Below are 47153 nucleotides of genomic sequence, written 5' to 3'. Positions count from 1 at the left end.
GCGACGGATTGGGGGAACCACGTCGCAATCAAGCCTCGGCCTGATCAGTCGCGCCAGTCACAGAAGATCTGTGCATAGCGTAGCCCACTACGTGGGGCGAGGAAGGGCGGCGGCCTACTCCGCCGCCACCAGTCCCGCCATCTCGCGGTTCTTCATCAGCTTGTAGATGATCGAATCCATCAGCGCCTGGAAGGAGGCGTCGATGATGTTTTCCGACACGCCGACCGTCCACCAGCGGGCGCCGGTGGAATCGTGCGATTCGACGAGGACGCGGGTGATGGCCTCGGTGCCACCATTGAGGATACGCACCTTGAAGTCCGCGAGCTCCAGGTCGACGATCTCGCTCTGGTACTTTCCCAAGTCCTTGCGCAGCGCGATGTCGAGCGCGTTGACCGGGCCGTGGCCTTCCGCCACCGACATCTTCTCCTCGCCGTCGACCTCGACCTTCACGATCGCCTCGGAGACGGTCTTGAGATTGCCGTTGGCATCGAAGCGGCGCTCGACCATGCAGCGGAAGGAGGTGACGTTGAAGAACTCCGGCAGGCCGTGCAGCATTTTTCGCGCGAGCAGCTCGAAAGAGGCGTCGGCGCCCTCATAGGCATAGCCTTCCGCCTCGCGCTCCTTGACGACGGCGATCAGCGCATCGAGCCGATGATCGTCCTTCGGCACATCGATGCCGCGCCGCTTCAGCTCGGCGAGGAAATTGGCCTTGCCGCCCTGGTCGGAGACCATGACGCGGCGGCGGTTGCCGACGGCTTCCGGCGGCACATGTTCATAGGTCGCCGGCTCCTTGGCAAGCGCGGAGGCATGGATGCCGGCCTTGGTGGCGAAAGCCGAGGAGCCGACATAGGGGGCCTGCGCCTCGGGCGCGCGGTTGAGCAGTTCGTCGAAGGCACGGGAGAGCCTGGAGATTCCGGTCAGGTCTTCCGCCGAAATGCCGGTTTCGAAGCGATCGGCGAAGGCGGGCTTCAGCGAAAGCGTCGGGATGATGGAGATGAGATTGGCGTTGCCGCAGCGCTCGCCGATGCCGTTCAGCGTGCCCTGGATCTGGCGCACGCCGGCCTCGACGGCGGCGAGCGAATTGGCGACCGCCTGGCCGGTGTCGTCATGGGCGTGGATGCCGAGATGATCGCCTGGAATGCCGCCGGCGATGACCTTCCCGACGATTTCGCGCACTTCCGAAGGCTGGGTGCCGCCATTGGTGTCGCACAGCACCACCCAGCGCGCGCCGGCATCATAAGCGGTTTTGGCGCAGGCCAGCGCGTAGCCCGGATTGGCTTTGAATCCGTCGAAGAAATGCTCGCAATCGACCATCGCTTCCTTGCCGGCCGCGACCGCCGTCTCGACCGAAGTCTTGATCGAGTCCAGATTCTCCTCATTGGTGCAGCCGAGCGCGACGCGCACATGATAGTCCCAGCTCTTGGCAACGAAGCAGATGGCATCCGACTTCGACTGCACCAGCGCCGCCAGCCCCGGGTCGTTGGAGGCCGAGACCCCTGCCCGTTTGGTCATGCCGAAGGCGACGAATTTCGCGCTCTCAGTCCGCTTCTTCTGGAAGAAGGTCGTGTCGGTCGGGTTGGCGCCCGGATAGCCGCCCTCGACATAGTCGATGCCGAAGTCGTCGAGCAGCTTGGCGATCGCGATCTTGTCCTCGACGGAAAAGTCGATGCCTGGCGTCTGCTGGCCGTCGCGAAGAGTCGTGTCGAAGAGAAACAATCTTTGCTTTTTCATCGCGGCAAGGCGCTTGAGCACCCCCCTCTGGCCTGCCGGCGATCTCCCCCGCAAGGGGGGAGATCGGCAGCTTTGCCGACGGCACTGCAACGTCGGCGATTGGCGAAAGCGAAGGCGACATCCAATCTCCCCCCTTGCGGGGGAGATGTCCGGCAGGACAGAGGGGGGTGTGACGGAACGCCGTACATCGGTTAATTTTTCCCCGCGAACTTGTCCGTCGCCCGGATCAGCCGGTCCAGAATCCCGGGCTCCGAATAGGCGTGGCCGGCGCCCTCGATGAGGTGGAAATCGGCCTTCGGCCAGGCCTTGTGCAGCGCCCAGGCGTATTTCGCCGGGCACGGCATGTCATAGCGGCCGTGGACGATGGTGCCGGGGATGTCCTTCAGCTTCCAGGCGTCGCGCAAAAGCTGCCCTTCGTCCAGCCAGCCGGCATGGACGAAATAGTGGTTCTCGATGCGGGCGAAGGCGATCGCATAGTCGTCTTGGGCGAACGGGTCGCTGGTCTCGGGCTCGGGAAGCAGCGTGATCGTCTCGCCTTCCCAGATGCTCCAGGCACGGGCGGCCTCAACTTGAGCCTTGCGGTCGGAGCCGACCAGCCGCTTGCGATAGGCGGCCATCATGTCGCCGCGCTCGGCCTCGGGGATAGGCGCCAGGAACCGCTCCCATTTGTCTGGAAACATCTCCGAGACGCCGAACTGGTAATACCATTCGAGCTCGGCGCGGGTCAGCGTGTAGATGCCGCGCACGACAAGCTCGCTGACGCGCTCGGGATGCGTCTCGGCATACGCGAGCGCCAGCGTCGAGCCCCAGGAGCCGCCGAACACCAGCCATTTGTCGAAGCCCGCCATCTCGCGCAGGCGCTCGATATCGGCGACGAGATGCCAGGTGGTGTTGGCCTCGAGCGAGGCGTTGGGCGTCGACTTGCCGCAGCCGCGCTGGTCGAACAGGATGACGTCGTAGAGTTTCGGGTCGAACAGGCGCCGGTGTTTCGGCGAAATCGTGCCGCCCGGACCGCCATGCAGGAACACGGCTGGCTTGCCGCCCTTGGTGCCACAGCGCTCCCAGTATACGGTGTGGCCGTCGCCGACGTCGAGCATGCCCGAATCGAACGGCTCGACCTCGGGATAGAGCGTGCGCAAGGAACTGCCGTGGATCGTCATAGTTTCAAACCGTGCTGCGGCCAATTGGCCGTCTCGTGATCGGGATGCTGGAAGGAGATGATCTGCTCCTGCCGCCGATAGAAATCGGGATCGTCAAGGATCGGCGCCTCGAAGATCTTTTCCACCCAGGGCAGGCGAACCGCATAATTCACCTGGATCTGCGGCGCGAGATCGGAGCGGTCGTCGAAGGCGCCGATGGCGATCTCCAGCGCGCCGGGCTGGCGGTAGGTCAGCGGCGTGCCGCAGCGGGCGCAGAAGCCGCGGTCGATGTTGACCGAGGACTGGAAATAGCTCGGCTCCTCATGGGTCCACTCGACGCCGTCCTTCGGCACCGTCACCAGCGCGCCGAAGAAATTGCCGAACTGTTTTTGGCACATGCGGCAATGGCAGATGGACGGGCGCCCAAGCTTGCCGTGCACGCGGAAGCGCACGGCGCCGCACTGGCATCCGCCGGTTCGAACTTGATCGGTCATGGGTTTTCCTCCGGCGGCCATTGCTCGGTGTCGTGATCGGGATGCTGGTAGGAGACGAGCTCGGCGAGGTAAGGCGCGGACGAGACATCGCCCATCGTCTCCTCGGACGGCAGTTTTGGGATGCCGTCGACATAGGGAAGTTTTGCTTCGACGCCCCACTGGATGGTGGGCGCGATGCCGGTCGGATCGTCGAAGGCGGCGATCGCGAGCGCGATGCCATCCGGCGCCTCGAAGGTCAGCGGCGTGCCGCATTCGGCGCAAAAGCCGCGCCGGGCAGCATTGGACGAGCGGAAGCGTTTCGGCTCGCCGCGCGTCCAGTCGAGCGTGGCGCCGCGCACCGATACCAGCGGCAGATAGAAATTGCCGCTCGCTTTCTGGCACATGCGGCAATGGCAGACCGAGGCGTCGCCCAGCGCGCCTTCGACGCGGAAGCGCACGGCGCCGCACTGGCAGCCGCCTGTATAGACCGGCCGGTTGTCGAGACTCATCGCTCACTCCTGGTCGTGGGCTTATTCCGGGTCATGGCATACCGCCTCGACATTATTGCCGTCGGGATCCAAGACGAAGGCGCCGTAATAGTTGGGGTGATAGTGCGGACGCAGGCCCGGTCCGCCATTGTCCCTGCCGCCGGCGGCAAGCGCCGCCGCATGGAAGGCGTCAACCTCGGCGCGGCTGCGCGCGGTAAGGGCGACATGCTGGGTGGATCGCGGCTTATCCGTGCTGTCGCTCAACCAGAACACCGGCCGGTCGCGACCATAACCGCCGACCCTGGCGCCGCTGGTATATTGCTCAGGCACCATGTAGAGCAGCGAAGCCCCCAACGGCGCCATCGCCTTGTCATAGAAGGTTTTGGATTTCTCGAAGTCGGAAACGTTGATGCCGAGATGATCGATCACTGGACGAGCTCCTCCCTTTGTGACGCGTGCGCATCGGCAAGGCCGGCCACGATGACGATGTGCTGGCAGACATTGTCGATATCGCGGATCACGTCGTCGTTCCAGAAGCGCAGGATGGTCCAGCCTAAAGCTTCGAGCTTCGCGGTTCGTGCAGTATCGGACGCCGACACTTCTGCACGCGCGTGCTGAGAGCCATCGATCTCGACGATCAGCTTTTTATCAGGACAAGCAAAGTCGACGATGTAGCCTGCAATAGGCATTTGCCGCCGAAAGGAAAGGCCCATCAGCCTATGTGCCCGGACTTCGTTCCAGAGTTTCAATTCGGCATCTGTCATTTGCTTGCGCATCTTGCGCGCATTGCCGCGATTGACGGGAAACACCCGATGATGAGTCATCGCGAGGCCCCCCTCTCTGCCCCTGCCGGGCATCTCCCCCTCAAGGGGGGAGATCAGCAGCTTCGCCGACGGCATCTCATCTGCCACGTCGGCGATTGGCGAAAGCCAAGGCGACGTCCAATCTCCCCCCTTGAGGGGGAGATGTCCGGCAGGACAGAGGGGGGCGCCTCGCGCCATTCTCCCCAATTTCAGGTCCCGAGGATCCAGCCTCACCGCTTGATCTCCCACGTCGTCACGCGCTCGCCGGTGGCGGGGTCCTTGCCGTCCTTCAGCTGCACGCCCTGCGCCAGGAGCTCGTTGCGGATGCGATCACCCTCGGCCCAGTTCTTGTCGGCAATGAACTCCAGACGATCCGCGATCGCTTTTGCCACCGCCGCCTCGTCCACCTTGGCCGCCCCGGTATCGAAGCCGAGGAAGGCCAGCGCTGCCTTTAGCGAGGCGGCTGCGCCATTCCCGGCTTCGCCGCCGCCATCGACCGCCTCGCCGGCGAGCTGCGTCAGCCGCTGGAAGGCGGCGTAGGTGGCGAGATCGTCGGAGAGTTCTTCCACCACCTCGGCCGGCAGTTCTTGTGCCGCCACAGGCGCGAGGTCGGCGGCGCGCTTCCATTTGCGCAGCGTGTTTTCGGCTTCTTCCAGCTTGCGCACCGAGAAGTCGATCGGCTCGCGGTAATGCGTCATCAGCATCGCCAGCCTGAGCACCTCGCCCGGCCAGGCGCGGCCGCCGAAAGTGTCGGTCTCCAGCAGCTCATGGATCGAGAAGAAGTTGCCGAGGCTCTTCGACATCTTCTGGCCCTCGACCTGCAGGAAGCCGTTATGCATCCACACATTGGCCATGACCTTGGTGCCGTGGGCGCAGCGCGACTGGGCGATCTCGTTCTCGTGGTGCGGAAAGATCAGATCCAGCCCGCCGCCATGGATGTCGAAAACCTCGCCGAGATAGGCGGCCGACATGGCCGAGCATTCGATGTGCCAGCCGGGCCGGCCCCTGCCCCACGGGCTCTCCCAGCCGGGCTCTTCGGGCGAAGACAATTTCCATAGCACGAAATCGCCGGGGTTCTTCTTATGCGCGTCGACGGCGATGCGCGCGCCCGCCTGCTGCTCGTCGAGATTGCGCTTCGAGAGCTCGCCATAGTCCGGCATCGAGGCCGTGTCGAACAGCACCTCGCCGCCGGCGACATAGGCGTGGCCGCGCTCGATTAGCTGCGAAATCAGCGACAGCATGTCGGCCTTGCCGTCGGCCCGCGGCGCGACGAACTCGGTGGCGCGCGGCTCGTAGGTCGGCTCAAGGCAGCCAAGGGCCGCGACATCCTTGTGGTATTGGTCGGCGGTCTTCTCGGTGACCTTGCGGATCGCGTCGTTGAGCGAGAGCTTTCCGGCCGCGATGTCGTCGCCGAAGTCGCGCAGCGCCCTGGCATTTATCTTGTCGTCGACATCCGTGATGTTGCGCACATACGTGACATGGCTTTCGCCGTAGAGATGGCGCAACAGACGGAAGAGCACGTCGAAGACGATCGCCGGGCGCGCATTGCCGATATGGGCAAAGTCGTAGACGGTCGGGCCGCAGACATACATGCGCACATTTCGCGGATCGATCGGGACGAAAGGTCCCTTGGTCCGCGTCAGCGTGTTGTAGAGGCTGAGGCCCTTCGATGCGTCCGACATGCGGTCCCGGTCCTTAATTTGGGTTCACTGGAACCAGCTCTGCACCGAAGGCGCAAATCAGGCTCCAGCCTGCTGGCCGGGGCGTTTTTTCCGATCTGGGGAAAGATGAGGCGAAAACGTCCGGACCAGCGCGAGGCTAGCCAATAATGCAAATGCCACAAATGGCGAAAGACGTTTTCATGCGCGGCTTTATCGCGCCGGCAGGTGTTGCCGTCAAGTCGCCCTGCCAAGGAAAGATGTCGTTGGATCACAGGTAAAGACCGGACGAAACATTTTATTAAACATGTCGGCACAGTGATGAAACATTCGCCGGCTAGACCCGCCAAGTGTCACGATTTGGTCCGAATCAGCCGCCAAACGCTGAACACGAAGCCGTTACCAGGGAAGAGAACGATGCCTCGCAACAAGCAGGAACAGAACCGACAAGCGCAGCCGGCTCTCGCCAGCCACTACCGCGCGATCGGCCCGGCGGCAATCGTCGCGGCCCTTCTCCACACCGCGAAGAAGAAGAAGCCCGCGCAGAAGATCGTTTCGCCGCGCGCTGCTTGAAAGGAACGACCGGCACGGTGCCCAACGAGGAGACACCGGCGACGAGGGCGCCAAAGAGCGCCCTGGAGATGAAGGCCCCAGAGCAGCCTTTCGAGGCAAGAGCCTTCGCTAAAATCAAGCAGCCTTCGCTAAAATAAGGTCATCTGGTTTTCGTCCGCGCCAGGTTTCTGGCGCCTGGGCTTTTCGGCCTGTGGCGAAACCACGCCGCGCTCCTGGATCTCCGGCCCGGTGTTGGCGACCTTGTTGACCAGATCGGAAACCGGTATCGCCTCGAAGAAATCGGGCTCGACGGGCTTCAGCAGGTCGAGCACGTCGCGCGGCTCCTGCGTGCGGCAATCGAGCCAGCGGGCGAAGTCATGTTCCTTGATGACCACCGGCATGCGGTCATGGATATGGGCGATGCCGGCATTGGCCTCGGTCGTGATGATCGCGCCGGTATCCATCTCGGAACCGCCAGGTTCGGAGTAAGTCTCGATCAAGCCGGCGAAGGCAATCACCCCACCTCGCTTCGGCCGGATCCAGTAGGGCTGGCCCTTCTTGCCGCCCGACTGCTGCCATTCGTAAAAACCGGACGTCGGCACAAGAGCGCGGCGATGGCGCATGGCAGTTTTGAACGAGGCTTTTTGCAGCACACCTTCGGAGCGGGCGTTGATGAGCAGCGGAAACGCCTTGGTGTCCTCGACCCAGGCCGGAATCAGGCCCCAGCGCACCAGCATCGCCTGGCGGTCCGGCAGGTTCGAACCAGGTTCCCGCTGCGGACCGGCAAGCGCCATCAGCACCGGCTGTGTCGGCGCGATGTTGTAGCGAGCCGGAAATTCCTCCAGCTCGGCCAGGCCAAGGAAGGCGGCGGTCTGGTCCGGCGTAGCGGTCAGGGCAAAGCGTCCGCACATGGATCTGGCTCGTCAGTTGATGCGCCATGAAAGTGGCGATGGAACCGCCACGCCGCAACGGCTAAAGCTGGATTCGCCCAATCGGTCCACAAAAGGCTGCAGAAAGATCGGCACGCATGGAACAGCGCAAGATCATCCCGGCCGTTTCCGTCGCGGTCGTGCGGGACGGTACCGTGCTTCTGGTCAAGCGCGGGCGGGCGCCGTCGCAAGGGCTCTACGCCTACCCTGGCGGCAAGGTCGAGCCGGGCGAGACACTGGCGGAGGCCGCGGCGCGCGAATTGCTGGAAGAAACCGGGCTCGAGGCGACAGGCTATTGCCCGCTCCGCGACATCCATATCGACGGCCATGCCGAAAACCACGCGGTCGACTACCTGCTGACGGTGTTCGGCGCCGCCTATGCCGGCGGCGAGCCCGTTGCCAGCGACGATGCCGAGACCGCTGCTTTCTACACGCTGGCGGAAATGGCAGGGATGCCGCTTGCCGGCGATGTGTACTCGGTCGCCGAGGAGTTGCTCGGTCCCGCGCAAGACGCCCGGCGGTGAGCATCCAGAATGGCCTTGCAGGCGACAAAATGTTTCGCCACAAAGCCCTGCCCTTTTATCGCAAGGCTTTGATGACCCGCGCTTCCGCTTTTTTCGCCGCGTGCCTCGCCGTCAGCATCGCTGCAGCGGCACCCCCGGCGTTCGCCGCCGAGGCGCCTTTCGAGCCAGGGCTGATGCGCTTGGCCGAAGTGCTCGGATCGCTGCATTTCTTGCGCAATCTCTGTGGCGAAAAAGGCGACCAGTGGCGGGTCGAGATGGAAAAGCTGCTCGAGTCGGAAAATCCCGATCCCGACCGGCGCGCCCGCTTCATCGCCTCGTTCAATCGGGGCTACCGTTCCTTCAGTGGCACCTACACGCGATGCACGCCTTCGGCGACCGAGGCCATCGCGCGCTACATGAAGGAAGGCGAGACGCTGTCGCGCGACATCGCCTCCCGCTACGGGAATTGAGCCCGGCTCGTCCGGCGGCAACGTTTTTGGCGGCAACGGCGCCAGTATGGCGTGTGTTATTGTGTCCTGTCCCGCTCTGGTGCAATCTGTGTTGCACTTTCGCAACAGCGTTAATGAAACGTTAGTGGACAAATCCGGAATTAACTCAAACTGAAGGTTTTGATGCCGCAAGCTGGGCTAATCGGCTAAGCTCAATACCAATCGAGCGCAGCCTTGTTCGAGACGTAGAACTGCGACCGTAAAAATGTCGTATTTACAGATACTTATTCTAGGCTGCCGATAAAGGTCGAGCCCGATCCCTCCTCGGATCGCCGCTTGCGAAGGGTGGACATCGCAATGGAACATGGTGTCAGCGACATCGACGCGTTGGTCAGGGAAGAAAAGCGCCTGACCGCCGTGGAGAGCCACAGCGAAGCCTGGGCCGAGGGCCTGTCGGCTGGCATCGAACCGGAAATCATCGCCGAAGCGGCACTGGAGACGGCTTTCGGCGAGATGCTGCGCGCCAATGGCGAGACCTCGGCCCTGGCGCTGCTCGACCGCATGCGCGAGAAGGTGATCGCCGGCGCGTTCGAGCCGGAACGGCTTAAGCATTAGTCCCCTTTTTCGATAGCGACTTTTTGAGCGTGACTTTTGACGGGGGCGCGCCGTTTGGACATCATGCCCGTGCGCTGGACATTCAGAGCGCCGACCGGGACGGAACCCGGAAACCATGGAGAGGCAAGCGGTGAGATTTTCGATGTCAGGCCGGCCGCACGAGCCGGCCCTCAGCATCCTGATCGCCGCTTCCTGCCTGGCGCTGTCCCTGTGCCTCGGCAGCACCCCTTCCTACGCGCTGAGTGAGATCCAGCGCGAGGACCTGCCTTCGCCGGTGACCCCGCCCGCCAATGGTGACAGCGCCGCGCCCGGCACCACTGTGCCGATGCCGGAGGCGCCCGGCACCAAACCCGCGGACGGCCAGCCGGTCGACGACACCGACAAGTCAGAGCCGGAAACGCCGCCCGCCAATGGCGGCATCACCAGTCCGCGCGCCGAACCGGACGCGCCGCCGCCCGCCGTCGTCTACGATCTCAATACGCTGCCCGAGCCGGTCAAGCGCATGCATGGGCTGATCATCGAGGCCTGCAAAAGCGGCGACATCGAGAAGCTGAGGCCGCTGATCGGCAAAGGCGATTCCATGACGCAACTGTCGCTCGGCGACATTGACGGCGACCCAGTCACCTTCCTCAAGGGCCTCTCGGGCGACGGCGACGGCCAGGAGATCCTCGCCATCCTGGAAGAGGTGCTTTCGGCCGGCTATGTGCATGTCGACACCGGCACGCCGCAGGAGCTCTATGTTTGGCCGTATTTCTTCGCGCTGCCGCTAGACAAGCTCGATCCCAGGCAGCGTGTCGAATTGTTCAAGCTGGTCACGGCCAGCGACTATGACGACATGAAGCAGTTCGGCGCCTACATCTTCTACCGCGTCGGCATCACGCCGGCGGGTCAGTGGCTGTTCTTCGTCGCAGGGGATTGAGGCGGGAAACTTATCTCTTCCCTGCCTCCGGCCAGATGCGAGCCGCTTCCTCTCGCAAGGCTGAAATGGCGTCGGCACCCACCGCAGGGTCCATTTGCAAGACCTGGGCTGCGTCGCGCAGTTCACCTTTGTCCCGGAGCTTACCCACCACCCAGGCAACTTTGCGTTCGACGTCGGGTCCATAAGCAGTTTGCGCCTTGTCGAGGGCTTCGGTTGGGATTTGCCCATACGCTTTAACCAGCATCCCGAGATCGAAGGCATCTCGATATGCGACGGCACGATCCTGGCATCGATCGGCGTTCGCCAGCAGCTTCTCGGCAAACATGTCTGCAGGAACAAGGGCCGGTATCCCCAGATCGTCGTCAAAATGACCACGCAAATCGATGCGGCCCTCCCGGACGACTTCGAACCGGATCGGTTGATCCGTCAGGCGCACCACCGTCCTCAGGCCATATTGGTCGATCTGAAAGTCCCGAACAGCTTCAACGGGCTCAGGAAAAAAGGCTCGGACGCCGAATTCCGATGCCCGTGTCCGCAACTCGCGGTAGCCGCCGGCGTCGGCGCAAAGAAAATCCAGATCCAGTGACCGGCGATACTCGCCCAGCTTCATAACAATGGCTGTGCCGCCGCCAAACCAGCATTGGTTCGCGGTCAGAAAGTCTCGATCCATCAACCCGATGGCTTTGGCAATGACCCTATGTTCCGGTTTTTCGAACGCCTTCATGATTTCTACCCGCAATATTCCTGTCGGGCGCGGTGATCGCGCGCATCGAGGACAACAAGATGGGTCATCACGATGTGGTCAGAAGGGTGCCGTGGCCGAATTCGTCGGCCAATTTCATGATAAGCAGCTTCTCACGCGCCGTAAGGCGCTTTTGGTCGACAAAGCGCCAGTTGCGTTCGTAAAGCGCAAAGGCCTCTTCAGCGGGGATAGGACGCGCGACATCGCGGTTCCAGACGAGCGCCTGGAGCTCAGGAAACTCCGCAGGAATGATCGGCGCAATATTCGCGGTCATAGTGCATTCAAGATAATGCAGAGCGCTTAACAAATCCAATTCTTGACAGGGCTAGGCCGGCAGCGCCTCGGAAAACTCCACCGCCCTGCCCTGGCCGGGCGTCACAATCTCGCCTTCCCACATGACACGCGTGCCGCGCACGATGGTACCGATCGGCCAGCCGGTGACCTCTTTGCCGTCATAGGGCGTCCAGCCGGCCTTGGAACCTGCCTGTGCGTTGGTGATGGTCTCGCGCCGCTTCAGGTCGACGACCGTGAAATCGGCATCGTAGCCGGCGGCGATGCGGCCTTTCCTGGCCATGCCGAAAATGCGCTGCGGACCATGACTGGAAAGGTCGACGAAGCGCTGCAAAGTGAGCCGGCCCGCATTGACGTGGTCCAGCATGATCGGCACCAGGGTCTGCACCCCTGTCATGCCCGACGGCGACGCCGGATAGGTCTTTGCCTTCTCAACCAGCGTGTGCGGCGCGTGGTCGGAGCCAAGAACATCGACGATGCCCTGGGAAATGCCGTGCCAGACGCCGTCGCGGTGGCGGGCGGCGCGCACCGGCGGATTCATCTGGATCAGCGTGCCCAGTCTGGCGTAGTCGTCAGCCGTCAGCGTCAGGTGATGCGGCGTCGCCTCGCAGGTCGCGACATCCTTGTGCTGTTCGAGGAAGACGATCTCCTCGGCCGTCGAGATGTGCAGCACATGGATGCGCGCGCGTATCTGCCTGGCGATGCGCACCAGCCGCTCCGTGCAGCGCAGCGCGGCGATTTCGTCGCGCCAGACGGGATGCGACGACGGATCTCCCTCGACGCGCTCGCCGAGCCGTTCGCGCAGGCGGAACTCGTCCTCGGAATGAAAGGCGGAGCGGCGGCGGGTGTTGCGCAGGATCGAAGCGACGCCTTCGTCGTCCTCGACCAGAAGATCACCGGTGGACGAGCCCATGAACACTTTTATGCCGGCCGCTCCCGGCAGCCGTTCCAGTTCGCCGACATCACGAGCATTGTCGCGCGTGCCGCCGACCCAGAAGGCGAAGTCGCAATGCATGCGGTTCGTGGCGCGCCGCACCTTGTCGGCCAGCGCGGCCTCGCTGGTGGTGAGCGGATTGGTGTTGGGCATTTCGAAGACGGCGGTGACGCCGCCCAGCACCGCGGCGCGGGAGCCGGTCTCCAGGTCCTCCTTGTGCTCCAGTCCCGGCTCGCGGAAATGCACCTGGCTGTCGACGACGCCCGGCAGGATGTGCAGGCCCGCGCAGTCGATGGTTTCGCCGGCCGAAGCCTGGCCGAGATCGCCGATCCGCGCGATGCGGCCGGCCCTCACGCCGATATCGCGCCGGCCCTCGCCGTCATGGTTGACCACCGTGCCGCCTGTCAGGATGAGGTCGAAGGTGGTCGCCATGGACAGGTCCAGTCTCTTGCGGGGGGAGTGTGGCCGGCTTACGTAATGGCCGACCATTTTGCAAGATCAGGCCGATTTTACGCCCATGCCCTTTGCCCGTCTCAAAGACCGCGCGCTCGTTTCCGTGTCAGGCCCCGATGCCGAGCATTTCCTGCAGAACATTCTCACCACCGATCTCGATACGCTGAAGCCCGGCGAGGCAAAGCCCGGCGCGCTGCTTTCGCCGCAGGGCAAGATCCTGTTCGATTTCCTGATCTCGCGCGCCGGCGACAACGGCTTCCAACTGGAAAGCCAGGCCGACATCGCCGACGATTTCGTGCGCCGGCTGATGCTTTACCGGCTACGGGCGAAGGCCGATATTGCCAAGCAGGATCAGGTGCTTGTCACGGTCGCATGGGGTGATGATTCAACCGCCTCAGTTTCTGATTCAACGGCGCTCGCCGATGCGCGCTTCCGCAATATCACTGTCAGGCGCACCTATGGAGGCGAGGCAAGGGACAGCGGCGATCCTGGCGCCTGGCTGGCGCTGCGCGTCGGCCACGGCATTGCGGAGAGCGGTTCCGACTACCAGCTCGGCGACGCCTTCCCGCATGACGTTCTGCTCGACGAAACCGGCGGCGTCGGTTTCAAGAAGGGCTGCTATATCGGTCAGGAAGTGGTTTCGCGCATGCAGCATCGCGGCACCGCGCGACGTCGCGTGCTGATCGCGTCGGCCGATCGCCCCCTCCCCGCTGCCGGTACCGAGCTCACCGTCGCCGGCCGGCCGGTGGGCGCGCTCGGGTCTGTCGGCGGCCAAACCGGTCTTGCGATTGCCCGCATCGATCGCGTCAAGGTGGCGGTAGATGCCGGTGAGGCGATCATCGCGGGCGACGTCCCTGTGACACTTGCCATCCCCGCCTGGGCGAAATTCACCTTCCCTGAAGGTGCGGTCAGCGCGGAGGAGGCCTGATGGCGGCCGACCGGGCCGGAGCGCCGCCGCGCGCCTGGCAACGCATGCTGTCCGGCCGGCGGCTCGACCTGCTCGATCCCTCGCCGCTCGATATCGAGATCGCCGACATCGCGCACGGCCTTGCCCGCGTCGCCCGCTGGAACGGCCAGACCAGCGGCGACCATGCCTTTTCCGTCGCGCAGCATTCGCTGCTGGTCGAAGCGCTTTATGGCGAACTGGCGCCTGAGGCCACTGCCGAGGCGCGGCTCGCCGCGCTGCTGCACGATGCGCCGGAATATGTCATCGGCGACATGATCTCGCCGTTCAAATCGGTGATGGGCGGCTCCTATAAGGACTGCGAGTTGCGCTTGCAGCGCGCCATCCATCTGCGTTTCTCGCTGCCGGCGGAGCTTAACGCGGCTTTGCGCAAGGACATCAAGCGCGCCGACCAGATCGCCGCCTATTACGAGGCCACGCTGCTGGCCGGCTTCTCGACGGCGGAGGCGACCGAGTATTTCGGCCGGCCGCGCGGCTTTTCCGCCGACCGCTTCGACTTCACGCCAAAATCCGTGACCTGGGCGCAAACAGCTTTTCTCAGGCGTTTCGAGACGCTGGAAACCAGGCGCCAGTCTTCGCTCGCGGTGAATTCCACCCCTTAAAGAACGCTAAATTAACCGGCGAGCAGGACAGTATTGCGTTCGGTCACGGTCCGAAGGCGTGCTCATGCCTGGCGCTCATGTCAAGACTGGTTCTGTCGCCGGCAAGCGAAGAGCGGCCAGTACTGGCCCGGTCCGACGAATAGCCGAAGAACTTCGCGCCCAGAACGAGCGCTTCGCGGCGGCCGTCGAGAACATGTCACATGGTCTGTGCATGTTCGACGCCGATGAGCGGATGATCATCTGCAACCACAACTACATCGACATCTTCCGCCTGGACGCCAAAGTGGTGAAGCCCGGCATACGCTTCTTCGACATCCTGCAGCACAGCGTCGATATCGGTATCGCCGCGCAGAGCGCCGGCGAGCTTTATGCCATCCGCAAGCCTTACATCGACGGCGCCAAGTCTTCGACCTACGAGGAAATTCTGTCGGACGGACGCATCATCGTCATTTCGCACCGGCCGATCGCCGTTGGCGGCTGGGTGTCAATCTACGAGGATGTGACGGAGCAGCGGCGGGCCGAAGCCGAGTTGAAAGAGCAATACCGCCGCTTCGACGCTGCTTTGGCCAACATGTCGCAAGGCCTGCTGATGTACAACGCCAACGGCAGGATGATCGTGCGCAACAAGCGTTTTCTGGAGCTCTTTAACATCACCGCAGCGGATTTCCCGCTCGGGACCACCCATCGCGATGCGCTCGAGCGACTGCTGGAACTTGACATCTACACCGAGCTTGACGTCGACAGCGAGGTCGCCAAGGCGGAGGCCAGCCTGAAGGCGACAAAAATGCATTCGACGTATCGCCAGCTTACCGACGGCAGGACGGTCCTGGTCGTGCGCCAGACGATGCGGGGCGGCGGCTGGGTGGCGACGTTCGAGGATGTTACAGAGCGCCGGCGCGCCGAAGAGCGCATGATGCATCTTGCGCATCACGACACGTTGACGAACCTGCCCAACCGCTCAATGTTTCGCGAAAAGCTGGATCAGGCGCTCGGCGAGGCCAAGGCCAAGGCCAAGCCGCTGGCGATCCTCTCGCTCGACCTCGACCGCTTCAAGGCCGTCAACGACACATTCGGCCACCCGGCCGGAGACTGGCTGCTGAAATGCGTCGCCAAGCGGCTGCAGCACGCCGTGCGCAGCAGCAAGGATGTGGTGGCGCGCTTCGGCGGCGACGAGTTCGCCATCATCCAGTCGGGCATCAAGAACGCTGCCGACGCCGAAAAGCTCGCCAAGCGCATCGTCGAGATCGTCGGCAAGCCCTATCGCGACAAGGGGCGCGAAATGCATGTGGGCGTGAGCCTCGGCATCGCGCTCTATCCCGGCGACGGACACGACGCCGACACGCTGCTCACCAACGCCGACATGGCGCTCTACCGGGGCAAGAGCGAAGGGCGCAACGTTTATCGCTTCTTCGAGCCGGGCATGGATGCGCTGATGCGGGAGCGCCGGGCGCTCGAGGCCGATCTCGAAGCAGCACTCTCCAAGCGGGAATTCGAGCTGGATTTCCAGCCCATCCTCGATATCGGCTCCGGCAGAATCGTCGGCGCGGAAGCCCTGATGCGCTGGCGCTCGCCGTCGCGCGGCCTGGTATCGCCGGAAAACTTCATCGCCGCCGCCGAGGAGACCGGATTGATCGTGCAGCTCGGCGACTGGGCGCTGCGCAAAGCGTGCAACGTTGCCGCCAATTGGCCGCGGGACATGCGCATGGCCGTCAATGTCTCGGCGGCGCAGATCAAGAGCGGCGGCTTCGCCCGCAGCGTGATCTCGGCGCTTGCCTTTTCCGGCCTGCCGGCCCACCGCCTGGAGCTCGAAATCACTGAAACGGTGATGATGGACGAAAGCGACGCGGTGCTGAAGACGCTGAGCCAGTTGCGCGGCCTCGGCGTGCGCATCGCGCTCGATGATTTCGGCACCGGCTATTCCTCGCTCGGCTATCTCCGGCGCTTCCCCGTCGACAAGATCAAGATCGACCGCTCCTTCATCCGCGACCTCGACAAGCGCGACACGGCGGCGATTGTACGCACGGTGATCGGGCTCGGCGCGGAGCTCGGCATCATCGTTACCGCCGAGGGCGTGGAGACCGAAGCGCAACTCGACATGCTTCGCAAAGCCGGTTGCGGCGAAGCGCAAGGTTTTCTGATCGGCGTGCCGACCAAGGCGGCCGACATCAGCCGGCTGCTGCGCTCGCAGGCGCTGCTGCGCCAATCAGGCTGATATCCGCTGACTCTCTCCCGCGTCGGTCGCCTTAGCGCAGCGTCCCGACATATTTCGCGTGGAAGCTGACATAGCCGGGTTCGACCACTTTGAGGTGCGGCTCGATCAGCCGATGAAATTCAGGCAGTTGGTGGAACGGCACGCCGGGATAGGCGTGGTGCTCGGCATGGTAGGGCATGTTCCAGGCGAGCTTGCGCACGAACCAGTTTGTCAGAGTGGTCCTGGTGTTTTCCAACATGTTGGCGACGAAGGGACAGCGGCCGTGCTCGGCCAGCAGATAAAGCCTCAGGAACGGCTGGCCGAGCAGCGCCGGCACGATCCAGACATAGAGCAGCACCGACGCCTTGAACCAGACCGCCAGCGCCAGCAGGACGACATAGAAGGCGATCATCGCCCGCGCCTCGGCTTTCACTTTCGGCAGCCCTTTGGGCGGCACATAGCTGTCGCGGCAGCGCCCCATCGCATTGGTGTAGAGCGTCTTGAAATGCCCCCACCACACCGGCAGGCCGGAGACGTGGACGATGTATTGCCGCACCGTCTCGGGCTTCGGGAAAGCCAGCTCCGGATCGTTTTCGGGATCCTGGGTGAAGCGGTGATGGGCGAAATGGAAATAGCGGAACCAGTCGGCCGGCAGCGCGATCGCCAGGCTGCAGAAGCGCGCGACGGTATCGTTCAACCACTGCGTTTCGAACGCCGTCCTGTGCACCGTTTCATGCAGCAGCGTGAACAGGAAGACGATCAGAATGCCGTGCGGCAGCATGAGGACCGGCCAGAACGGTACCTTGGCCGCGATCAGCGCGCCAAGGACGACGATCGCGCCGAGATGGAGCGCGAACTGGACAAGGCCCGGCCCATCCGATTTGCCGGTCAGCCGGCTGCGCTCCTCATTCGTTAGCGAGGCTATCACGGAGCGATGGTCGACGGCTGCGTCGTGGTCGATTGCGTTCATGAGGCTACGATACCCAAAAAGAAACCTTTCGAAAAACGAGGATTTCTGCGAAATAGATAAGCTCACCTTATCTTTTTTGGATTGCCATGGTCGCCCTTCCCTCCTTGCGCGGACTTCAGGCCTTCGAAGCGGCGGCGCGGACGGGCAGCTTTGCGGCCGCGGCGGAGGAGTTGTCGATTTCGGCCGCGGCCGTCAGCCAGCTTATCCGCACCGTCGAGGAGCAGATGGGACGCAAGCTGTTCCACCGGGTCAACCGGCGGGCCGTGCTGACCGAGGCCGGGGTGGAGATGCTGCCGAGGCTCAGCATGGCCTTCCGGGAAATCGGCAGTGTCGCGCGCGATGTCGGCGGCGATGCGTTTCGGCCGAAGCTCGTCGTTTCGGTGCCGCCTTCTATGGCGATGGGCTGGCTTTCGGAGCGGCTCGCCGGCTTTGTCGCCGGGCATGGCGCCGCCGACATATCGCTCAGAGGCGATGACGATCCGGTGCCGTTCGATCATGAATTGATCGACATCCGCCTCACCTACGGTCCGCACTACCGCGAGCATCCGACGGAGGAGATCGTCAAGGACGCCGTCTATCCCGTCTGCGCGCCGACGCTGGGCGGGGCGACCGGATCCGAACGCCTTGCCGGCCTGCCGCTGATCCATACCGACTGGGGACCGACCGGCGCGTCCTTTCCGTCCTGGCGCAACTGGTTCGAAGCGGCGGGAAGCGAGCCGGGCCGTGCGGCACAACGCGGTCTCTCCGCGAACTCGTCGCGAGCAGCACTCGACCTTGCCATTTCAGGGCTAGGCGTGGCCCTGGCGCAGGGCATCTATTGCGCCCAGGCGCTGGAGGATGGCAAGCTGGTGCGGGTCGCCGCGCAACCCTTGGAACTGCGCCAGCCCTACTGCCTGACGATCCCCGAACGCAGCGCAAGGCGCGACGTCGTGGCCGCGTTCCGGAAATGGCTGATCGGGGAATGTATGCGCGCGGTCAAATCACCAGCGCTCGGTACCCAATCATCCGAGAACTCGTTTAGGGAATTACGGTGACGGAGCACCCATTTCCGTCGTCGCCCGCCTCGCTTTTCAGCCGAACGAAGTAGGAGATTTTTCAATGTCGCTCGAACTCATCAATCCAGCTGATCTGCCGGTTCCGGAGATGTACACGCAGGTTGTCGTCGCAACGGGATCCAAGCTGGTGTTCATCTCGGGTCAGCAGCCCGAGGACATACACGGCAAGCTCGTCGGGCATGGCGATTTTGCGGCGCAAGCGCGCCTGGCGTTCGGCAATCTCGGCCGAGCGCTCGGCGCGGCGGGTGCACGACCCGACCAAGTCTGCAAGATCACGGTCTACGTTGTCGACTACAACCGCGATGAGCACGTTCCGATCATCGAAGACGCGCAGATTTCGCTTTTTGGAGATCACAAGCCAGCGAATGTGATTGTTGGCGTAGCGATGATGTCCCCAGGCTACCTGATCGAGGTCGACGCGATAGCGGTCGTTTGACGGGGAGACCGAAATCCACTTTCAAAGGTGCCCGGCCAGAGCCGCGACCATGTCCTTGCTCGTCGCCACTGGAATGATCTCGAACTCGACGAGGTCGTTCCACTCGATGGCCCAGCGTTGCAGGATCGTGACGTCATCGGCCTCCACCAACAGGAAGCAGCGGCTCATATCGGCCGCGATCCAGGAGTGGTGGACAACGAGCTCATCCGGCTTCAGCCGGCCCTTATCGCGAAAGCGGCGATAGATTTCCTTGCGGTCCGCGCCATGGAAGTCCTCGATCACGAAAAACAGCATTCTTGTTCCCTCGGTTCGAATGATGGTTCCGCCAGACACTCCATTTTTCAATTCTTCAATTCTTCTTTTTTCGATTCTTCAATTGCTCACTTCCTCAGTTCCCCAGTTCCTCTTTCTCCCGCCGCTACTTCTCCGGTCTCTCCAGGCGCTCCAGGAACCACTGCGTCAGCCGCACCCAGAGCTCGTCCTTCTCGCCCGAATCCTCCCAGCCATGGTCGAGATTGGGATTGTCGTTGACCTCGATGACGAAAACCCCGTCCTTGGTCTCCTTGAGGTCGACGCCATAGAGCCCGTCGCCGATGCATTTTGCCGCCCGCACCGCCGTCTCGACGACGTGCGGCGGCGTCTGCTTCAGCGTGAACGTCTTGATGCCGCCCTGGTCGGGCTTGCCGCTGGCCTTGTGATTGACGATCTGCCAGTGCTTCTTCGCCATCAGATAGTGCACGGCAAACAGCGGTTGGCCGCCGAGCACGCCGACGCGCCAGTCATATTCGGTGGGGATGAACTTCTGCGCGATCAGCAGGTCGGAATCTTCCAGCCACTCGGTCGCGAGCTTGGTCAGCTCCGTCATGTTCTCGCATTTCTTGACGCCGCGCGAGAAGGACGAATCCGGGATCTTCAGCACCAGCGGAAAGCCCAGTGTCTGCGCCGCCACTTCGAAGTCGGAGGTGCCGGCGATCATCACCGTCGGCGGCACCGGCACTTTGTTGTAGGTCATCAGCTCGTTGAGATAGACCTTGTTGGTGCAGCGGATCATCGACAGCGGATCGTCGATCACCGGCATGCCTTCCTGCTGGGCGCGGCGCGCGAAGCGGTAGGTGTGGTTGGAGATCGACGTGGTCTCGCGGATGAACAGCGCGTCGTAATTGGCGAGTTTGGCGAGGTCCTTCCTGGTGATCGGCTCGACCTCGACGCCCATCTTCTCGGCAATCCGCGCCCAGTAGCGCAGCGAGGAGATTTCCGACGGCGGCAGTTCCTCATGCGGATCGACCAGCGTCGCGAACGTATAGCGCGCCGGCGTGCGACCCTTGGTGTCGCGCCATTCGCGGTTTGTGTAGGTGTCCAGGCACTGCAGGAAGAACTCTTCCTCGTCCTCCATCATGCGGGCAAGCGGCAGGAAGCCGATCTTGCGGATCGAGGCCCATTCGGCGCTGTCCCTGATGTGGACCTCGAGCGCCGGCGCGCGGAACCAGTCGAACAACAGCTTGGCGAAACGGTCCCATATCTTCGACGGACCGATGCCGAAGAAGATCGCCACCTTGGCCGGAAACGCCCCGCCGAGATCCTTGCGGCATTTGTTCAGGGCAAGCTCGAGCTCCGGCAGCGCGTGCTCGTAGAGCTTGCGCTCCGAAAGGTCGATCATGGTCTCGACGGTCGGTATCACCCTGTGGCCGCGCGAGCCGGCCAGCAGCGAGGCATAGTAGCCGCGGCTCTGATAGCCGTAATTGTTCGACAGGTTGATCACCTTCGGCCGCTGGCCGCGGAACAGCGCCGGATGCGCGAGATAGTCGCGGTTGGTGATGATCTTGTGGGGTGTGGCCACCTGATCGATGTCGTTCTGCCTGCCTGTGAGGATAACCCAGGTCATTGTCTCAGCGTTTTCCCAAAGTGATGGCGGCGCGCAGGCCGTCGCGACCGAACTGCGCCATGTTCATGAAGATGTCGTAAGGCACCGGAATGTTCGCGGCGTCGAGGATCGTTTCCTGCCTCTCATCCTCGACCCACGGGTCATGGATCAGGATATGGTCGCCATCGTCGCCGATGGCCAGCACCCAATGCGGCACCTTCTTGCCGAACATCAGGAAGCCGCTGACCAGCACCACCACCAGCTTGCCCCCGGCCAGGGCGTCACGGATGTCGCCGATGCCGAACGGGCGGTAATTGACCGGGATACCGTAAAGCTCGGCACGGCGGCGGAAATCGACCTGGGCGAGCTCCATCACCCGGCGCTTTTCCTCACTCCTCACCGACTGCAGGAACAGGGCACCGTAGAAGGATACGAATATCTCGGCGCCGAGCCCGCTCTCGTAGCCGGCGACCGCCAGACCGAAGGGCTCGCAGCCGCCAGGGCCGGACATCATGAAGACCGTGGTCGCCTCGCGCCACAGGCGAATCTCCATGACCGGGTCTGGCACGAAGCCACTGTCGAAATTGGCCATCGCCATCATCAGGCAGCAAGGGCCGCAGGTGAACTCGCAGGTCTGCTGGTAGAACGGCACCCTGGTCGCGGTCGGCGTGTCGCCGCGCAGCGTCTTTTCATAGCGCAGCGCGGTCGCGCCATCCTCGTAATAGTCGGGCTCGCGGCCCAATTTCCGATAGCCGGCCTCTTCGTAGATACGGATGGCGCGCTGATTGTCCTCGCGCACTTCGAGGCGCAGCAACAGCCGGTCATGCTCGAAGGCCGCTTCCTCGGCGGCCGCCAGCAGAAGCCGGCCGATGCCGAGGCGGCCGAAGAAGGGTCCGACGGCGATGGAATAAAGCCGCGCGACGCCGCTGCCTTTGCGAAACAGCACCACCGCATAGCCGGCGACGCGGCCCTCGTTTTCGGCCACCAGCATCTCGGCGGTGTCGCGTTCGATGAACTGGCGGAAGGAACGGCGCGAGAGCCTGTCGCCCGGAAAAACAGCCTTCTCGATGGCGGCGAGGTCATCGACGTCTGACGCGCGGGCCTTGCGGATCTCGGCAGGCATGCGGGCTAAGGAGAACCTCGATTGTTTAAGAAACGGCCCCGGTGGATGCGTCGCGAATACTGGCCGAAGCGCCAGTATTCATCAAGCGCTATCGCTCCTTGATTAGGGCTGAATTGTGACAGTTTCCGCGGCCGCGGCAAAGGGCTAAGCGTTTGAACAGAATTGCCGTTCAAAGGAACTGCCGGCCGACGAAAAACGCAGCCGATTCAGCTCGATATGCCGGCCAGCAGCTGGCCGTAAGCGCTTTTTGCGACGTCCGACAGGCGTTCCGGCGGCAACGAGCCGACGACAGCGCAGGCATAGCCCTTGTCCAGCCAGTAGACAGCCTCCGGCCCGCCGGTCTCAGCCGTGTAGGTGCCCTTGGATGTCTCCGACGATTCGGCGGTGACGTAGAGCGAGATGCGCTCGCCCTTGGCGTCCTCATAAAGCAGCATCGCCGCCTTGCCCTGGCCGCCGGCAGGCAGCAGCCGGCCGCCGACGAGATCGAAGCCTTCCGCCGCAAGATCGGGCGCGACCAGCTTCAGCCCGACACGGTTGGACAGCCAGGTCTGGAGATGATCCTTGTCGCTCGCCGGGACTTCGACCGCATGGCGCTTCTCGGCGGCGTAGATGACATGGGCGGCGATCGCCTGCTCGGCGAGCTGGTCGTCGCCACCACCACGGGCGATGCTGTCGATGCCGGCGACATAGCCGCCGAGCCCACCGACAGCGAGCATCGCGGCAGCGGCAGCCGACAGCCACCAGCGCGAGCGCCAGGCCGGCGCCTTCACCGGCGCGTCGCCGAGCACGACCTGCCGCAGCCTCGCCGGCACCGGCTCGTCCATCACGCCCGCGAAAGCGGCGCGCATGGCGGCGCGGTCGGCGATATAGCGCGCGGACTTCGCCTTCATCTCGGGATTGGCCTCGAGCCAGGCATCATAAGCCATGCGCTCCTCGCCGGGCAGTTCGCCGTCGAGAGCCATATGGATATCGCGTTCGGAAAAATCGCGGCGGGTCATTTCTCGACGATCCTAATCGAGCGGCGGCGCGACGTGTCGTCGAGCAATCCTCGCAATTCCTCGCGGCCACGCGCGATGCGCGACATCAGCGTGCCGGCAGGCACGCCAAGGATGTTGGCGGCCTCAGCATAGGAAAAGCCCTCGATGGCAACCATCACCAATGCCGCGCGACGATCGGGGCTGATCGCCTGCAAGGCATCGATGATCTCGCGCGAGGCGATGGTCTCGACCTGATCGGCGGGCGCGGCTTGGGCTTCACCGGCTTCGAGAGGCAGCATCGCCGCCTCGCCGCGCCGGTTAACCTTGCGCATCTGGTCGATGAACAAGTGATGCATGATCGTAAACAGCCACCTCCGGGGGCTCTCTCCAGTCTGCCAGTTGTCGAGCCGCACAAGCGCCCGCTCCAGGCAATCCTGGACCAGGTCGTCGGCGGAATCGCGCTCGCGCAGCAGCGAGCGCGCATAGCGCCGCAACCGCGGTATTTCGCTCAGGATCGCTGCCTTCTTGTCGTCCATGACCGCTTGTTTCGAGGTCGCTTTCCATCCGGATAGAACGCGCCTTTGCGGCGCGGTGCAAGCAGTCAGCGCGAAGCGGCCCAACCGCTGCGGTTACCCAAGCGCATGAATAACGCCGGCGGAGGGCGGTTTATTCCCGCCAATTGGAGAGAAAGCCGATTATTTCAAATCCGTCAGCAGGAAATCATTGCCTTTGTAGAGCAGCGGAATATCGAGCACCTTGGCGCAGGCATAGGCAAAGCAGTCGCCGAAATTCAGATCGGCTTGATGACCGACGGCCTTGCCATAGCGAGCGCTGGCGTCGATGGCGCGCGAACCGATCTCCTCGCCGATCGGCACATTTTCTCCACCAATTTCCAAAATCAGCTGATCCACCAGATCGCGAGCCTTCAGGAGGGCTTCGGCAGTGGGCTTGCGAGAGCCCGCGCCGGCCCGCGCCAGTGCCTGCGTCGCTTCAAAACGGACCATCGCGGAGACATGGAAGTCGACGGCTCCTGAGAGTTGTTTGGACAATTCTTCCCAGTCCGGTTCCTGGTTGAGAATGGCGACGAGCACCGAAGCGTCGACAAACATCAATCTTCCCACATCTCATCGGTGAATTTCTTCATGTCGAAATCGGGATTGGGCAGACCGATCTTCTTCGCCTCCGCCTGAAGCCTGACGATTCGATCGCGCAGCGGCACCTTGGCGCGATGGCGTTCCAGTTCGTGCAAAAGCGCGGTCCGCACAGCCTCGGTCTTGCTGGACGCATTGGTCTCGCGCTGCAATTTTGCGGCCAGTGCGTCGACCTCGTCATCGCGAATGTAGAGCGGCATGAATATCTCCTATTGGATATTCATATATTCCATTTTGAATATCCAAACAAGTCAAAGCACTACGCTTGCCTCGCCGCCCTGGTCAGCAGCCGCTGGTAGAACAGGCCGATGCCGATCAGCACGGCACCCAGACCGATGAAGGACAGCGCGCGCAGCACGCCTTCCAGCTCCGACATGTCGAACAGGAAGACCTTCACCACCGCGACCGCGATCAGCGCCGCCGACGCGATGCGCAGGACCTGCGATTTCAGCCGGACGCCGGCGGCGAGCAGCGCCACGCCGATGGCCAGCCAGAGCGCGGAGTAGGTATAGGTCTCGAGCTGGCCGAGCCCGCTCCACAAGGCGATGAACTCGCCCTTGAACAGCCGACGCACCGAAAGCGTGGCATAGGCGAAGGCAAGCAGCGCGGCGATCAGCGCCAGCATCGCCGCATACCACCGCGGACGCTTGTCGCGGACATACAGCGCCAGCGCCCCGGCGGCGACCCCCGGCAGCAGGTAGGCGAGGAACAACAGGTTGAAGACCGGGATCGTACCGGTCGACTCATCCGTCAGCAGGGGGTTCAGCACGACGAAATGCTGGACCACGATCAAACCGGCCGAGACCACGCCGGCAACCATCGAGCCATAGCGCAGAACCGAGCTCGGCGAGCGCATGTCGATGGCGACCAACATGGCGCCGGCGCCGAGCGCGATCAGCGTGTAGATCGCCTGTTCAGCGAGCGTCACGGTGCCGGTGTCGATGACGCCACCATGCATGGCGTGGCGCACCAGCATGGCAATGGCGAGCAGCGCGAACAGCGCCGACGCCGCCTCCATCGCAAGGCGTGGCCGGCCGTTGGTGGTGCGTGCGAGCTGCCAGGCGGCGAAGCCGAAGGCGAGCGCCGGCACGCCATAGCCCGGCAGCAGCCAGTTGAAGACCGGCGTCCTGGAGAGAAGCGCCGCGCCGACGATGGTCGGATCAAAGGCGACGCGGCCGAGCACGGCGACCGCCGCGCCGACTGCGATCCAACCCAGCACGGGGTAAGAGCGCCAGCGCGTGGCCAGAGCCGGGACGATCGCGGCGGCTGCAAGCAGCACGGTCGTCCAGCCAGAGCCGAAGGCCATGTGCAGCATCAACAGGCCGGCGACGGCGGCGCCGCCGAGCGCGAATGACACGGCCGGGCCGCCGGCCAGCGGCGGCTCCTCGGCGCGCGCGATCCATTCGCCGCCGGCGGCGAAGGCGAGCGCCAGCAACAGGGCCGGCAGGGCATAGCCGAAGTCGCGGTCGATATCGCCAAAGGTCAGCCACAGCGCCAGAAGCACCACAAGCGGTGCAATGACGCCCCAGGCCGCCCAGCAGGCTGCGCGTAATGGAGCGGCAGCGGCGAAGCGGCGCGCGGCCCAGAAGCCGGCGGCGAGGAAGACCAGGCCAAGCGCGATGCCGATACGGAAAGTCAGGACATCGGACGACGCCAAGGGCTGAGCGTCGAGCCCAACATCGAGCGCATTTGCGCCGATCGTGGCGGGCGGGATGATGCCGAGATAGATCAGCACGGCCGCAATACCGGCGGCAAAGACCAGCGGAAGCGCGCGCGGCCGGTAGAGCGCCGCTGCGACCAGCGTGGCCAGAAGGACCGCGCCGTGCAAGGCATCGCCGGCGCTGGCAAAAGCCGGATCGACGGACAGGGCCAGCGCGCTCAGGGCGATGAAGAAGCCGGGCACGCTCGATGGCCAGTCGAAGCCAAGTTCGGCGGTGTCGCGGCCGGTGACCAAGAAAGGGCCGAGCCAGACGAAGGCAAGCACGGCGAGCATCGCCAGGCTGATGAACAGCACGGCGGCGAGGTTCACGTCCGGCGCGTCTGCCATGTAAAGAATGGTCCAGATGCCGGCGCCGGCGAAAGCAGCGGCCACCAGCGTCCTCCAGTCGCGAATGCGGGCGATCGCCGCGGTCGCCGCAAGCACGATCGCCAGATAGACGAATAGCGCCCAGGGATTGGGTGCTTCCGAGGCGACCAGCGCCGGTGTGACCATGGCGCCGACGAGGCCGATGCCGGCCAGCGCCAGGCCATGCAGGAGCGAAGCGCCAATGGTCGCGACGCCGATGACGCCAAGCAGCGCGAAGGCGCTCGCCGGGCCGATGAAGCCATAGATGCCGTGCGCCGCGTAGACCGTGCCGAACAGGATGAAGGCGCCAGCCGCCGTCAGGATCGATGGAATATAGGCGCCCGTTGCGCCCCGCACCGGCACCTTGAAGCCGGTGCGGCGGATGAATTCGGCGCCGGCAATCAGCGCCAGGCCGAGGACGCCGGCCATGGTGAGACGCACGCCGGGGCCGAATATACCGTCCTCGATGGTGTAGCGGATCAGGAACAGACCGCCCAGCGCCAGCGCGATACCCCCGACCCAGACCGCCCAGCGCGTGCCCAGCGCCGTCTCGACATCGGTTTGGCGCGCTGCCCTGGGGACCGCGGGCGATCCGGCTGCGGGCGTCTCGACCACGGTGGCGGGTTGCGCCGGTTCGGCCGTCCCGGCGGATTCCGCGGGGGCCGTCCTGCCCTTCGTCCAGGGTCCGGCCACGGACTCGCCTTCGGCGGTCTCTGGCGTCGTGACGACCTCCTCGGCCACGGTCGGGCCATCCGCCAACGGCGAGGCAGGCGCTGCCTTGGCCTCCTCGGGAAGATCTTCCTGCGCGGCGTCCACCGCCTTGGGCGCGGACAGCGGAGCTCCAGATTGCACCAGGCCGCGCAGTATACCGAGCTCGCGCTCGACCAGCGCGATGCGGTTCTGCTGTCGTGATACGATGACGAAAAGAGCAATGACGGCGGCAATGGCGATCAGGCTGAAAAACATGGCGGTTTCCCTCAAAACCAGGCCAGTCGTGGCCAATAAATGCGGCAATGAGACGGCTGGTGCAAATCAGCGTCTTGCCGACTAAAAGCGCGTCGCGCCGAAACGGAGTCAGGCGGCGCGCCTTTAGTCATTGTTTTAGTGCATGTCGTTCTCCCAAAACCGCTGCGCACTTTTGAGCGACATGCACTGGCAAGATCGAGCATGTTTCGTCGCCGATTGCCAGCAACTTGCCGGTTTGTCCGGTACCGAGCCGCCGCTGGCGCGAGTCTGTGAGCGCGGCCATGAAATACTCGTGCTATTCTCGGGCGATCAAAGAAAATGCCGTGAGGTGACCGATGCCGCAACGAAGCGCCGGCCTGCTGATCCATCGGCGCGCCTCAGCTGTGTTCGAATTTCTGCTCATTCATCCGGGCGGACCGTTCTGGGCCAGGAAGGATGAAGGCGCATGGTCAATCCCGAAGGGACTGATCGGCGACAACGAGGACGAGCTCGAGGCCGCCAAGCGGGAAGCCGAAGAGGAGCTCGGCGTCGCCATCGACGGCGATTTCCAGCCGCTCGGCAGCTACAAGCAGCCGGGCGGCAAGATCGTCATCGCGTGGAGCGTCGAGGCCGACATCGATGCCAATGCCGTCAGGAGCAACGTGTTCACCATGGAATGGCCCCCGAAATCGGGGATCATGAAAGCGTTTCCCGAAGTCGACAAGGCCGGCTGGTTCTCGCTGCCCGAAGCCGGCGTCAAGATTCTCAAAGGCCAGCGCCCCATGCTCCATGATTTCCTGGAGCGGCGGGGCGCGGATTAAAGAGGTTGCCTCCGCTATCCGGCCTCGCCGGCGATCGCCTTCACCGCCGCATGGTGCCGGCGCAGCGCAGCAAGAAAGCCGGCGCGGGCATCGGGCGGATCGAGGCCGCGCGGCTCGTAGACATGGCGTGTGAAGAAGAAGCCGCTCAGCCGGAAGGCGTCCTCAAGCGACGCCGCATCGGCGCGCAGGCCGGAGCCGCGCTGCAGGAAGGCGGGCAGCGCCAGCATCTTGTCGTGCCAGGGTGCGCCGGCGCTTCGCGAAACGGCACGTCCGGATTTCGGCGAGACATAGGCGAGATCCTGCCTTGAGCCGGTCGCCGCGCATTGGCTGAGATCGAGGCCGAAGCCCAATTCGTCGAGGATAAGCAGCTCGAAGCGCGCCACCAGCTCGCCCGCCGCATCGGCGTCGCCGAGATGGGAGATCATCACGGCAAGGGCCTCGTAAAGGCCGCCATGGGCATCGCGCTCCGGCAGGAGCCTGAGATGCGCGGCCATGGTCTGCAGGCCGTAGACGGCAACCGCGCTGTCCATCAGCCGGGCCGCGTTCATCTCGATCGCCTCGGCCTGAAAGATGCCCAGATGCTCGTCGAGCCGCGCCCGCCACAAAAGGTCGACGCGGTTGCCGGGCTGCAGCACCGGCTGCTGCTTGCGCGAGCGCCCTCCCCGTACAAGGCCGAGATGGCGGCCATGCGCACGCGTCATCACCTCGAGGATGGCGCTGGTTTCGCCATGCCTGCGAGTGCCGAGAACGATTCCCTCGTCGCGCCATTCCATGAGACGAGCTTTTCACCCGTTGAGCGGCGAAATCAAGAGAGGGAAGAGTTGTACGCATGATGTGCGTACGCTATATTTGGCGTGAAGGAAGATACCCATGCCCAAAATAGCCACCGACAAATCCGAGCGTTTCAACATCCGCATACGGCCGGCGCAAAAGGCGATGATAGCTCGCGCGGCGGCGCTGTCGAACAAGGACATGACTGATTTCATCCTCGACAAGGTGCTGCCCGAGGCTGAGGCCGTGATCAAGGCGGTCGAGAAAATTGAGGTCTCCGAGCACGATTTCAAACGTATTCTCGATTTGCTTGAGCATCCGCCTAAGCCCAACGCGAGGTTGCGGGCCGCCATCGCAGCGCTCCCTGACACCGTATGACCCTACCAGGTTGGCACGAGGAGCCGATCTCGAAATCGCATGATCGTGCGTCCTTCGACTGCGGCGACGAGCAGATGAACGATTTTCTGCGGCGCTTCGCCAGGCAGAGCCATGAGCAAAACGCATCGAAAACGTTTTGTGCTGTCGACGGCGCAAACCCCAGCCGCGTTCTTGGCTTCTATACGATCGCTCCGTCCGCCGTTGCCCATGAGCAAGTGCCAGCGACCCTGACCAAGGGGCTCGCCCGACATGAAGTGTCCGGTTTCAAGCTTGCCCGCCTTGCAACCGATCTGACCGTGACCGGACAAGGGCTCGGTGGCCAACTCTTCGCCGCAGCGGCCTTGCGCTGCCTGCGGGTTGCGGCCGAAGGCGGCGGCCTCCTGCTGATCATCGATGCCAAGAGCGAGCGCGCCGCTAACTGGTATCGTGGATATGGCGCCGAGCCGCTCCCAGCTATACCGCTAACCCTGGTCATGCCGCTGGCGACCTTCGCGGCCGATCTCAGGGCTAAAGGCTTGTTGTGACAATGCTCATGACCGGTGATCCGACAAGAGCAGCACAACAACTTTGATCTGGAGCCAACGTTCCTCGTGCAGCGGCGTTCCGGGAACCGGAAAAAGGCGGCCCGTGTTTATAACTGATGGTGTCTGTCGCAGAATCCGATAACCGCACGAAACCGAATGCGGCGACAACAGCATCAGCGAGCCGCCGATGGCACTACGACCTTTCCGCTACCTAAACGCTGTCGTTCCGCACATCTATGTCCAAGGCGCGGCCAAAGCCGTCGCCTTTTACACCGAGGCATTCGGCGCCGAGGAAATGTTGCGCATCGCGGCGCCGGATGGAAGGATCCTGCACAGCGAGCTTGCTATCTGCAATGCAACTGTGATGCTGGGCGATCCGACCAGTGAGTTGTACGACGAGCCACGGCAGGTCGGGGCGTGCACGGCGGGCCTGCACCTGATGGTGGACGACAATACAACGGTTCTGGCCCGTGCGGTGGCGGCAGGATGCGAGCAGGTTCAGCCGCCAACGGACATGTTTTACGGGGCGAATTCGGCCAGCGTGCGAGACCCGTTCGGCCATGTCTGGGTGTTGCTGACATGGAACGAAGACCTATCGCCGGCCGAAATGGAGCGTCGCGGCAAAGCCGCCTTGCGTGGCGAAGACTCTAGAGCATGAAGCCGAAAAGTGAGAAGCGGCTTTCGGACGACATCATGCTCGCCGATGATCGGCAAGCACCTCGTCGATCACGCGGCGCTGCCTTTCGGCCTCGGCCTGGATGGCGTCGTGGCCGGCGACGGTGATCAGCGCCCTCCACAGCGCCCAACCGCGGCCGCGTGCCCAGGTGGCGTCATCGATATCAATACGGGTGCGAAAAGCTGCGCGGCTTTCGCCTTCGAAGAGTGTCCAGCTTATAGCAAGATCGCAGGATGGGTCGCCGATGCCGGAGGTGTCGAAATCGATGACGGCGCTCAAACTGCCGTCCTCGACCAGCAGATTGCCCGAGGCGACATCGCCATGGAACCAGACCGGGGAGCCAAACCAAGTGGCAGCAAGCGCTGCTTCCCAGACGGTGGTTGCGGCTTGGGTGTCGATCCGGCCTTCAAGCGCGGCAATGGCCTGCCTTGCGTCGTCGTCATAGACCGTCAGCGGCCCGCCACGGTGGAAATTGTGCTGGCCGGGTGCAGGTCCATCCATCACATCGATGCCTCGCAGCGCGACGAGGAAATCGGCGAGCGAGACTGCGAAGGCGTTGAGATCGTCGATGCGCGCACTCCTGGCCGTCTCGCCGTCGATCCAGCGATAGACCGACCAATGCCAGGGATAGCCCTCGGCCGGCTCGCCCATGGCCAGCGGCGTCGGAATGGGCAGAGGCAAGAGCGGCGCGAGTCTTGGCAGCCAGCGATGCTCCTTCTCGACCTGCAGCGAATAGGCGGCAGCGCTCGGCAGCCTGACCGTCATTTCGTCGCCAAGATGGAAGGTGCGGTTGTCCCAGCCGCCGAAAGCCACCGGGCTGACCGGCAGATGCCGCCATTCAGGGAACTGCGCATCGACCAGCCGGCGCACGAGATCGGCATCGATGGTTATCTTTGGATTATGCAATGTCGCTGACCCGTTTATCGGGCATTTATCAATGGGGAAACTCCAGCCCCATCTCGCGGTAGCGCTCGGGATCGTCGCCCCAGTTCTCGCGCACCTTCACGAACAGGAAGAGGTGCACCTTCTGCTCCAGAATGGCAGCGATCTCCATCCGCGCGGCTTGTCCGATGGCGCGGATCGTCTCGCCCTTATGGCCGAGCACGATCTTCTTCTGGCTGTCGCGCTCGACATAGATGACCTGCTCTATGCGCACAGAGCCGTCCTTCTTCTCTTCCCATTTCTCGGTTTCGATATGCGAGGAATAGGGAAGTTCCTGATGCAGCCTCAGATAAAGTTTTTCGCGCGTGATCTCGGCCGCAAGCTGGCGCATCGGCAGGTCGGAGATCTGGTCCTCCGGATAGTACCAGGGGCCGGCGGGCAACGTCTGGGCGAGATAGTCGAGCAGGTCCTTGCAGCCGGAGCCGATGAGCGCGGAGACCATGAAAGTGCGCTTGAACGGCACGCGTTCGTTCGCGGTCGCGGCCAAGGCGAGAAGCGCCTCCGGCTTAACGCGATCGACCTTGTTGAGGACGAGCAGCATCGGCTGCCGGACATCTTTGAGTCGGTCGAGGATGGCATCGGCATCGCCCTTGATGCCGCGCTCGGCGTCGATCAGAAGCACGACGACATCGGCATCCTTGGCGCCGCCCCAGGCGGTCGTCACCATCGCGGTGTCCAGCCGCCGCTTCGGCTTGAAGATGCCCGGCGTGTCGACGAAGACGATCTGCGCGTTGTCATGCGTGGCGATGCCGCGCACGATGGCGCGGGTGGTCTGCACCTTATGGGTGACGATCGACACCTTGGCGCCGACCAATTGGTTGACCAGCGTCGACTTGCCGGCATTGGGCGCGCCGATCAGCGCAACGAAACCGGAGCGCGTCGCGGGGGCTTCAGGGGTTTCCGTATCGCTCATGCCGCGCTCCATACGCCTTCGCGCAGCAAAAGAGTAGCCGCGGCGGCCTGCTCGGCCTCGCGCTTGGATCGGCCGCTGCCGATCGCCGGCGCAAAGGAGCCGACCTTGACACTGACGGTGAACAGCGGATCGTGATCCGGACCCTCGCGGCCGTCGACGCGGTAGGCCGGCACGGCGCCGGCCGCTGCCTGGTGCGCCCATTCCTGCAATTCCGTCTTGGCGTCGCGCCGTGCGGCGCCGATCGCTTGCGAGCGCGGCTGCCAATAGCGATGAATAAACGAGCGGGCAGCCTCGAGGCCACCATCGAGGTAGAGCACGGCAATCAGCGATTCCAGCGCATCGGCGCGCAGATTGGTGCGCTTGCGCCCGTCGAGATTGCGCACGTCGGAGCCGGCACGGATCAGCTCCGGCAGGCCGATCTCCTCGGCGATTTCGGACAGCGCCTCGGCATTGACCAGCGCGTTGAGGCGTAGCGACAGCTCGCCCTCGGCGGCATCGGGAAAGGTCGCGAGCAGCATGTCGGCGACGACGAGGCCGAGAACCCGGTCGCCCAGGAACTCGAAGCGCTCATAATCGACGCCGGCATGGGTCGAACGGGCGCTGGCATGGGTCAGCGCCCGCTGCAGGCGCTGGCGGTCGGCGAAGGCATGGCCCGTACGCTCGACAAGCGCTTCGGCCAAGGCATCGGCGGTCAAACGCTTGCTGGCCGCCATCGCTCTAATGGACGAAATGGAACAGGCGCCCGGCGCGCATCAGTGACGGCCACTTCCAGATCTCGAGCGGGCTCGCCTTGCCGGCGATCGAGAAGAAGATGAGGTTGGCGCGACCGACAAGGTTCTCGGCTGGCACAAAGCCGACGGCGAAGCGGCTGTCGGAAGAATTGTCGCGATTGTCGCCCATCATGAAATAGTGTCCGGCCGGCACGACGAATTCGCGCGTGTTGTCGCCGATCGAATCGGAATTGATGTCGAGCGTGTCATAGCTGACGCCGTTCGGCAGCGTTTCACGATAGACATCGATCGGCCGGTTTTCCTCGGTGACGTCGGGATTGTCGATCTGGCCGGTCTTCACGCGCGGCACGCCGACATCGTTGATGAAAAGCTGGCCATCCTTCACCTGGATCTTGTCGCCGGGCAGGCCGACGACACGCTTGATGTAGTCGACCGACGGATCGGGCGGGAACTTGAACACCACCACGTCGCCGCGCTTGGGCTCCGAGCCCCAGATGCGGCCCGAGAAGAGATCGGGACCGAACGGCAGCGAGTAACGCGAATAGCCATAGGCCCATTTGGTGACGAAGAGATAGTCGCCTTCGAGCAGCGTCGGCCGCATCGAGCCGGACGGAATGGAGAAGGGCTGGAAAAGCAGCGTGCGGATGACGAGCGCGAGCAGCAGAGCCTGGATGATGACGGAGAAGGTTTCACCAAGCCCGCCGGATTTCTTCTGCGATTTTTCAGCCACGCTCATGTCGTCCTCGATTGTGCGATGTTGGTATAGAGTCTCGGCGCGCGCTGGGCAACGTCATGCCGCTCGTGGTCAGATGGAATCAATGTGGCGCTTGTTCGGCGGGCACTGCCTCGATGATCACAAAGGCTTGAGCAAGCGGGAAATCGTCGGTGATGGTGAGATGGATGAGGGCGCGGTGGCCTTTCGGCAGGATTTTCTCCAGCCTGGCCGCGGCGCCGCCGGTCAGCGCCATGGTCGGCGCGCCGCTCGGCAGGTTGACCACGCCCATGTCGCGCCAGAACACGCCCTCGGCCATGCCGGTGCCCAACGCCTTCGCGCAGGCCTCCTTGGCGGCGAAGCGCTTGGCATAGGAAGCCGCGCGCGCGGCGCGCTTTTCCGACTTGGCCTGCTCGACCTCGGTGTAGATGCGCTGGATAAAGCGCTGGCCGTGCCGCTCCAGCGATTTCTCGATACGTCTGACGTCGATCAGGTCGCTGCCGATGCCGATGATCATTCCGCCGGAACTTCCCGTCCGCCCTGCCGCGCCTTCTTCTCGGCACGCTCGGCCATGCGCTTCCTGCGCTTCTCGCGAAACACGGTCATGCCCCAGCGCGTGATGCCATAGAACAGGAGGCCGAAGACCAGGCCAAGCAGCACAGCGCCGATCAGCATCGGCTCCAGAACGGGCGCCCAAAGCTTGTCGAAGGAGAGCTTGTGCATCATTTCGCCCAGATGCTCGGGCGGCCCGTGCCTCGGCAGATGTTGACGCAGGATCAGTTTGCCGGTTTCCCAGGAGGCGCCCCACAGCAGCGGAGAGGTCAGCGGATTGCCGAAAAACACCGCGCCGAGCGCCGCAGCGACCAGATTGCCGGCGATCACCCAGCACAGCACCGCAGCAACCACGAAATGGACGCCAAGCGGGAAGAAGGAGGCAAAAACACCTGCGGCGACGCCGGCGGCGACCGAATGCGGAGTCGACTTCAGCCGCAGGATGCGTTTGGAGAAATATTGCACGGAACGAGAGAACGAGCGGCGCGGCCATAGATAAGTACGCACCCGCTCCAGGAGGCCATCAGGCTCTCGGCGTCGAAAAAGCACTCTGTTCCAGTTCCCGGTCCAACACGCGCTGCCCCTGCCCACCGGGACGCGCCACACATATCTTGCGCTTCGATGGCGCAGAAAGGCAACAAGTCTCTGATATAGAGACAGGCAGGCCGCGTAACAACGAAACGCCGGCGCGATGGTCTGCCGCAGGCTGTAACAAGGCCGTCATTCTGGCGAAACTGAGGAAGACATCTGGGATGCGGAGCAAAATGATCACCATTCGACCGGCGCGGGCAGAGGACGTCGAGGCACTGCCGGCTATCGAACAGTCCGCCGGGCTGGCGTTCCGCGCCATCGCGGAACTGGCGTGGCTCGCCGACGGCGACAATGTCAGCGTCGAGCGACACCGCGCGCTGATCGCCGCGGGCGCATGCTGGGTTGCCGCAGACGAGAAGGACCGGCCGGTCGGCTTCCTGAGCGCCGGGATCGAGGGCGATGCGCTGCATATCTGGGAACTGGACGTGCGCCTCGACCGGCAGGGCCAGGGCATCGGCCGCGCCCTGCTCGAACGGGCGGTCGCGGACGCCGGGCGGCTCGGCCTGGCCGCGGTGACGCTCACCACATTTCGCGCTGTCGCCTGGAATGCGCCCTTTTATCGCAAGTTCGGATTTCGCATTCTGGAAAATGCCGAAATCGACGGACGGCTGGCCAGCCTGCTCAGCGATGAGGCCAAGCACGGCATGGCTTCGGATCAGCGCTGCGCCATGCGGCTCGATCTCAGGTGAACGGATACTCGCTGACCTCGACCAGATTGCCGTCCGGATCGCGGAAATAGACCGACATCATCGGGCCGCGCGCGCCAGTGGGCTCGACTGGGCCGACCTCGACCGTCACGCGATGGGCTTCGAGGCTCGCCTGGACTTCGGCAAGCGGCACCGCCGCCACGAGGCAGAAATCGCCGGAGCCCGGCGTCGGCGCCTTCGCCTTCGGCTCGAAGGTGCGGCCGATTTCGTGCAGGTTGATCTTCTGCGAGCCGAAAAGAAGCGCGGTCGGCCGGTTCGGTTCATCGAGCCGCCGCATGCCGAGCACACGCTGATAGAACGCGCAGGTCGCTTCGACCGAGCGGACCGTCAGCACGAAATGGTCGATGCCGGCGATCATGGCGACCCCGGCGCGGGCGGCGGCCAGAGAGATTCAAGCGACGCGCCCAAGTGCTTGTTTTCATACATTGCGGAGTCAGATGTTGCGGCTTCCGGGCTTAACGGCTGGAATAGCGGCAAGTTCCGGCGGCAGGCGGTCGGCGGGATAGGCCGGCACTTCATATTCGGCAAGCGCGATCAACGGCACGCCGACATCGGTCTTGCCGGCCGAGCGGTCGATGATGCAGGCGGCCGCCACGACTTCGGCGCCAAGCTCGCGCAGGCAATCGATGGTCTCGCGGATCGACAGGCCCGTGGTGACGATGTCCTCGACAATGACGACGCGCGCGCCCTTGGCGATCTCGAAGCGGCGCAGCCTGAATTCGCCCCCTTCCCGCTCGACCCAGATCGCCGGGGCGGCGAGATGACGCGAGGTTTCATAGGCCGGGATCAGGCCGCCGATGGCCGGGCCGACGACATAATCGATCCCGCCTGGCACTGCCTTGCGGATCTTCTCGGCCAGCGCCTTGCAGAGGCGCTCGGTCTTGTCGGCATGCATGAACACGCGGGCCTTCTGCAGGAAGACCGGACTGCGCAGGCCGGACGTCAAGATGAAATGACCTTCGAGAACGGCACCGGCCTCGCGGAAAATGCCCAGCACTTCGTCGGTGTTCATTGTTCGCTCCATGCCCTTGGCGAATGGTGAATGGTGAGTGGTGAATGGCAGTGAGAGCAGCTTCTATTCACTATTCATCATTCACTATTCACCCATTCACGCGCCGCGCATCGCTGACGCTCGAATTGTCCTTGAGCTGCGACAGCAGCCGGTTGAGATGTTTCAGGTCCCAGACCTCGAGATCGATCAGCATCTCGGTGAAATCGGGTGCCGTGCGTATCATCGACAGCGTGTGGATGTTGGCGTCGTTGGACGCCACCACCTGGGCGATGTCGGCCAGCGAACCCGGCGCATTGATGGCGGTGACCGAGATACGCGCCGGGAAACGCTCCTTGGTGCGCTCGTCGATATCCCAGCGCACATCGATCCAGCGCTCGGGCTGGTCGTCGAAGGCCTGCAGCGCCGGCGACTGGATCGGATAGATGGTGATGCCGGTTCCCGGCTGGATGATGCCGACGATGCGGTCGCCGGGCACGGCGCCTTCCGGCGCGAAGCGCACCGGCAGGTCGCCGCGCACGCCGCGGATCGGGACCGCGCCGTCGCGCTGCTGGTTCTTGCTGTCCTTGCGCGCGGCGCGGGTGCCGGGCATCTGGAACAGCATGCCGGCGGCGTTGCGGATCTTCGACCAGCCTTCTTCGCGCTGCTTGGGCGGCGCCACGGTGACGCGCTCGTCCTTATAGTCGGGGAAGACCGCTTTCATGACGTCGGTCGAGCTCAGTTCGCCACGGCCGACGGAAGCCAGAACGTCCTCGATATCCTTGCGCGCCAGCCGGTGCAGCACCGGTTTCAGGCTCTCTTTGGTAAAAGTCTTGCCGGCGCGCTCGAAGGCGCGCTCCAGGATGCGGGCGCCGAGGCCGGAATATTGCTTACGGATCGCGTTCTTGGTGGCGCGGCGGATGGCGGCGCGCGCCTTGCCGGTGACCACGACCGATTCCCAGGCGGCAGGCGGCACCTGCGCCTTGGAGCGGATGATCTCGACCTCGTCGCCATTCTTCAATTCCGTCATCAGCGGCATGATGCGGCCGTTGACCTTGGCGCCGACGCAGGTGTCGCCGACATCGGTGTGGACGGCATAGGCGAAATCGATCGGGGTGGCGCCGCGCGGCAGCGCGATCAGCATGCCCTTGGGCGTGAAGCAGAACACCTGGTCCTGGAACAGCTCCAGCTTGGTGTTCTCGAGGAAATCCTCGGGATTGTCGCCTTCGGCCAGTTGCTCGATGGTGCGCCGCAGCCAAGCATAGGCGTTGGTCTCCCTGGAGATCGCATGGCCCGCGCCGTTCATCTTGCCGCCGGTATCCTTGTAGATCGAATGCGCGGCGACGCCATATTCGGCGATCTTGTTCATCTCCTTGGTGCGGATCTGCAATTCGACACGCTGGCGCGACGGGCCGACGATGGTGGTGTGAATGGAACGGTAGTCGTTCTGCTTCGGCGTCGAGATGTAGTCCTTGAAGCGGCCAGGCACCATCGACCAGGTGGTGTGGATCGCGCCAAGCGCGCGGTAGCAGTCGTCGACCGTATCGACGACGACGCGGAAACCGAAAATGTCGGAGAGCTGCTCGAAGGAGAGCGCCTTAGCCTCCATCTTGCGGAACACCGACCACGGCTTCTTCTGCCGGCTCTTCACGCTCGCCTTGATGGCGTGTTTCTCGAACAGGCCCGACAGCGCCGTCTCGATCTCCTGAAGGACGCCCTTGTTGCGCTCGAAAATCTCGGCAAGCCTTGCGGTGACGGCGCGGTAGGCCTCCGGATTGATGTAGCGGAAGGCGATTTCCTCCAGCTCCTCGCGCATGCCTTGCATGCCCATGCGCCCGGCCAGCGGCGCATAGATTTCCATCGTCTCCTCGGCGATGCGCAGGCGCTTGGACTCGGGCATATGGTCGAGCGTGCGCATGTTGTGCAGGCGGTCGGCGAGTTTGACCAGAAGAACGCGAATATCCTCGGAGATCGCGAGCAGAAGCTTGCGCAGGTTCTCGGCCTGCTCGGCCTTCTTGGAGACCAGATCGAGCTTCTTCAGCTTGGTGAGGCCCTCGACCAGCTTGCCCATTTCGGGGCCGAAGAGCTCGTCGATCTCGGCGCGGGTCGCGGTCGTGTCCTCGATCGTGTCGTGCAGCAGGGCAACGGCGATGGTCGCCTCGTCCATGTGCATGTCGGTGAGGATGGCGGCGACTTCGAGCGGATGCGAGAAATAAGGATCGCCCGAGGCGCGTTTCTGGTGGCCATGCTTCTGCATGGCATAGACGTAAGCCTTGTTGAGCAGCGCCTCGTTGACGTCAGGCTTGTAGCGCTGGACGCGCTCGACAAGCTCATACTGACGCATCATGGCGGGATCTCGCGGTGCTGAAATGATTGATGCGCCGCACTGGCGTGCGACGCATCCCATAGATAGCCACGAAACTTACGAGACGGAAGTGCCGGATGCTTGATCCAGGCGAACTCGGAAGCTTTTCAGAATCCGCTCAACAACAGTGAGCAGAATTGTCATAAGCCTTAATAGTCGTCGCTCTTTTCCGGCGGCACCAGACCTTCGATGCCGGCGAGCAGGTCTTCCTCGCTCATGCGGTCGAAGGTGATGTTCTCCTCGGCCTCGTCGGTGTCGGCTGCGACAGCGGTCGCCCCGGTCTGGTCGGTAATCGCCTCGCCCTCGGCCTCCGGCTCGTCGACCTCGACATGCTTCTGCAGCGAGTGGATCAGGTCTTCCTTGAGGTCGTCGGGCGACAGCGTCTCGTCGGCGATCTCGCGCAGCGCGATGACCGGGTTTTTGTCGTTGTCGCGCGGAACGGTGATCTGCGCGCCCTGGCTGATCTGGCGGGCGCGATGGCCGGCGAGCAGCACGAGTTCAAAACGGTTGTCGACCTTGTCGATGCAATCTTCAACGGTTACGCGGGCCATGGACTGCCCCTTTCATGCGATGGATTTGGTGGAAAGCTGGCGCGCTCCATAACGCGGGCGCGGGCGAAATACAAGCTTTATGGCGCCGGCGCCAACTTTGCGGCCCCTTGCCGGCTCATTATCGGCAGCGCGCCATGATCGCGCTTAGATAGTCGCGATCACAATTGCTTGCAATGCCGGCCGTGCCCTTGGATATCCACAAATTGCGCGTTATCTCGGATGTGACAGTAGCAAGGTCCATTTGCCGGACCTATTCGTCAAACGCTTTTAGACGACAGAAATTTTCGAAAGGGATGTTTTTCAATGTTCGATCCCCGTGAAAAGATCGCTCTTTTCATCGACGGTGCCAATCTCTACGCCACGTCCCGCGCGCTGGGCTTCGACATCGATTACCGCAAGCTCCTGTCGAGCTTCCAGAAGCGCGGCTACCTGCTGCGCGCCTACTACTATACCGCCCTGGTCGAGGATCAGGAATATTCCTCCATCCGGCCGCTGATCGACTGGCTCGACTATAACGGCTTCAAGGTGGTGACGAAGCCCGCGAAGGAATTCACCGACTCGACCGGCCGCCGCAAGATCAAGGGCAATATGGACATCGAGCTGACCGTCGATGCGCTGGAGCTCGCCGATGTCGTCGACCATTATGTCATCTTCTCCGGCGACGGCGACTTCCGCACGCTGGTCGAAGCTCTGCAGCGACGTGGCCGCAAGGTATCGATCATTTCGACCATGGCCTCGCAGCCGCCGATGATCTCCGACGATCTGCGCCGCCAGGCCGACCATTTCATCGACCTGATGACGCTGAAGAGCGAAGTCGGCCGCGATCCGTCCGAGCGGCCGGTGCGCCGGCCGGAACCCGCCGAAGTCGACGAGGACGATTACTGACGGACTGCGGCCTTGAGCGCCGCGCCCTCCCCGGAACCCGACCGTGACTGCCCGCTTTGCCCGCGGCTGCATGATTTCATCGCCGCCTGGCGCGAGCGTGAGCCGGGCTGGTTTAACGCGCCGGTGCCGACCTTCCTGCCACCGGAAGGCGAGAATTCGGTCAAACTCCTGATCGTCGGGCTGGCGCCCGGCCTGCGCGGCGCCAACCGCACGGGACGTCCCTTCACCGGCGACTATGCCGGCGACCTGCTCTACGGCACGATGATCGCGCATGGCCTGGCGCGCGGCGAGTTCAAGGCAAGGCCGGATGACGGGCTCGAGCTTGTCGGCACGGCCATCACCAATGCGGTGCGCTGCGTGCCGCCGGAGAACAAGCCGGTGGGCGCCGAGATCGCCACCTGCCGGACTTTTTTAAAACCCACCATCGCGCGCTTCCCCAACCTTCGCGCCATCCTGACGCTGGGTTCGATCGCGCATCAGTCGACGGTGCGGGCGCTGGGTGAGCGCGTCGCAGCCTTTCCGTTCCGCCATGGCGGGCGGCAGGAAGCCGGCAGCGGCATCGCGCTGTTTTCCAGCTATCACTGCTCGCGCTACAACACCAATACGGGCGTGCTGACGGAGGAGATGTTCGTCAATGTGTTCAAGGAGATCGCGGCGTTCCTGAAGACCTAGATTCAGAGCGTCCGGCGACTATACCGGCAGCAGTGCATGCGGCTTCACGTCGCCTATCGAGGCATAGGTGTGCGTCTCCTTCACTCCCGGCAGCGCGAGAATGACCCGCGTCAGAAAATCCTGATAGGCGGCCATTTCCGAAATTCGCGCCTTGACCAGATAGTCGAAGCCACCAACGACCATGTGGCACTCGAGAACCTCGGGCGCCCTGGTCACCGCTTCGGCGAAGCGTTCGAAAATATGAGGCGCGGTGTGATCGAGGCGAACCTCGATGAAGACGAGCGTGCCGCGCCCGATCTTGGCGGGATCCAGCATGGCCCTGACCGCGGTGATGTAGCCTTCCCGAAACAGCCGCTTCACCCGCATGCTGGTGCCGGTCGGCGACAGGCCGACACGCGCCGCCAGATCAAGCGTGGTGCGGCGCCCATCCTCCTGCAAAAGCCGAAGAAGACCGCGTCGAGATCGCTTGCTTCTGGATTCACTTTAGAATGGCCTTTTTGATGTGAATTCCGCTACCATTTCCAAAAAGAGGGTATTTCAACGCAGAAGCCCAGACAATAGCCTGCGCTTTCGCCGCAGCGGTGGAGACGGTCTCCACCGCCGGCGACATTAGGGTGGCAGGTCGTGGCAGACGCAGGAAAAGCGAGACTGGCGATTATCGCCGGCCTGATCATGATCGGCATCTACGCCGTCCAATTCGTCGCCGCCCGCTTCAGCCTCCGGGAGCACCTGACGGCGACGGATCTGGCCGTCTTGCGCTTTGGCGGCGCGGGTGTGGTCTTTCTGCCGATCGTTTGGCGCTGCGGCTTTGCAAGCATGAGGGCGCTTGGTTGGCGACGAGCTCTGGCATTGGCGGCGTTGGCCGGGTTGCCTTATCCGCTGATCATCAATTGGGGCCTGACCTATGCCCCTGCCGCCCATGCGGCGGCGCTTTGTCCAGCGTCGATCGTCTTCTTTTCGTTCCTGCTGTCACGCATCGTCTTCAACGAGAGCGCTCCGCAGCAACGGACCATCGGTGTCGTCGCGATCATCGCCGGCCTGTTGCTGTTCATTGCGCCGGGGCGTGGCGGCACCGGCGGCGTCCTCTTCGGCGATATGCTTTTCATCGGATCGGGGCTGATGTTCTCGACCTATGCCATTCTTGTCCGGCGGTGGCGTGCCGATCCGGTCACGGCGACGGCTGCGGTGGTGCTTCTGTCGTGCTTGCCGTTGCCGGTTCTCTATTTCGTCGCACCAAGCCATATCCATGCCGCAGCCGCCACGGAGATCATCAGCCAGATCGTGATCCAGGGGATTCTGGCCGGCGCGGCAGCCATGTTCCTCTATACCTATGTCGTCGGGCAGTTGGGGCCGCAGATGGCGTCGCTGTTCCTGCCGGGCGTTCCGATTGCCACGGTGTTTGTCGGCATGGCCATACTCGGCGAAACGCCCCTGGCGATCCAGTTCGCGGCCATCGCGATCATGGCGGTCGGGATGGGCCTGTCAGCGGTCGGAGGACGTATTGCAGGCAAACGTCCGAGCGCGCCTGCGCCCAGCGGATCCTGAGCCCGTCAGCGATGCGGCAGACAATTCGGCGGCCGGGCAACTCAACGCGTCGTTGCAAACAACTCAGCCAGCGTTTCGCGGCCGCCCTTCAGGACGTTGAGATCGACATCGCCTTTGATGCCGTCGACGCGGCCCATATTGTGATACTGCCAGTAGATCCAGTCGTTCTCGCGGGGCCTCGTCGCGAGCGAACGCAGCCAGCGCTGACGGGTCAGGATGCTTCCGGAATAGGCGTCGGCCGCCTCGTCGGTCAGATAGAAGATCGCCTGCTTGCCGAACGCCGCCTCGACAGGGCCGAGGAAAGCGGCAAGCTCGGCGTTCAACTGCTCCGGGGACGGACGCTGCGGGCAATTGCCGCCGAATTCGATGTCAACCACGGGCGGTAAAAGCGGCGCGTCGCGCGGTACCACCGACATGAAGTTCCTCGCCTGTTCGGCGCCTGGGCGGCAGAAGGTGAAGAAGTGATAGGCGCCGACCGCCAGGCCGGCCGCGCGCGCCTCGCGCAGATTGGCCGCAAACAGGGTGTCGACATGGGTGCCGCCTTCGGTCGCCTTGATGATGGCGAAGGCGACATCGTCGGCAGCGACCCGGGGCCAGTCGATCTTTCCCTGATGATGGGAAACGTCGATACCCCGGATCGGGAACTCGGCGCGGTTCGGCGAAAAGCCACGGAACCAGAAGAACGCACCCGCGGCCACGGCACAGGCGACAACCACGCCGGCAAGCCCCCAGAACACAATCCGCTTGCCCAAGACATCCCCCGTCGGAAGGTACGCGCCAGACCAGAGAACCGGCTGGCGGCTTTTTTCAGCGACCGGGTGCGGCCGGCCCGGGAGCTTAGCCGCGCTCCTTCAGCAACCGGCCCTTCTCACGCGACCAGTCGCGCTGCTTTTCGGTCTCGCGCTTGTCGTGCAGTTTCTTGCCGCGGGCAACCGCGAGCAGCAGCTTGGCGCGGCCGCGATCGTTGAAGTAGATTTTCAGCGGCACCAGCGTCATGCCCTCGCGCTCGACGCTTTGCGAGAGTTTCGCCATCTCGCGCTTGGAGACCAGCAATTTGCGGCGGCGGCGCGGTTCGTGGTTGAAGCGGTTGGCCTGCAGATATTCCGGAAGATAGGAATTGATCAGCCAGATCTCGCCGCCCTCGGCCGAAGCGTAGCTTTCCTGGATGTTGGCCTGGCCCTGGCGCAGCGACTTGACCTCGGTGCCGGTCAGCACCAAGCCGGTCTCGATCGTGTCGAGCACCTCATAGGAAAAGCGCGCCTTGCGGTTTTCGGCGACCGTCCTGTTGTTGGGGTCGGCTTTCTTGACTTGATTCATAATGCGGAGAGGTGGCGCCTCATCCCTAATTTATCAAGCCGGCGTGCTTCAGCGCCGCGTCGAGCTTCTCGGCGGTCGAGGACTCGACCGTCACCAGCGGCGAGCGGACCACGTTCTCGACCTTGCCCAGCTTCGACAGCGCGTATTTGGCGCCGGATACGCCGGGCTCGATGAAGATCGCCTTGTGCAGCGGCAAGAGCCGGTCCTGCAGCTCGAGCGCCCTGGCGCTGTCACCAGAGAGCGTCGCTTCCTGGAATTCGGCGCACAGCCGCGGCGCGACGTTGGACGTCACCGAGATGCAGCCGACGCCGCCATGGGCGTTGAAACCGAGCGCGGAAGCATCCTCGCCGGAGAGCTGGATGAAATCCCTGCCGCAGGTCATGCGCTGCTCGGAGACACGCTCGACCTTGCCGGTGGCATCCTTGACGCCGGCAATGTTCTTGAAATCGTGGCGCAGCCTGCCCATCGTCTCCGGCGTCATGTCGATCACCGAGCGCGGCGGGATGTTGTAGATGATGATCGGCAGCGTGGTCGCGCGGGCAACGGCGGCGAAATGCTCATAAAGGCCACGCTGCGTGGGCTTGTTGTAATAAGGCGTGACCACAAGGGCGGCATCGGCGCCGGCCTGTTCGGCATACTTCACCAGGCCGACAGCTTCCTCGGTGTTGTTGGAGCCCGCGCCGGCCACGACCGGAACCCTGCCCTTGGCCACCTCGATGGCGACCTTCACGACATGGCGATGCTCCTCATGCGAGAGCGTCGGCGACTCGCCGGTGGTGCCGACTGGAACGAGCCCCTTGGTGCCCTCGGCGATCTGCCATTCGACGAAATCGCGAAAGGCTTTCTCGTCGAAGCGCCCGCTCTTTTCGAACGGCGTCACGAGCGCGGTGAGCGAGCCTCTCAGCATATCGTCCAAACTCCTTGGAACTTTGTTCGTTTATGCATGTCTTTGCCCAAAAACCGGTTCCTGCTTTGGGCGCCATGCGTCGGCATCTTATTTGCGCGCCTTCTAACCGAAAGCGAAGCCGCGCACCATAGTCTCGACATGGTTCAGCGGCAAGCATCGGCGCAGTGCCAGTGTCGTGGTTTTCGATGTTCGCCAGACGTCGGTATCAGGCCCGGGGCGAACATCGAAAACCAAAACGTCACTGGATTCGACAGTTGGCTGGTGTCCCTGCGATTCTGAAATTCGCGCCGCGCCCGATATCAAGGTCATGCGAATTTCAGAATCGGGACACCAGCAAGCGCCATTCGAACGGCCTCGATAACCTTTTGTTTACGAGCCCTTCACGACCTAAGTTTAGGCTTCGCATCGGGTTCTCAAGTGCCCGCGCCTGCTGACGATGTGCTAGGATCGCAGAATGCCGACGAGGCGGCCTCATCTCTTCGCGCTTTTGGGCGCGATCGCTGCGCTGATGCCAGGCATGGCGATCGGCGGCAGCGTCGACGCGCGCATGACAGCCTCGATCCCGGCTCCCGATGCACCGCAGGCGCTCGGCCCTACAGCGCCGTCTACCGACATAGCGCACCTCAAGAGCGGCCTCGACGCGCTTGCCGCCAACAACATTGCCGGCGCGCGCAATGCCCGCGACACGCTGCCTGCCACTTCGCTCGACCGGCATATCCTCGCCTGGGCGATCGCGCTTTACGGTGGCGACCAGGTGCCGAGCGGCGAGATTGCCGATGCCGCCAAGATGCTTCCCGGGTGGCCAGGCACGGTCGCGCTGCGCAAGAACAGCGAGCGTGCGCTCTATCGCGAAAACCCGCCGCCGCAAGTGGTGGTTCAGGCCTTCGGCCGCAGCCAGCCGCTGACGCCGGAGGGCGTCATCATCCTTGCCCGCTCGCAGGTGGCGCTCGGCAACCAGGCCGCCGCCCGCGCGGTGCTTGTGCCGTTCTGGCGTACCGAGAAGCTGGAAGCAAAGGACGAAGCGACCGTCATCAAGGAGTTCGGCACGCTGATTCCGGCGGCCGACCATCGCTACCGCATGGAGCGCATGTTCTATGCCGACCGGCCCTCCTCGGCCCTGCGGGTCGCCGGCCTCGCCGGCGCGCAGCCGCTGGCGGATGCGTGGGCGGCCGCCGACAAGGGCGACAAGAACGCCGCCAAGCTGTTGAAGGCGGTGCCTGCGGCGCAGCGCTCGGCAGGTTATTTCTTCGCCGAGGCCGAATATCTGCGCAAGCAGCAGAAATTCGCCGATGCGGCTTCTGTCGTGATGAAAGCGCCGACCGATCGCGATTCGCTGGTCGACCCCGATGCCTGGTGGGTCGAGCGCCGCGTGCTGTCGCGCGAGCTGGTCGACCAGGGCGACATGAAGACCGCCTACAAAATCGTCTCCATACATGCGGCCGAAAGCCCGGCTAATGCCGCCGAGGCCGAATTCCACGCCGGCTGGTATGCGCTCCGAGGCCTCAACGATCCGGCGACCGCCGCCACCCACTTCAAGCGCATCACCGAGCTCGCCCAGGGATCGGTGTCGCTGTCGCGCGCCTATTATTGGCTCGGCCGCGCGGCGGAAGTCGGCGGCCCGGGCAGCGCCAAGGATTATTTCACGCGCGCGGCCAGCTACGGCACGACCTTCTACGGCCAGCTCGCGGGCGAGCGCGTGGGCCTGAGGACCCTCAACATCGTCTATCCGAAACCGAGCGCCGCCGACCGCCAGAGCTTCGACGGCCGCGAGGCGGTGAGCGCGATCAAGCGGCTGCAGGAGGCTGGCTATGACCGCTACGCCGAAACGCTCTACCGCGACCTTGCCGGGCAGCTGACCAGTCCGGGCGAACTGGCGCTGCTCGCGGTGCTGGCCGAAAAGCAGGGCAACCATTTCATGGCGCTGAAGGTCGGCAAGATCGCCGCCCAGCGCGGCATCGATGTCGGCGCGCTGTCGCATCCGCTGGGTGTCATTCCCGATTCGGCGAATATTTCGGGGTCGGGCAAGGCGCTTGCCTATGCCATCGCCCGCCAGGAAAGCGAGTTCAACGTCGGCGCCGTCTCCAGCGCCGGCGCGCGCGGCCTGCTGCAGTTGATGCCGGGCACCGCCAAGCAGCTGGCGAAGAAGGCCGGCATGAGTTTCTCGCAGGCGCGGCTGACGAGCGATGCCGGCTACAACGCGACGCTGGGCTCAGCCTTTCTCGGCGAGCAGCTCGACCGCTTCGGCGGTTCCTATGTGCTGACCTTCGCCGGCTACAATGCCGGCCCCAACCGCGCCGCCCAGTGGGTGGCGAAATACGGCGACCCGCGCGGCAAGGACGTGGATGCCGTCGTCGACTGGATCGAGCGGATCCCCTACACCGAAACAAGAAGTTACGTGCAACGCGTGATGGAAAATTACGAGGTCTACAAGATGCGTATTTCGGGGAAATACGACATCGTGGGAGACCTTGTGAATGGACGGGGCTGAGCGCTTTCCTTCTCCCCTTGCGGGCCTGTTGCGCAGTTAGCGAGGACAGGCTCGCGGAGCGATTTGGTCGCGAGGTCTCGCTCCGTTTTGGCTTTGGG

The 47153-nt window shown here is 63.6% G+C and carries 53 protein-coding genes and 1 pseudogene; 19 read left to right on the top strand and 35 right to left on the bottom strand.

Annotated elements, in window-relative coordinates:
• Positions 1–114: 114 nt before the first annotated feature.
• From cimA to cysS, 7 genes are all read right to left on the bottom strand, one after another.
• On the bottom strand, positions 115–1731 hold the full coding sequence (gene cimA / locus LB565_RS27370; RefSeq protein ID WP_224589207.1) for a citramalate synthase: 1617 nt from the start codon (positions 1729–1731) through the stop codon (positions 115–117).
• A gap of 191 nt (positions 1732–1922) precedes the next feature.
• A complete protein-coding gene (pip, locus tag LB565_RS27365; RefSeq protein ID WP_224589210.1) occupies positions 1923–2891 on the bottom strand; it encodes a prolyl aminopeptidase in 969 nt (322 codons plus the stop codon).
• Entirely contained in the window at positions 2888–3364 is a 477-nt protein-coding gene (locus LB565_RS27360; RefSeq protein ID WP_224589206.1) for a GFA family protein, read from the bottom strand. The genes pip and LB565_RS27360 overlap by 4 nt, the downstream gene beginning before the upstream one ends.
• A complete protein-coding gene (locus LB565_RS27355) occupies positions 3361–3852 on the bottom strand; it encodes a GFA family protein (RefSeq protein ID WP_224589205.1) in 492 nt (163 codons plus the stop codon). Before LB565_RS27355 ends, LB565_RS27360 begins: the two co-directional genes overlap by 4 nt.
• 21 nt (positions 3853–3873) lie before the next feature.
• Entirely contained in the window at positions 3874–4260 is a 387-nt protein-coding gene (locus LB565_RS27350; protein ID WP_224589204.1) for a VOC family protein, read from the bottom strand.
• The gene (locus LB565_RS27345; protein ID WP_224589209.1) at positions 4257–4655 is read right to left on the bottom strand and encodes an endonuclease domain-containing protein; all 399 of its coding nucleotides are present in this window, start codon (positions 4653–4655) and stop codon (positions 4257–4259) included. Before LB565_RS27345 ends, LB565_RS27350 begins: the two co-directional genes overlap by 4 nt.
• 209 nt (positions 4656–4864) lie before the next feature.
• Complete coding sequence (cysS, locus tag LB565_RS27340; protein ID WP_224589203.1) at positions 4865–6316, bottom strand: cysteine--tRNA ligase; 1452 nt, start codon at positions 6314–6316, stop codon at positions 4865–4867.
• Between the two features lie 393 nt (positions 6317–6709).
• Here cysS and LB565_RS27335 point away from each other — a divergent pair, with 393 nt between their 5' ends.
• Positions 6710–6865 carry a hypothetical protein gene (locus tag LB565_RS27335; RefSeq protein ID WP_224512488.1) on the top strand — a complete coding sequence of 52 codons (156 nt, stop codon included), beginning with the start codon at positions 6710–6712 and terminating at the stop codon, positions 6863–6865.
• A gap of 128 nt (positions 6866–6993) precedes the next feature.
• Here LB565_RS27335 and LB565_RS27330 read toward each other — a convergent pair whose 3' ends face one another.
• On the bottom strand, positions 6994–7755 hold the full coding sequence (locus LB565_RS27330) for an SOS response-associated peptidase (RefSeq protein WP_224589202.1): 762 nt from the start codon (positions 7753–7755) through the stop codon (positions 6994–6996).
• A 116-nt stretch (positions 7756–7871) separates the two neighbouring features.
• On the opposite strand from LB565_RS27330, the gene LB565_RS27325 reads away from it, so the two are divergent.
• The 4 genes from LB565_RS27325 to LB565_RS27310 all read left to right on the top strand — a co-directional run bounded on the left by LB565_RS27325 (position 7872) and on the right by LB565_RS27310 (position 10259).
• Positions 7872–8297, top strand: coding sequence for an NUDIX hydrolase (locus LB565_RS27325; RefSeq protein ID WP_224589201.1), 426 nt, complete (start codon positions 7872–7874; stop codon positions 8295–8297).
• A 71-nt stretch (positions 8298–8368) separates the two neighbouring features.
• Positions 8369–8746 (top strand): TIGR02301 family protein, encoded by a 378-nt coding sequence (locus LB565_RS27320; RefSeq protein ID WP_224589208.1) that lies wholly within the window; start codon positions 8369–8371, stop codon positions 8744–8746.
• 336 nt (positions 8747–9082) lie between these two features.
• Positions 9083–9340, top strand: coding sequence for a hypothetical protein (locus tag LB565_RS27315; protein ID WP_040984202.1), 258 nt, complete (start codon positions 9083–9085; stop codon positions 9338–9340).
• 130 nt (positions 9341–9470) lie between these two features.
• Positions 9471–10259, top strand: a complete 789-nt coding sequence (locus LB565_RS27310; RefSeq protein WP_411970698.1) for a hypothetical protein — start codon at positions 9471–9473, stop codon at positions 10257–10259.
• Positions 10260–10269: 10 nt separating this feature from the next.
• Here LB565_RS27310 and LB565_RS27305 read toward each other — a convergent pair whose 3' ends face one another.
• From LB565_RS27305 to LB565_RS27295, 3 genes are all read right to left on the bottom strand, one after another.
• The gene (locus LB565_RS27305; RefSeq protein ID WP_224589199.1) at positions 10270–10983 is read right to left on the bottom strand and encodes a nucleotidyl transferase AbiEii/AbiGii toxin family protein; all 714 of its coding nucleotides are present in this window, start codon (positions 10981–10983) and stop codon (positions 10270–10272) included.
• A gap of 67 nt (positions 10984–11050) precedes the next feature.
• Complete coding sequence (locus LB565_RS27300; protein ID WP_224589198.1) at positions 11051–11275, bottom strand: hypothetical protein; 225 nt, start codon at positions 11273–11275, stop codon at positions 11051–11053.
• 51 nt (positions 11276–11326) lie between these two features.
• Positions 11327–12658 carry a dihydroorotase gene (locus LB565_RS27295; protein ID WP_224589197.1) on the bottom strand — a complete coding sequence of 444 codons (1332 nt, stop codon included), beginning with the start codon at positions 12656–12658 and terminating at the stop codon, positions 11327–11329.
• 85 nt (positions 12659–12743) lie between these two features.
• Here LB565_RS27295 and LB565_RS27290 point away from each other — a divergent pair, with 85 nt between their 5' ends.
• The 3 genes from LB565_RS27290 (at position 12744) to LB565_RS27280 (ending at position 16457) form a co-directional block, all read left to right on the top strand.
• Positions 12744–13607: a YgfZ/GcvT domain-containing protein gene (locus LB565_RS27290; RefSeq protein WP_224589196.1), complete on the top strand. Its 864-nt coding sequence runs from the start codon at positions 12744–12746 to the stop codon at positions 13605–13607.
• Positions 13607–14245 carry a YfbR-like 5'-deoxynucleotidase gene (locus LB565_RS27285; protein ID WP_224589195.1) on the top strand — a complete coding sequence of 213 codons (639 nt, stop codon included), beginning with the start codon at positions 13607–13609 and terminating at the stop codon, positions 14243–14245. The genes LB565_RS27290 and LB565_RS27285 overlap by 1 nt, the downstream gene beginning before the upstream one ends.
• Positions 14246–14438: 193 nt before the next feature.
• On the top strand, positions 14439–16457 hold the full coding sequence (locus tag LB565_RS27280) for a putative bifunctional diguanylate cyclase/phosphodiesterase (RefSeq protein ID WP_263488670.1): 2019 nt from the start codon (positions 14439–14441) through the stop codon (positions 16455–16457).
• A gap of 31 nt (positions 16458–16488) precedes the next feature.
• Here the strand turns inward: LB565_RS27280 and LB565_RS27275 are convergent, their stop codons facing one another.
• Positions 16489–17406, bottom strand: a complete 918-nt coding sequence (locus tag LB565_RS27275; RefSeq protein WP_224589193.1) for a fatty acid desaturase family protein — start codon at positions 17404–17406, stop codon at positions 16489–16491.
• 86 nt (positions 17407–17492) lie between these two features.
• Here LB565_RS27275 and LB565_RS27270 point away from each other — a divergent pair, with 86 nt between their 5' ends.
• On the top strand, positions 17493–18440 hold the full coding sequence (locus LB565_RS27270) for a LysR substrate-binding domain-containing protein (protein WP_224589192.1): 948 nt from the start codon (positions 17493–17495) through the stop codon (positions 18438–18440).
• Between the two features lie 64 nt (positions 18441–18504).
• Positions 18505–18897, top strand: coding sequence for a RidA family protein (locus LB565_RS27265; protein WP_224589191.1), 393 nt, complete (start codon positions 18505–18507; stop codon positions 18895–18897).
• Between the two features lie 21 nt (positions 18898–18918).
• Here LB565_RS27265 and LB565_RS27260 read toward each other — a convergent pair whose 3' ends face one another.
• From LB565_RS27260 to LB565_RS27225, 8 genes are all read right to left on the bottom strand, one after another.
• Positions 18919–19191 (bottom strand): DUF3303 domain-containing protein, encoded by a 273-nt coding sequence (locus LB565_RS27260; protein ID WP_224589190.1) that lies wholly within the window; start codon positions 19189–19191, stop codon positions 18919–18921.
• Between the two features lie 124 nt (positions 19192–19315).
• Positions 19316–20779, bottom strand: coding sequence for a RimK family protein (locus tag LB565_RS27255; protein WP_224589189.1), 1464 nt, complete (start codon positions 20777–20779; stop codon positions 19316–19318).
• A 4-nt stretch (positions 20780–20783) separates the two neighbouring features.
• A complete protein-coding gene (locus LB565_RS27250; protein ID WP_224589188.1) occupies positions 20784–21881 on the bottom strand; it encodes a GNAT family N-acetyltransferase/peptidase C39 family protein in 1098 nt (365 codons plus the stop codon).
• A 206-nt stretch (positions 21882–22087) separates the two neighbouring features.
• On the bottom strand, positions 22088–22879 hold the full coding sequence (locus LB565_RS27245) for an anti-sigma factor family protein (protein WP_224589187.1): 792 nt from the start codon (positions 22877–22879) through the stop codon (positions 22088–22090).
• On the bottom strand, positions 22876–23394 hold the full coding sequence (locus LB565_RS27240; protein ID WP_224589186.1) for an RNA polymerase sigma factor: 519 nt from the start codon (positions 23392–23394) through the stop codon (positions 22876–22878). Before LB565_RS27240 ends, LB565_RS27245 begins: the two co-directional genes overlap by 4 nt.
• A gap of 159 nt (positions 23395–23553) precedes the next feature.
• Entirely contained in the window at positions 23554–23967 is a 414-nt protein-coding gene (locus LB565_RS27235; protein ID WP_224589185.1) for a type II toxin-antitoxin system VapC family toxin, read from the bottom strand.
• The gene (locus LB565_RS27230; protein WP_224589184.1) at positions 23967–24209 is read right to left on the bottom strand and encodes a type II toxin-antitoxin system VapB family antitoxin; all 243 of its coding nucleotides are present in this window, start codon (positions 24207–24209) and stop codon (positions 23967–23969) included. The genes LB565_RS27235 and LB565_RS27230 overlap by 1 nt, the downstream gene beginning before the upstream one ends.
• 59 nt (positions 24210–24268) lie before the next feature.
• The gene (locus LB565_RS27225; RefSeq protein ID WP_224589183.1) at positions 24269–27040 is read right to left on the bottom strand and encodes a DUF2339 domain-containing protein; all 2772 of its coding nucleotides are present in this window, start codon (positions 27038–27040) and stop codon (positions 24269–24271) included.
• 335 nt (positions 27041–27375) lie between these two features.
• Between LB565_RS27225 and LB565_RS27220 the strand changes: the two genes are divergently transcribed.
• A complete protein-coding gene (locus tag LB565_RS27220) occupies positions 27376–27840 on the top strand; it encodes an NUDIX domain-containing protein (RefSeq protein ID WP_224589182.1) in 465 nt (154 codons plus the stop codon).
• Between the two features lie 14 nt (positions 27841–27854).
• Here LB565_RS27220 and recO read toward each other — a convergent pair whose 3' ends face one another.
• Entirely contained in the window at positions 27855–28613 is a 759-nt protein-coding gene (recO, locus tag LB565_RS27215; RefSeq protein WP_224589181.1) for a DNA repair protein RecO, read from the bottom strand.
• Positions 28614–28710: 97 nt separating this feature from the next.
• Between recO and LB565_RS27210 the strand changes: the two genes are divergently transcribed.
• From LB565_RS27210 to LB565_RS27200, 3 genes are all read left to right on the top strand, one after another.
• Positions 28711–28989, top strand: a complete 279-nt coding sequence (locus tag LB565_RS27210; RefSeq protein ID WP_224589180.1) for a DUF1778 domain-containing protein — start codon at positions 28711–28713, stop codon at positions 28987–28989.
• Positions 28986–29513: a GNAT family N-acetyltransferase gene (locus LB565_RS27205; protein ID WP_224589179.1), complete on the top strand. Its 528-nt coding sequence runs from the start codon at positions 28986–28988 to the stop codon at positions 29511–29513. The genes LB565_RS27210 and LB565_RS27205 overlap by 4 nt, the downstream gene beginning before the upstream one ends.
• Before the next feature lie 187 nt (positions 29514–29700).
• Positions 29701–30171, top strand: coding sequence for a VOC family protein (locus LB565_RS27200; RefSeq protein ID WP_224589178.1), 471 nt, complete (start codon positions 29701–29703; stop codon positions 30169–30171).
• A 33-nt stretch (positions 30172–30204) separates the two neighbouring features.
• On the opposite strand, the gene LB565_RS27195 is transcribed toward LB565_RS27200, so the two are convergent.
• The 6 genes from LB565_RS27195 to LB565_RS27170 form a co-directional block, all read right to left on the bottom strand.
• Positions 30205–31095 carry an aminoglycoside phosphotransferase family protein gene (locus LB565_RS27195; protein WP_224589177.1) on the bottom strand — a complete coding sequence of 297 codons (891 nt, stop codon included), beginning with the start codon at positions 31093–31095 and terminating at the stop codon, positions 30205–30207.
• Between the two features lie 28 nt (positions 31096–31123).
• On the bottom strand, positions 31124–32056 hold the full coding sequence (era, locus tag LB565_RS27190; RefSeq protein WP_224589176.1) for a GTPase Era: 933 nt from the start codon (positions 32054–32056) through the stop codon (positions 31124–31126).
• The gene (gene rnc, locus LB565_RS27185) at positions 32041–32757 is read right to left on the bottom strand and encodes a ribonuclease III (RefSeq protein ID WP_224589175.1); all 717 of its coding nucleotides are present in this window, start codon (positions 32755–32757) and stop codon (positions 32041–32043) included. The genes era and rnc overlap by 16 nt, the downstream gene beginning before the upstream one ends.
• Before the next feature lie 4 nt (positions 32758–32761).
• Complete coding sequence (gene lepB, locus LB565_RS27180; protein WP_140683026.1) at positions 32762–33511, bottom strand: signal peptidase I; 750 nt, start codon at positions 33509–33511, stop codon at positions 32762–32764.
• A gap of 79 nt (positions 33512–33590) precedes the next feature.
• A complete protein-coding gene (gene acpS / locus LB565_RS27175) occupies positions 33591–34004 on the bottom strand; it encodes a holo-ACP synthase (protein ID WP_224589174.1) in 414 nt (137 codons plus the stop codon).
• Positions 34001–34588 (bottom strand): DUF2062 domain-containing protein, encoded by a 588-nt coding sequence (locus LB565_RS27170; RefSeq protein ID WP_224589173.1) that lies wholly within the window; start codon positions 34586–34588, stop codon positions 34001–34003. The genes acpS and LB565_RS27170 overlap by 4 nt, the downstream gene beginning before the upstream one ends.
• A 215-nt stretch (positions 34589–34803) precedes the next feature.
• Between LB565_RS27170 and LB565_RS27165 the strand changes: the two genes are divergently transcribed.
• Positions 34804–35319 (top strand): GNAT family N-acetyltransferase, encoded by a 516-nt coding sequence (locus LB565_RS27165; protein ID WP_224589172.1) that lies wholly within the window; start codon positions 34804–34806, stop codon positions 35317–35319.
• On the opposite strand, the gene LB565_RS27160 is transcribed toward LB565_RS27165, so the two are convergent.
• The 4 genes from LB565_RS27160 to rpoZ all read right to left on the bottom strand — a co-directional run bounded on the left by LB565_RS27160 (position 35312) and on the right by rpoZ (position 39241).
• Positions 35312–35695, bottom strand: coding sequence for a VOC family protein (locus LB565_RS27160; protein ID WP_224589171.1), 384 nt, complete (start codon positions 35693–35695; stop codon positions 35312–35314). The genes LB565_RS27165 and LB565_RS27160 overlap by 8 nt on opposite strands.
• 75 nt (positions 35696–35770) lie before the next feature.
• Positions 35771–36349, bottom strand: coding sequence for an orotate phosphoribosyltransferase (gene pyrE / locus LB565_RS27155; protein WP_224589170.1), 579 nt, complete (start codon positions 36347–36349; stop codon positions 35771–35773).
• Positions 36350–36437: 88 nt separating this feature from the next.
• Positions 36438–38672 carry a RelA/SpoT family protein gene (locus LB565_RS27150; RefSeq protein ID WP_224589169.1) on the bottom strand — a complete coding sequence of 745 codons (2235 nt, stop codon included), beginning with the start codon at positions 38670–38672 and terminating at the stop codon, positions 36438–36440.
• A 167-nt stretch (positions 38673–38839) separates the two neighbouring features.
• Positions 38840–39241 carry a DNA-directed RNA polymerase subunit omega gene (gene rpoZ, locus LB565_RS27145; RefSeq protein ID WP_224589168.1) on the bottom strand — a complete coding sequence of 134 codons (402 nt, stop codon included), beginning with the start codon at positions 39239–39241 and terminating at the stop codon, positions 38840–38842.
• 303 nt (positions 39242–39544) lie between these two features.
• Between rpoZ and LB565_RS27140 the strand changes: the two genes are divergently transcribed.
• Complete coding sequence (locus tag LB565_RS27140) at positions 39545–40126, top strand: NYN domain-containing protein (RefSeq protein WP_040984251.1); 582 nt, start codon at positions 39545–39547, stop codon at positions 40124–40126.
• Positions 40127–40138: 12 nt separating this feature from the next.
• The gene (locus LB565_RS27135) at positions 40139–40798 is read left to right on the top strand and encodes a uracil-DNA glycosylase (protein WP_224589167.1); all 660 of its coding nucleotides are present in this window, start codon (positions 40139–40141) and stop codon (positions 40796–40798) included.
• Positions 40799–40816: 18 nt separating this feature from the next.
• Here LB565_RS27135 and LB565_RS27130 read toward each other — a convergent pair.
• A pseudogene (locus LB565_RS27130) lies at positions 40817–41263 on the bottom strand (Lrp/AsnC ligand binding domain-containing protein); the annotation flags it as partial.
• Positions 41264–41422: 159 nt separating this feature from the next.
• On the opposite strand from LB565_RS27130, the gene LB565_RS27125 reads away from it, so the two are divergent.
• Positions 41423–42343, top strand: coding sequence for a DMT family transporter (locus tag LB565_RS27125; RefSeq protein ID WP_224589165.1), 921 nt, complete (start codon positions 41423–41425; stop codon positions 42341–42343).
• A gap of 41 nt (positions 42344–42384) precedes the next feature.
• Here the strand turns inward: LB565_RS27125 and LB565_RS27120 are convergent, their stop codons facing one another.
• The 3 genes from LB565_RS27120 to dapA all read right to left on the bottom strand — a co-directional run bounded on the left by LB565_RS27120 (position 42385) and on the right by dapA (position 44567).
• Positions 42385–43095 (bottom strand): GH25 family lysozyme, encoded by a 711-nt coding sequence (locus LB565_RS27120; RefSeq protein ID WP_224589164.1) that lies wholly within the window; start codon positions 43093–43095, stop codon positions 42385–42387.
• A gap of 85 nt (positions 43096–43180) precedes the next feature.
• Positions 43181–43660 carry an SsrA-binding protein SmpB gene (smpB, locus tag LB565_RS27115; RefSeq protein WP_127877696.1) on the bottom strand — a complete coding sequence of 160 codons (480 nt, stop codon included), beginning with the start codon at positions 43658–43660 and terminating at the stop codon, positions 43181–43183.
• A gap of 25 nt (positions 43661–43685) precedes the next feature.
• Complete coding sequence (dapA, locus tag LB565_RS27110; RefSeq protein WP_224589163.1) at positions 43686–44567, bottom strand: 4-hydroxy-tetrahydrodipicolinate synthase; 882 nt, start codon at positions 44565–44567, stop codon at positions 43686–43688.
• Between the two features lie 454 nt (positions 44568–45021).
• On the opposite strand from dapA, the gene LB565_RS27105 reads away from it, so the two are divergent.
• A complete protein-coding gene (locus LB565_RS27105) occupies positions 45022–47055 on the top strand; it encodes a lytic transglycosylase domain-containing protein (RefSeq protein ID WP_224589162.1) in 2034 nt (677 codons plus the stop codon).
• Positions 47056–47153: the final 98 nt, after the last annotated feature.

This window comes from Mesorhizobium sp. CA14, assembly GCF_020165195.1.
Taxonomy (GTDB): Bacteria; Pseudomonadota; Alphaproteobacteria; order Rhizobiales; family Rhizobiaceae; genus Mesorhizobium.
The sequence above is the reverse complement of the archived record's forward strand: the minus strand, read 5'-3'. Positions and strand labels throughout refer to the sequence as shown.

Excerpts from the sequence above, each read along its gene's own strand:
- cimA (WP_224589207.1), bottom strand. The coding sequence starts at position 1,731 with ATGAAAAAGCAAAGATTGTTTCTCTTCGACACGACTCTTCGCGACGGC.
- pip (WP_224589210.1), bottom strand. The coding sequence starts at position 2,891 with ATGACGATCCACGGCAGTTCCTTGCGCACGCTCTATCCCGAGGTCGAG.
- LB565_RS27360 (WP_224589206.1), bottom strand. The coding sequence starts at position 3,364 with ATGACCGATCAAGTTCGAACCGGCGGATGCCAGTGCGGCGCCGTGCGC.
- LB565_RS27355 (WP_224589205.1), bottom strand. The coding sequence starts at position 3,852 with ATGAGTCTCGACAACCGGCCGGTCTATACAGGCGGCTGCCAGTGCGGC.
- LB565_RS27345 (WP_224589209.1), bottom strand. The coding sequence starts at position 4,655 with ATGACTCATCATCGGGTGTTTCCCGTCAATCGCGGCAATGCGCGCAAG.
- cysS (WP_224589203.1), bottom strand. The coding sequence starts at position 6,316 with ATGTCGGACGCATCGAAGGGCCTCAGCCTCTACAACACGCTGACGCGG.
- LB565_RS27335 (WP_224512488.1), top strand. The coding sequence starts at position 6,710 with ATGCCTCGCAACAAGCAGGAACAGAACCGACAAGCGCAGCCGGCTCTC.
- LB565_RS27330 (WP_224589202.1), bottom strand. The coding sequence starts at position 7,755 with ATGTGCGGACGCTTTGCCCTGACCGCTACGCCGGACCAGACCGCCGCC.
- LB565_RS27325 (WP_224589201.1), top strand. The coding sequence starts at position 7,872 with ATGGAACAGCGCAAGATCATCCCGGCCGTTTCCGTCGCGGTCGTGCGG.
- LB565_RS27320 (WP_224589208.1), top strand. The coding sequence starts at position 8,369 with ATGACCCGCGCTTCCGCTTTTTTCGCCGCGTGCCTCGCCGTCAGCATC.
- LB565_RS27315 (WP_040984202.1), top strand. The coding sequence starts at position 9,083 with ATGGAACATGGTGTCAGCGACATCGACGCGTTGGTCAGGGAAGAAAAG.
- LB565_RS27305 (WP_224589199.1), bottom strand. The coding sequence starts at position 10,983 with ATGAAGGCGTTCGAAAAACCGGAACATAGGGTCATTGCCAAAGCCATC.
- LB565_RS27300 (WP_224589198.1), bottom strand. The coding sequence starts at position 11,275 with ATGACCGCGAATATTGCGCCGATCATTCCTGCGGAGTTTCCTGAGCTC.
- LB565_RS27295 (WP_224589197.1), bottom strand. The coding sequence starts at position 12,658 with ATGGCGACCACCTTCGACCTCATCCTGACAGGCGGCACGGTGGTCAAC.
- LB565_RS27290 (WP_224589196.1), top strand. The coding sequence starts at position 12,744 with ATGCCCTTTGCCCGTCTCAAAGACCGCGCGCTCGTTTCCGTGTCAGGC.
- LB565_RS27285 (WP_224589195.1), top strand. The coding sequence starts at position 13,607 with ATGGCGGCCGACCGGGCCGGAGCGCCGCCGCGCGCCTGGCAACGCATG.
- LB565_RS27280 (WP_263488670.1), top strand. The coding sequence starts at position 14,439 with ATGTCACATGGTCTGTGCATGTTCGACGCCGATGAGCGGATGATCATC.
- LB565_RS27275 (WP_224589193.1), bottom strand. The coding sequence starts at position 17,406 with ATGAACGCAATCGACCACGACGCAGCCGTCGACCATCGCTCCGTGATA.
- LB565_RS27270 (WP_224589192.1), top strand. The coding sequence starts at position 17,493 with ATGGTCGCCCTTCCCTCCTTGCGCGGACTTCAGGCCTTCGAAGCGGCG.
- LB565_RS27265 (WP_224589191.1), top strand. The coding sequence starts at position 18,505 with ATGTCGCTCGAACTCATCAATCCAGCTGATCTGCCGGTTCCGGAGATG.
- LB565_RS27260 (WP_224589190.1), bottom strand. The coding sequence starts at position 19,191 with ATGCTGTTTTTCGTGATCGAGGACTTCCATGGCGCGGACCGCAAGGAA.
- LB565_RS27255 (WP_224589189.1), bottom strand. The coding sequence starts at position 20,779 with ATGACCTGGGTTATCCTCACAGGCAGGCAGAACGACATCGATCAGGTG.
- LB565_RS27250 (WP_224589188.1), bottom strand. The coding sequence starts at position 21,881 with ATGCCTGCCGAGATCCGCAAGGCCCGCGCGTCAGACGTCGATGACCTC.
- LB565_RS27245 (WP_224589187.1), bottom strand. The coding sequence starts at position 22,879 with ATGACCCGCCGCGATTTTTCCGAACGCGATATCCATATGGCTCTCGAC.
- LB565_RS27240 (WP_224589186.1), bottom strand. The coding sequence starts at position 23,394 with ATGGACGACAAGAAGGCAGCGATCCTGAGCGAAATACCGCGGTTGCGG.
- LB565_RS27235 (WP_224589185.1), bottom strand. The coding sequence starts at position 23,967 with ATGTTTGTCGACGCTTCGGTGCTCGTCGCCATTCTCAACCAGGAACCG.
- LB565_RS27230 (WP_224589184.1), bottom strand. The coding sequence starts at position 24,209 with ATGCCGCTCTACATTCGCGATGACGAGGTCGACGCACTGGCCGCAAAA.
- LB565_RS27225 (WP_224589183.1), bottom strand. The coding sequence starts at position 27,040 with ATGTTTTTCAGCCTGATCGCCATTGCCGCCGTCATTGCTCTTTTCGTC.
- LB565_RS27220 (WP_224589182.1), top strand. The coding sequence starts at position 27,376 with ATGCCGCAACGAAGCGCCGGCCTGCTGATCCATCGGCGCGCCTCAGCT.
- recO (WP_224589181.1), bottom strand. The coding sequence starts at position 28,613 with ATGGAATGGCGCGACGAGGGAATCGTTCTCGGCACTCGCAGGCATGGC.
- LB565_RS27210 (WP_224589180.1), top strand. The coding sequence starts at position 28,711 with ATGCCCAAAATAGCCACCGACAAATCCGAGCGTTTCAACATCCGCATA.
- LB565_RS27205 (WP_224589179.1), top strand. The coding sequence starts at position 28,986 with ATGACCCTACCAGGTTGGCACGAGGAGCCGATCTCGAAATCGCATGAT.
- LB565_RS27200 (WP_224589178.1), top strand. The coding sequence starts at position 29,701 with ATGGCACTACGACCTTTCCGCTACCTAAACGCTGTCGTTCCGCACATC.
- era (WP_224589176.1), bottom strand. The coding sequence starts at position 32,056 with ATGGAGCGCGGCATGAGCGATACGGAAACCCCTGAAGCCCCCGCGACG.
- rnc (WP_224589175.1), bottom strand. The coding sequence starts at position 32,757 with ATGGCGGCCAGCAAGCGTTTGACCGCCGATGCCTTGGCCGAAGCGCTT.
- lepB (WP_140683026.1), bottom strand. The coding sequence starts at position 33,511 with ATGAGCGTGGCTGAAAAATCGCAGAAGAAATCCGGCGGGCTTGGTGAA.
- acpS (WP_224589174.1), bottom strand. The coding sequence starts at position 34,004 with ATGATCATCGGCATCGGCAGCGACCTGATCGACGTCAGACGTATCGAG.
- LB565_RS27165 (WP_224589172.1), top strand. The coding sequence starts at position 34,804 with ATGATCACCATTCGACCGGCGCGGGCAGAGGACGTCGAGGCACTGCCG.
- LB565_RS27160 (WP_224589171.1), bottom strand. The coding sequence starts at position 35,695 with ATGATCGCCGGCATCGACCATTTCGTGCTGACGGTCCGCTCGGTCGAA.
- pyrE (WP_224589170.1), bottom strand. The coding sequence starts at position 36,349 with ATGAACACCGACGAAGTGCTGGGCATTTTCCGCGAGGCCGGTGCCGTT.
- LB565_RS27150 (WP_224589169.1), bottom strand. The coding sequence starts at position 38,672 with ATGATGCGTCAGTATGAGCTTGTCGAGCGCGTCCAGCGCTACAAGCCT.
- rpoZ (WP_224589168.1), bottom strand. The coding sequence starts at position 39,241 with ATGGCCCGCGTAACCGTTGAAGATTGCATCGACAAGGTCGACAACCGT.
- LB565_RS27140 (WP_040984251.1), top strand. The coding sequence starts at position 39,545 with ATGTTCGATCCCCGTGAAAAGATCGCTCTTTTCATCGACGGTGCCAAT.
- smpB (WP_127877696.1), bottom strand. The coding sequence starts at position 43,660 with ATGAATCAAGTCAAGAAAGCCGACCCCAACAACAGGACGGTCGCCGAA.
- dapA (WP_224589163.1), bottom strand. The coding sequence starts at position 44,567 with ATGCTGAGAGGCTCGCTCACCGCGCTCGTGACGCCGTTCGAAAAGAGC.
- LB565_RS27105 (WP_224589162.1), top strand. The coding sequence starts at position 45,022 with ATGCCGACGAGGCGGCCTCATCTCTTCGCGCTTTTGGGCGCGATCGCT.